The organism is Listeria rocourtiae FSL F6-920 (genome assembly GCF_000525975.1).
Taxonomy (GTDB): Bacteria; Bacillota; Bacilli; order Lactobacillales; family Listeriaceae; genus Listeria_A; species Listeria_A rocourtiae.
This window is the reverse complement of record NZ_AODK01000003.1, coordinates 1-57,671: the sequence shown is the minus strand read 5'-3', so window position 1 is coordinate 57,671 and position 57,671 is coordinate 1. Positions and strand designations below refer to the sequence as shown.

Annotated in this window: 59 protein-coding genes, 1 tRNA gene and 4 pseudogenes (1 of these 64 running past the window's edge); 57 read left to right on the top strand and 7 right to left on the bottom strand. The window is 40.1% G+C overall.

From position 1 onward, the window contains the following. The 7 genes and pseudogenes from pnpS to phoU all read left to right on the top strand — a co-directional run. Positions 1-1,560 (top strand): annotated as a pseudogene (gene pnpS / locus PROCOU_RS00745) (two-component system histidine kinase PnpS) (it extends 215 nt beyond the left edge of the window). A gap of 275 nt (positions 1,561-1,835) precedes the next feature. After that, the gene (locus PROCOU_RS00740; RefSeq protein ID WP_036069028.1) at positions 1,836-2,735 is read left to right on the top strand and encodes a phosphate ABC transporter substrate-binding protein; all 900 of its coding nucleotides are present in this window, start codon (positions 1,836-1,838) and stop codon (positions 2,733-2,735) included. Between the two features lie 96 nt (positions 2,736-2,831). Then, positions 2,832-3,753: pseudogene (pstC, locus tag PROCOU_RS00735) on the top strand (phosphate ABC transporter permease subunit PstC). Continuing rightward, complete coding sequence (gene pstA / locus PROCOU_RS00730; protein ID WP_036069027.1) at positions 3,750-4,634, top strand: phosphate ABC transporter permease PstA; 885 nt, start codon at positions 3,750-3,752, stop codon at positions 4,632-4,634. Before pstC ends, pstA begins: the two are co-directional and overlap by 4 nt. 99 nt (positions 4,635-4,733) lie before the next feature. Further along, the gene (gene pstB, locus PROCOU_RS00725) at positions 4,734-5,477 is read left to right on the top strand and encodes a phosphate ABC transporter ATP-binding protein PstB (RefSeq protein ID WP_243832128.1); all 744 of its coding nucleotides are present in this window, start codon (positions 4,734-4,736) and stop codon (positions 5,475-5,477) included. A 469-nt stretch (positions 5,478-5,946) separates the two neighbouring features. After that, positions 5,947-6,720 (top strand): phosphate ABC transporter ATP-binding protein PstB, encoded by a 774-nt coding sequence (gene pstB / locus PROCOU_RS00720; protein ID WP_036069026.1) that lies wholly within the window; start codon positions 5,947-5,949, stop codon positions 6,718-6,720. A 10-nt stretch (positions 6,721-6,730) separates the two neighbouring features. Beyond that, positions 6,731-7,393 carry a phosphate signaling complex protein PhoU gene (gene phoU, locus PROCOU_RS00715; RefSeq protein WP_036069066.1) on the top strand — a complete coding sequence of 221 codons (663 nt, stop codon included), beginning with the start codon at positions 6,731-6,733 and terminating at the stop codon, positions 7,391-7,393. A gap of 44 nt (positions 7,394-7,437) precedes the next feature. On the opposite strand, the gene PROCOU_RS00710 is transcribed toward phoU, so the two are convergent. Then, the gene (locus PROCOU_RS00710; RefSeq protein WP_036069025.1) at positions 7,438-7,833 is read right to left on the bottom strand and encodes a helix-turn-helix domain-containing protein; all 396 of its coding nucleotides are present in this window, start codon (positions 7,831-7,833) and stop codon (positions 7,438-7,440) included. A gap of 223 nt (positions 7,834-8,056) precedes the next feature. Here PROCOU_RS00710 and PROCOU_RS00705 point away from each other — a divergent pair, with 223 nt between their 5' ends. The 18 genes and pseudogenes from PROCOU_RS00705 (at position 8,057) to trxB (ending at position 26,330) form a co-directional block, all read left to right on the top strand. After that, entirely contained in the window at positions 8,057-8,362 is a 306-nt protein-coding gene (locus tag PROCOU_RS00705) for an ArsR/SmtB family transcription factor (RefSeq protein WP_036069024.1), read from the top strand. Positions 8,363-8,384: 22 nt separating this feature from the next. After that, entirely contained in the window at positions 8,385-8,756 is a 372-nt protein-coding gene (locus tag PROCOU_RS18985) for a cation transporter (protein WP_341871235.1), read from the top strand. 22 nt (positions 8,757-8,778) lie between these two features. Next, positions 8,779-10,467 (top strand): heavy metal translocating P-type ATPase, encoded by a 1,689-nt coding sequence (locus PROCOU_RS00700; RefSeq protein ID WP_341871234.1) that lies wholly within the window; start codon positions 8,779-8,781, stop codon positions 10,465-10,467. A 138-nt stretch (positions 10,468-10,605) separates the two neighbouring features. Next, a complete protein-coding gene (locus tag PROCOU_RS00695; RefSeq protein WP_036069023.1) occupies positions 10,606-10,989 on the top strand; it encodes a hypothetical protein in 384 nt (127 codons plus the stop codon). 13 nt (positions 10,990-11,002) lie between these two features. Next, entirely contained in the window at positions 11,003-11,653 is a 651-nt protein-coding gene (locus PROCOU_RS00690; protein ID WP_036069022.1) for an HD domain-containing protein, read from the top strand. Positions 11,654-11,670: 17 nt separating this feature from the next. Continuing rightward, a complete protein-coding gene (locus PROCOU_RS00685; protein WP_036069021.1) occupies positions 11,671-11,913 on the top strand; it encodes a CsbA family protein in 243 nt (80 codons plus the stop codon). A 280-nt stretch (positions 11,914-12,193) separates the two neighbouring features. Beyond that, a complete protein-coding gene (uvrB, locus tag PROCOU_RS00680) occupies positions 12,194-14,170 on the top strand; it encodes an excinuclease ABC subunit UvrB (protein WP_036069020.1) in 1,977 nt (658 codons plus the stop codon). Between the two features lie 6 nt (positions 14,171-14,176). Continuing rightward, a complete protein-coding gene (uvrA, locus tag PROCOU_RS00675) occupies positions 14,177-17,044 on the top strand; it encodes an excinuclease ABC subunit UvrA (protein ID WP_036069019.1) in 2,868 nt (955 codons plus the stop codon). A 392-nt stretch (positions 17,045-17,436) separates the two neighbouring features. Next, a pseudogene (locus tag PROCOU_RS00670) lies at positions 17,437-18,662 on the top strand (DUF4097 family beta strand repeat-containing protein). A 92-nt stretch (positions 18,663-18,754) separates the two neighbouring features. Next, positions 18,755-20,030 (top strand): annotated as a pseudogene (locus PROCOU_RS00665) (PspC domain-containing protein). Between the two features lie 20 nt (positions 20,031-20,050). After that, positions 20,051-20,245 (top strand): PspC domain-containing protein, encoded by a 195-nt coding sequence (locus PROCOU_RS00660; protein WP_036069018.1) that lies wholly within the window; start codon positions 20,051-20,053, stop codon positions 20,243-20,245. A 9-nt stretch (positions 20,246-20,254) separates the two neighbouring features. Continuing rightward, positions 20,255-20,608 carry a phage holin family protein gene (locus PROCOU_RS00655; protein WP_036069017.1) on the top strand — a complete coding sequence of 118 codons (354 nt, stop codon included), beginning with the start codon at positions 20,255-20,257 and terminating at the stop codon, positions 20,606-20,608. A gap of 193 nt (positions 20,609-20,801) precedes the next feature. Continuing rightward, positions 20,802-21,740: an HPr(Ser) kinase/phosphatase gene (gene hprK / locus PROCOU_RS00650; RefSeq protein ID WP_036069016.1), complete on the top strand. Its 939-nt coding sequence runs from the start codon at positions 20,802-20,804 to the stop codon at positions 21,738-21,740. A gap of 30 nt (positions 21,741-21,770) precedes the next feature. Then, on the top strand, positions 21,771-22,604 hold the full coding sequence (gene lgt / locus PROCOU_RS00645; RefSeq protein WP_036069065.1) for a prolipoprotein diacylglyceryl transferase: 834 nt from the start codon (positions 21,771-21,773) through the stop codon (positions 22,602-22,604). A 21-nt stretch (positions 22,605-22,625) separates the two neighbouring features. Further along, positions 22,626-23,276, top strand: coding sequence for a pyrophosphatase PpaX (gene ppaX / locus PROCOU_RS00640; RefSeq protein ID WP_036069015.1), 651 nt, complete (start codon positions 22,626-22,628; stop codon positions 23,274-23,276). Then, positions 23,276-23,764 carry an acyltransferase gene (locus tag PROCOU_RS00635; RefSeq protein ID WP_036069013.1) on the top strand — a complete coding sequence of 163 codons (489 nt, stop codon included), beginning with the start codon at positions 23,276-23,278 and terminating at the stop codon, positions 23,762-23,764. Before ppaX ends, PROCOU_RS00635 begins: the two co-directional genes overlap by 1 nt. Before the next feature lie 66 nt (positions 23,765-23,830). After that, complete coding sequence (locus PROCOU_RS00630; protein WP_051994011.1) at positions 23,831-25,306, top strand: tetratricopeptide repeat protein; 1,476 nt, start codon at positions 23,831-23,833, stop codon at positions 25,304-25,306. A gap of 67 nt (positions 25,307-25,373) precedes the next feature. Further along, positions 25,374-26,330: a thioredoxin-disulfide reductase gene (gene trxB, locus PROCOU_RS00625; protein WP_036069011.1), complete on the top strand. Its 957-nt coding sequence runs from the start codon at positions 25,374-25,376 to the stop codon at positions 26,328-26,330. A 170-nt stretch (positions 26,331-26,500) separates the two neighbouring features. Here the strand turns inward: trxB and PROCOU_RS00620 are convergent, their stop codons facing one another. Beyond that, positions 26,501-27,550, bottom strand: a complete 1,050-nt coding sequence (locus tag PROCOU_RS00620) for a bifunctional transcriptional activator/DNA repair enzyme AdaA (RefSeq protein ID WP_036069063.1) — start codon at positions 27,548-27,550, stop codon at positions 26,501-26,503. Between the two features lie 221 nt (positions 27,551-27,771). Between PROCOU_RS00620 and PROCOU_RS17390 the strand changes: the two genes are divergently transcribed. The 6 genes from PROCOU_RS17390 to PROCOU_RS00590 all read left to right on the top strand — a co-directional run bounded on the left by PROCOU_RS17390 (position 27,772) and on the right by PROCOU_RS00590 (position 35,363). Continuing rightward, on the top strand, positions 27,772-28,944 hold the full coding sequence (locus PROCOU_RS17390; protein WP_036069010.1) for a galactokinase: 1,173 nt from the start codon (positions 27,772-27,774) through the stop codon (positions 28,942-28,944). Positions 28,945-28,947: 3 nt separating this feature from the next. Further along, a complete protein-coding gene (gene galE / locus PROCOU_RS17385) occupies positions 28,948-29,937 on the top strand; it encodes a UDP-glucose 4-epimerase GalE (protein ID WP_036069009.1) in 990 nt (329 codons plus the stop codon). Between the two features lie 20 nt (positions 29,938-29,957). After that, the gene (gene galT, locus PROCOU_RS00605; protein WP_051994009.1) at positions 29,958-31,463 is read left to right on the top strand and encodes a UDP-glucose--hexose-1-phosphate uridylyltransferase; all 1,506 of its coding nucleotides are present in this window, start codon (positions 29,958-29,960) and stop codon (positions 31,461-31,463) included. Next, positions 31,450-32,502 (top strand): aldose epimerase family protein, encoded by a 1,053-nt coding sequence (locus tag PROCOU_RS00600; protein WP_036069008.1) that lies wholly within the window; start codon positions 31,450-31,452, stop codon positions 32,500-32,502. Before galT ends, PROCOU_RS00600 begins: the two co-directional genes overlap by 14 nt. 124 nt (positions 32,503-32,626) lie before the next feature. Continuing rightward, the gene (locus PROCOU_RS00595; protein WP_036069007.1) at positions 32,627-33,619 is read left to right on the top strand and encodes a LacI family DNA-binding transcriptional regulator; all 993 of its coding nucleotides are present in this window, start codon (positions 32,627-32,629) and stop codon (positions 33,617-33,619) included. A 16-nt stretch (positions 33,620-33,635) separates the two neighbouring features. After that, positions 33,636-35,363 (top strand): phospho-sugar mutase, encoded by a 1,728-nt coding sequence (locus tag PROCOU_RS00590; protein ID WP_036069059.1) that lies wholly within the window; start codon positions 33,636-33,638, stop codon positions 35,361-35,363. Positions 35,364-35,430: 67 nt separating this feature from the next. Here PROCOU_RS00590 and PROCOU_RS00585 read toward each other — a convergent pair whose 3' ends face one another. Then, positions 35,431-36,270 (bottom strand): helix-turn-helix domain-containing protein, encoded by an 840-nt coding sequence (locus PROCOU_RS00585; protein ID WP_036069006.1) that lies wholly within the window; start codon positions 36,268-36,270, stop codon positions 35,431-35,433. Between the two features lie 125 nt (positions 36,271-36,395). Between PROCOU_RS00585 and PROCOU_RS00580 the strand changes: the two genes are divergently transcribed. From PROCOU_RS00580 to PROCOU_RS00535, 10 genes are all read left to right on the top strand, one after another. After that, entirely contained in the window at positions 36,396-37,214 is an 819-nt protein-coding gene (locus tag PROCOU_RS00580) for a lipoate--protein ligase family protein (RefSeq protein WP_036069005.1), read from the top strand. Positions 37,215-37,229: 15 nt separating this feature from the next. Continuing rightward, complete coding sequence (gene lipA / locus PROCOU_RS00575) at positions 37,230-38,153, top strand: lipoyl synthase (RefSeq protein ID WP_051994006.1); 924 nt, start codon at positions 37,230-37,232, stop codon at positions 38,151-38,153. A 527-nt stretch (positions 38,154-38,680) separates the two neighbouring features. Beyond that, on the top strand, positions 38,681-39,556 hold the full coding sequence (gene rapZ / locus PROCOU_RS00570; RefSeq protein WP_036069003.1) for an RNase adapter RapZ: 876 nt from the start codon (positions 38,681-38,683) through the stop codon (positions 39,554-39,556). Position 39,557: 1 nt separating this feature from the next. Continuing rightward, entirely contained in the window at positions 39,558-40,523 is a 966-nt protein-coding gene (locus PROCOU_RS00565) for a gluconeogenesis factor YvcK family protein (RefSeq protein ID WP_036069001.1), read from the top strand. A gap of 6 nt (positions 40,524-40,529) precedes the next feature. Continuing rightward, positions 40,530-41,498 carry a DNA-binding protein WhiA gene (gene whiA, locus PROCOU_RS00560; protein ID WP_036068999.1) on the top strand — a complete coding sequence of 323 codons (969 nt, stop codon included), beginning with the start codon at positions 40,530-40,532 and terminating at the stop codon, positions 41,496-41,498. Positions 41,499-41,528: 30 nt separating this feature from the next. Then, positions 41,529-42,545 (top strand): NADPH dehydrogenase NamA, encoded by a 1,017-nt coding sequence (namA, locus tag PROCOU_RS00555; RefSeq protein WP_036068998.1) that lies wholly within the window; start codon positions 41,529-41,531, stop codon positions 42,543-42,545. Between the two features lie 327 nt (positions 42,546-42,872). Next, on the top strand, positions 42,873-43,076 hold the full coding sequence (locus PROCOU_RS00550; RefSeq protein ID WP_036068996.1) for a hypothetical protein: 204 nt from the start codon (positions 42,873-42,875) through the stop codon (positions 43,074-43,076). A 37-nt stretch (positions 43,077-43,113) separates the two neighbouring features. Next, positions 43,114-43,359 (top strand): hypothetical protein, encoded by a 246-nt coding sequence (locus PROCOU_RS00545; protein ID WP_133620782.1) that lies wholly within the window; start codon positions 43,114-43,116, stop codon positions 43,357-43,359. After that, on the top strand, positions 43,356-43,559 hold the full coding sequence (locus PROCOU_RS00540) for a hypothetical protein (protein WP_036068993.1): 204 nt from the start codon (positions 43,356-43,358) through the stop codon (positions 43,557-43,559). The genes PROCOU_RS00545 and PROCOU_RS00540 overlap by 4 nt, the downstream gene beginning before the upstream one ends. Positions 43,560-43,667: 108 nt before the next feature. Next, positions 43,668-43,928: a hypothetical protein gene (locus PROCOU_RS00535; RefSeq protein WP_133620784.1), complete on the top strand. Its 261-nt coding sequence runs from the start codon at positions 43,668-43,670 to the stop codon at positions 43,926-43,928. 556 nt (positions 43,929-44,484) lie between these two features. On the opposite strand, the gene PROCOU_RS00530 is transcribed toward PROCOU_RS00535, so the two are convergent. The 3 genes from PROCOU_RS00530 to PROCOU_RS17380 form a co-directional block, all read right to left on the bottom strand. Further along, positions 44,485-45,096, bottom strand: coding sequence for a hypothetical protein (locus PROCOU_RS00530; protein ID WP_051994003.1), 612 nt, complete (start codon positions 45,094-45,096; stop codon positions 44,485-44,487). A gap of 74 nt (positions 45,097-45,170) precedes the next feature. After that, complete coding sequence (locus PROCOU_RS00525) at positions 45,171-45,713, bottom strand: matrixin family metalloprotease (protein WP_036068990.1); 543 nt, start codon at positions 45,711-45,713, stop codon at positions 45,171-45,173. 207 nt (positions 45,714-45,920) lie between these two features. Further along, positions 45,921-46,181: a hypothetical protein gene (locus PROCOU_RS17380; protein WP_149023596.1), complete on the bottom strand. Its 261-nt coding sequence runs from the start codon at positions 46,179-46,181 to the stop codon at positions 45,921-45,923. A gap of 318 nt (positions 46,182-46,499) precedes the next feature. On the opposite strand from PROCOU_RS17380, the gene PROCOU_RS00515 reads away from it, so the two are divergent. The 13 genes from PROCOU_RS00515 (at position 46,500) to PROCOU_RS00455 (ending at position 55,777) form a co-directional block, all read left to right on the top strand. Further along, the gene (locus PROCOU_RS00515) at positions 46,500-47,225 is read left to right on the top strand and encodes a hypothetical protein (protein ID WP_036068987.1); all 726 of its coding nucleotides are present in this window, start codon (positions 46,500-46,502) and stop codon (positions 47,223-47,225) included. Continuing rightward, positions 47,209-47,379 carry a hypothetical protein gene (locus PROCOU_RS17635; protein WP_159101166.1) on the top strand — a complete coding sequence of 57 codons (171 nt, stop codon included), beginning with the start codon at positions 47,209-47,211 and terminating at the stop codon, positions 47,377-47,379. Before PROCOU_RS00515 ends, PROCOU_RS17635 begins: the two co-directional genes overlap by 17 nt. Continuing rightward, positions 47,376-48,344: a sensor histidine kinase gene (locus PROCOU_RS00510; protein WP_051994000.1), complete on the top strand. Its 969-nt coding sequence runs from the start codon at positions 47,376-47,378 to the stop codon at positions 48,342-48,344. Before PROCOU_RS17635 ends, PROCOU_RS00510 begins: the two co-directional genes overlap by 4 nt. A 230-nt stretch (positions 48,345-48,574) precedes the next feature. After that, positions 48,575-49,114, top strand: coding sequence for a hypothetical protein (locus PROCOU_RS00500; RefSeq protein ID WP_133620792.1), 540 nt, complete (start codon positions 48,575-48,577; stop codon positions 49,112-49,114). A 245-nt stretch (positions 49,115-49,359) separates the two neighbouring features. Further along, positions 49,360-50,115 (top strand): hypothetical protein, encoded by a 756-nt coding sequence (locus PROCOU_RS00495; protein ID WP_036068983.1) that lies wholly within the window; start codon positions 49,360-49,362, stop codon positions 50,113-50,115. Between the two features lie 13 nt (positions 50,116-50,128). After that, on the top strand, positions 50,129-51,010 hold the full coding sequence (locus tag PROCOU_RS00490) for a sensor histidine kinase (RefSeq protein ID WP_133620796.1): 882 nt from the start codon (positions 50,129-50,131) through the stop codon (positions 51,008-51,010). Positions 51,011-51,302: 292 nt separating this feature from the next. Then, a complete protein-coding gene (locus tag PROCOU_RS00480) occupies positions 51,303-52,085 on the top strand; it encodes a LytR/AlgR family response regulator transcription factor (RefSeq protein ID WP_051993997.1) in 783 nt (260 codons plus the stop codon). Positions 52,086-52,276: 191 nt separating this feature from the next. Next, positions 52,277-52,513, top strand: coding sequence for a hypothetical protein (locus tag PROCOU_RS00475; protein ID WP_036068980.1), 237 nt, complete (start codon positions 52,277-52,279; stop codon positions 52,511-52,513). A gap of 19 nt (positions 52,514-52,532) precedes the next feature. Continuing rightward, a complete protein-coding gene (locus tag PROCOU_RS00470) occupies positions 52,533-52,856 on the top strand; it encodes a hypothetical protein (protein WP_036068979.1) in 324 nt (107 codons plus the stop codon). A 14-nt stretch (positions 52,857-52,870) separates the two neighbouring features. Continuing rightward, positions 52,871-53,476 (top strand): accessory gene regulator B family protein, encoded by a 606-nt coding sequence (locus PROCOU_RS00465; RefSeq protein WP_051993994.1) that lies wholly within the window; start codon positions 52,871-52,873, stop codon positions 53,474-53,476. Positions 53,477-53,541: 65 nt separating this feature from the next. After that, positions 53,542-53,622 (top strand): AgrD family cyclic lactone autoinducer peptide, encoded by an 81-nt coding sequence (locus PROCOU_RS19150; protein WP_149023597.1) that lies wholly within the window; start codon positions 53,542-53,544, stop codon positions 53,620-53,622. 89 nt (positions 53,623-53,711) lie between these two features. Continuing rightward, positions 53,712-54,998, top strand: a complete 1,287-nt coding sequence (locus PROCOU_RS00460) for a sensor histidine kinase (RefSeq protein ID WP_036068978.1) — start codon at positions 53,712-53,714, stop codon at positions 54,996-54,998. Positions 54,999-55,087: 89 nt separating this feature from the next. Then, a complete protein-coding gene (locus tag PROCOU_RS00455) occupies positions 55,088-55,777 on the top strand; it encodes a LytR/AlgR family response regulator transcription factor (protein WP_077913270.1) in 690 nt (229 codons plus the stop codon). Between the two features lie 48 nt (positions 55,778-55,825). Here PROCOU_RS00455 and clpP read toward each other — a convergent pair whose 3' ends face one another. Next, complete coding sequence (clpP, locus tag PROCOU_RS00450; protein ID WP_036068976.1) at positions 55,826-56,419, bottom strand: ATP-dependent Clp endopeptidase proteolytic subunit ClpP; 594 nt, start codon at positions 56,417-56,419, stop codon at positions 55,826-55,828. A gap of 203 nt (positions 56,420-56,622) precedes the next feature. Between clpP and PROCOU_RS00445 the strand changes: the two genes are divergently transcribed. The 3 genes from PROCOU_RS00445 to PROCOU_RS00435 all read left to right on the top strand — a co-directional run bounded on the left by PROCOU_RS00445 (position 56,623) and on the right by PROCOU_RS00435 (position 57,562). Continuing rightward, positions 56,623-56,694: transfer RNA gene (locus PROCOU_RS00445), tRNA-Arg, on the top strand. Between the two features lie 239 nt (positions 56,695-56,933). Further along, entirely contained in the window at positions 56,934-57,152 is a 219-nt protein-coding gene (locus tag PROCOU_RS00440; RefSeq protein WP_036068974.1) for a hypothetical protein, read from the top strand. A gap of 98 nt (positions 57,153-57,250) precedes the next feature. After that, a complete protein-coding gene (locus PROCOU_RS00435) occupies positions 57,251-57,562 on the top strand; it encodes a hypothetical protein (protein WP_036068972.1) in 312 nt (103 codons plus the stop codon). The last annotated feature ends 109 nt before the right edge of the window (positions 57,563-57,671 follow it).

Below are 57,671 nucleotides of genomic sequence, written 5' to 3'. Positions count from 1 at the left end.
TGAAACCGCTCGAGGATAAAATTGGCGCTCGGATTACGGTGATTGATCAGTCTGGGTATGTTGTTGCGGATACGAAGGAAGATCCTCATAGTTTGGGGAGTCATATGGACCGTCCAGAGGTTAAGGAAGTTTTGGAGCAGGGAAGAGATGTCGGGATTGCGACGCGAAAAAGCTCGACGCTTGGCTATAGCATGCTCTATGTCGCGGTTCCAATCACGCATAGCGGTATGACGGATGGCGTGTTAAGAATTTCGATCTCATTGGAGTCTGTAGAAAAAGCAGTGAACCAATTATGGCTCAGCCTAAGTTTGATTTTTGGTTTGGCGCTTGTGTTTATAGGTTTTATAAGTGCGGTGATTGCGCGCCGGATTACGCGTCCGGTCAACGAAATTATTGATGTGTCAATGGATTTGGCTAATAATCGTTATTACAGCAGAATTACTGGCAAAACGAGTGGCGAATTGCAGGATTTATCGGTTAGTGTGAATCAATTAGCGCAAAGCTTAGAGAAGCAAATGCAGGAAATCGAGCTCAACCAGCAGCGGCTTAGCGGTATCGTACAAAATTTGGTTAGCGGTGTTATGCTAATTGACCAAAAAAAAGTTTATCGTTATGGTAAATCCAATGATGGAGAAGATTATCGGCGAAAAAGGTCTTACAGGAAAAGCGTATTATGAAGTTTTGAAAAGTTTTGCTTTGGCGCAACTCGTAGATCAATGTCTGGAACAAAAAGTATTTCAACAAGAAGAAATTACAATCTATTTCCCCCGGGAGCTTATTTTGGATGCAAGCGTTTCGCCAATTCTATCCAAAACAGGTAATATTACGGGAGTGATTGTGCTACTTCATGATATTACGGAAATTAGGCGACTGGAAAATGTACGCTCTGAGTTTGTCGCGAATGTTTCGCATGAATTAAAAACGCCAGTTACAGCATTGAAAGGCTTTGCAGAAACGTTACTCGATGGAGCGATGTATGATGAGGCGCTACTCAAGAAATTCCTTACAATCATAAAAGAGGAAAGTGACCGTTTGCACCGTTTAATTATGGATATTTTGGAATTGTCACGGATTGAGCAGAAGCATGTGTCGATGAATTTGGAACAGGTAGATGTGGAAGATGTTATAATTACAACGATGGATACGGTTCGCCTGGTGGCTCTGGAAAAAGAGATCCAGCTCGTGTCGCCGAAATTGGTATCACCAATTATTATTCAAGCTGAGCGTGATCGACTGCAACAAATCCTGATTAACCTCATTTCAAATGCGATTGTTTACACGCCACAAAATGGAAAAGTTTCGGTCGGTATAACGGAAAATCAAGCTAATGATACGATTGCAATAACTGTTACGGATAACGGGATTGGTATTCCAGCCAAAGATATTGATCGGATTTTTGAACGTTTTTATCGGGTAGATCGTGCTCGTAGTAGACATTCGGGAGGAACTGGACTTGGGCTTTCTATTGTGAAGCATATTGTTGAGAGTTGTGGTGGTCAGATTAAAGTGGAAAGTATTGAAGGATCCGGCACAACATTTACTGTAATACTCCCTAAATAATAAGAATGAGGAGATGGGACCTAACTCAAATAAATCGGCGGCAAGCGCTCGATTTGTGTCTAGCATAATCTTCGTCTTACCCAGATAAAGGGTAGGGCGATTTTTAGCTTGCCTTGAGTTTTGCCTCAAACTCTTTTATTTTGTCATCCATTTTTTATAAATTTTACATAATCATCATCTTTACATTCTCTTAACATTAGCTACATAACCCCTTAATTCTTTAGAGGTATAGTAAGTTTGTAAGTTAAATCGATAAAAAAGGTGGTTTACAATTCATGAAGAAGAGATTTTTAGGATTAGTAGCTGTTATTGCAGCATTCACAATGATTATAGCAGGATGTGGGAATTCAAGTACATCATCAGATAAGGCTAATGGAGATAGTAAAGAAGTTTCTGGTTCAATTACGGCGGTCGGTTCAACGGCACTACAACCTCTTGTTGAGGCTGCTTCGAAACAATTCACAGCTGAAAATCCTAAAGCACAAATCAACGTACAAGGTGGCGGATCTGGTACTGGCCTAACGCAAGTGCAACAAGGCGCTGTGGATATTGGTAACTCAGATGTTTTCGCTGAAGAAAAAGATGGCGTTGATGCTTCAAAATTAGTAGACCACAGAGTAGCAGTAGTCGGAATGGCTCCGGTCGTTAACAAAGACGCTGGCGTAAAAAATATATCTAAACAGCAATTAATCGACATCTTCACAGGAAAAATTACAAACTGGAAAGATGTTGGCGGTAAGGATCAAAAAATTACAATCATTAATCGTGCAGAAGGAAGCGGAACGCGTGCGACTTTTGAAAAATGGGGCTTAGATGGCGCAACTCCAGTCAAAGCACAAGAGCAAGATTCCTCAGGTACGGTTCGTAAAATTGTAAGTGAAACACCAGGAGCAATTAGTTACCTAGCATTCTCTTACATTGACGATTCGATTCAAGGGCTATCACTTGATAATGTGAAGCCAACAGAAGACAACGTAGCAACAAATGATTGGAAAATTTGGGCTTATGAGCATATGTATACAAACGGTGAAGCGACAGGCTTGACGAAGCAATTCCTAGCTTACATCACAAGCAAAGAAGTTCAAAATGACTTGGTGCCCCAATTAGGTTACCAATCGATTCACTCCATGAAAGTGGAACGTGACGCTAAAGGAAATATCACAGACGTGAAATAAAATATATTAGGGAGGCGTCTACTTCTAAGTATAGAAGTGGGCGCAAACCCGCTTGTTGGGCCTAATAGAGCTCAGCATTGGAAAGGAGTCTACGCAGTGGAAGCACGAGAAAAAGCATTAACGCAAACCTCCAAAAAGGCCCGTCTTGAAAAAAGAGGGAAAATCATAACGTTTATCTGCATCAGCATCATGGTGATTGCAGCGGCATCCATTCTTTTCTTTGTTATCTCGAAAGGACTGGCTACTTTTTTTTGTCAATAACGTTTCGTTCGTTGACTTTATCACAGGAACAGATTGGAACCCTTCTAAAATAGACGTGGCTGGAAATCCACTCGTTGGTGCCTTGCCGATGATTCTTGGTTCTTTTGGCGTGACTTTACTTGCAGCTTGTATCGCTGCTCCACTCGCAATTGGCGCCGCTATTTTTATGGTGGAAATATCACCGAAGTTTGGTAAGAAAATATTACAACCGGTTATGGAGTTGCTCGTTGGGATTCCGTCCGTTGTTTACGGTTTTATTGGACTCAGTGTTGTTGTTCCGTTTATTAGGGAACATATTTCGGGAAGTGGCTTTGGGATTGCAGCGGCGACGGTAGTTTTGACTGTCATGATTTTGCCGACTGTAACCAGTTTAACAGTGGATGCGATTCATTCGGTACCACGGCATTATCGTGAGGCTTCACTTGCGCTAGGTGCAACACGGTGGCAAACGATTTGGAAAGTAATTCTGCGCAGCGCACGTCCAGGTATTTTAACTGCTGTCGTTTTCGGAATGGCGCGCGCGTTTGGTGAAGCACTGGCTGTACAAATGGTTATCGGAAACTCCGTGGTTATACCGACTTCGTTATTCGAACCGGCATCCACGTTAACTAGTATTTTAACAATGGGAATGGGAAATACCGTGATGGGAACACTTGAAAATAACGTGCTTTGGTCGCTAGCAATGGTGCTGCTGGCTATGTCACTGTTCTTTATCATTATGATTCGCTTCATCGGCCGTAGGAGGAAAGTCAAATGAATGTAAAAACAAAAGATAAAATCGCGACAGGAGTTTTTTATTTCATCGCACTACTTATTGTCGTCATTTTGGCTGGATTACTCGGTTATATTTTAGTTCGTGGTGTACCACATTTAAGTTGGCACTTCCTTACCTCTCCACCAGAATCGTTTAAAGCGGGTGGCGGAATTGGGCCAGAAATCTGGAACTCTTTCTACATGCTACTAATAACGATGATTTTATCTGTACCAATTGCGCTCGGTGCCGGCATTTATATGGCAGAATATGCCCGCAAAAATTGGCTGACAGACTTCATTCGAACAACAATCGAAGTTCTATCTTCTCTGCCATCAATCGTAGTAGGATTATTCGGCTTCTTAATTTTCGTGTTGCAGATGGGGTGGAGCTTCTCAGTTATTTCTGGAGCGCTTACGCTAACCATCTTTAATCTACCGCTACTTATTCGTGTCATTGAGGAAGCACTAAATGCTATTCCCAATACACAACGAGAAGCAGGGCTTGCATTAGGCTTGTCGCGCTGGGAAACGATAACACGCGTTCTAGTTCCAGCCGCACTTCCAGCAATCGTAACCGGTGTTATTTTGGCCGCGGGACGTGTGTTTGGTGAAGCAGCCGCATTAATCTACACTGCTGGGCAAAGTACACCAACGCTTAATTTCGGAGATTGGAATCCCATGAATCCGACATCGCCACTCAACATTTTCCGCCCAGCAGAAACACTTGCCGTTCACATTTGGAAAATTAATGGGGAAGGAATAATGCCAGACGCAGCAGCTGTCTCTGCGGGAGCATCCGCTGTACTCATTCTTTCCGTGCTACTTTTCAATATTTTAGCCCGCATTCTAGGGAAATACGTATTCAAAAAGATGACGTCTTCCTGATTTGGCGGACAAAAGGAGTTTTGTAAAATGATGGCAACTACTAATATACCGTTCGCGATAAATGAAACTGAGGAAATCGTAACAGCAGGCGCGCCCGCGATGGCAACCAATGATTTGCACGTCTATTACGGTGACAACCACGCGATTCAAGGTGTTGATTTAGAATTCCATGAAAACCAAGTGACGGCACTTATCGGTCCATCTGGATGCGGAAAGTCGACGTATCTTCGCGCATTAAATCGAATGAACGATGAGATTGATGGCTGTCGAATGGAAGGCGAAATTTTGTATAATGGCATTAATATTAACCGCAAAGAAGTCGATTTATACAATGTTAGAAAAGAAATCGGGATGGTCTTTCAAAAGCCAAACCCTTTCACAAAATCGATTTTTGAAAATATTGCTTTTAGTTTGAAGCGTCATGGTATAAAAAATAAAGCTGAACTTGCAGAACGCGTTGAGAAAAGCCTTCGTAGTGCTGCACTTTGGGAAGAAGTCAAAGATGATTTGGGGAAAAGTGCTCTATCCTTATCGGGCGGTCAACAGCAACGCTTATGCATTGCCCGCGCCATTGCTATGCAACCAGAGGTTTTACTACTTGACGAGCCAGCATCTGCGCTAGATCCGATTTCCACCAGTAAAATAGAAGATTTAATTCACGAATTGAAGAGGAAATATACGATTATTATCGTGACGCACAATATGCAACAAGCTGCGCGCGTATCAGATCACACCGCCTTTTTTTATCTTGGAAAAGTAGTAGAAGTGAGTGATACAGGGACATTGTTTACGAAACCATCGAACAAGCAAACACAGGATTATATATCAGGGAATTTTGGATAATGAAAAGCTGAAGAAGCCCGTTAGGCTCGACAAAATTTGTTAGGGGGCGCAGTAAAAGTCCTCTTTGACTTTTATGGAGGCCACGAAAATTTCGAGAGACTGGCTTCTGAAGCTGGATCCGGAGGCGCATCACGTGATGCATACATGGATTACATGTTCACTCCGTTCTCATGCATATTGAGGTTCTAAATCAGCAGAGTACGCTTCTTAAGAACCACAACATAGGGGGCGCAGTGAAAACCCTCTTTTGGTTTTTACGGAGGCACCGAAATTTCCGAGAGGCTGGCTTCTGAAGCTGGATCCGGAGGCGCTTCACGTGATACAGTAAAAGGATTACATGCTCGCTTTGCTCTCATGCATATTGAGGCTCTAATTCAGCATAGTGCGCTTCATAAGAGCCACAACAATTCAGCACACTACGCTTCATAAAAGCCTCAACAATTTTTTTCTAAGGAAAGGAGAGTCCCTAATGCCAACGATAACGGACACGCAATTTGTCATAGAAACAAAAGATGTAGATCTCTTCTATGGGCAAAAACAAGCATTAAATAAGATAAGATTAAACTTCAAAAAAAATCATGTGACGGCGCTTATAGGTCCTTCTGGATGCGGAAAATCCACTTTTCTCCGTACTTTGAACCGGATGAATGATCTGATTCCAAATGTTACGGTTAAAGGTGAGATTAAAGTCGCCGATGAAAATATCCAAAGTGCTAAAATTGATACCGTTAATTTACGTAAAAAAGTCGGGATGGTTTTCCAACAACCAAATCCGTTCCCGTTCTCGATTTATGATAACGTTGCTTATGGTCCAAGAACTCACGGTGTTAAAAGTAAGAAAAAACTAGATGAGATCGTTGAACGTAGCTTACGCCAAGCTGCACTTTGGGAGGAAGTGCACGACCGTTTGCATAAATCAGCGCTCGGCATGTCTGGTGGTCAACAACAACGGCTCTGCATCGCGCGAGTTTTAGCTGTTCAACCAGAAGTTATCCTCATGGACGAGCCAACTTCTGCACTTGATCCAATCTCCACAGCAAAAATGGAAAATCTCATTTTAGAGCTGAAAAAAGATTATACGATTGTTATTGTTACACATAATATGCAACAAGCGTCACGAATTTCCGATGAAACGGCCTTTTTCCTGAACGGTGAAATCATTGAGTTCACTGATACGACGACTATTTTCACGAATCCAGCAGAGCAACAAACGCAAGACTATATCTCAGGACGATTTGGATAAGGAGCGAAGCATATGCCAGTTAGAAAAAATTTTTAATGAGCAATTAAATGAGTTACATCAACATTTACTCGAGATGGGAATGTTAGTTAATGAAGCGATTTATAAAGCTGTTAAATCACTGGTCAATCGCGATCACGAACTAGCGGAAAATGTCATTGCGAGTGACCGTGCCATTAATAATATGGAATTAGCGTTGGAGCAGCGATCTTTTGAATTAATTGCGCTTCAACAACCTGTCGGCATCGACCTTCGCAAGATTGTTACGGTCCTAAAAGCAAGCTCAGATTTGGAACGAATTGGTGATCATGCGGTCAGCATTGCCAAAACAACCATATTAGTCGGTCGCACAAAGGTTGTAAAGCCAATTTCAGAAATTCAAGAAATGGGTGATATCGTTAAAGCTATGGTTCACGATGTATTAAAAGCTTATTTAGCAGAGGATGAAGATGCGGCACGTGAAATTGCATCACGTGACAATGAAGTTGATAAGTTCCAACGTGTTATTTATACAAAGTGCATTCATTTCATGCAAGAAGACCCTGATCACTTGGAAGAAATATCTTACTTGCTCTTAGTATCACAGTATTTAGAGCGGATTGGCGACTATGTAACCAATGTTTGCGAATGGATTGTGTATCTGAAAAGTGGCGAAATTGAAGAATTGAATAATTAATAGATAAAACTCTGCCGTATAACTTTGCGACAGAGTTTTTTTTATTAGCTATTTAATTTTCGAGCTTGTTTCAATGTAAATTCAAGAGAATCCATAATAAATTCCGTTGTTTCTTCTTGTAAATACTCCCCATTTAAATGTTGGTGTTCCTCGTAGCGCAAATCTTCGATAATTTTCTCGATACGTTTAGCAATATCATTTTTTTCTTTCGTTGTGACCGGCTTATAAGAGGGTTCACTATTTTGGCCAATCAAATAATCTACAGAAACGTCGAATAACGTCGCAATATGACGAACCGTGTTTAAGTCAGGTTCTCGAATACCATATTCCCAGTTACCATATGTAGAAGGGGCCTTAAGTCCGAGTCTTCTTGCTGTTTCGGCTTTCGACCAGCCTTGCTTCTCCCTTAAAACTGTTAATCGTCCGCTTAAATCTGGCATGCTATCACTCCTTTGTGTAAATTATATCATGATTTTGCAGATTGAGCTCTTTTTTTACATAAATAAACTCATTTTATTCATGGTGATTGAAATATTTGCAATTCTATTCGATATATATTAATATATGTATATATAAACATATATTAACGGTATCAGCGTAAGTAACATTTTTTTGAAGTTTATATGTGTATATGAACATATAGAAGAATTGGAGCGATGAGAGATGGAGCAAAACAAGCAACTGTTAGAGGAAGAAACACTTTTTGGAGTCACGCAAATCTTTAAAGCATTAGCTGATCCGACACGTGTTCAAATTTTAAACTTGGTGCAAGATCGAGAGTATTCGGTGAATGATATTGCGAGGACACTTGGTTTCAATCAGACAACAGTTTCCCATCAATTGCGCTTTTTAAAGAATTTGCGTTTAGTAAAATCAAGACGCGAAGGAACAACGATTTATTATACACAAGACGATAATCACGTTTTAGAGTTACTCTCGCAAGCGATTAGGCACGTGGAACATCAATAATACAGAAGGGACGAGGATAACAATGGCTGAATTTAAATTATCAGGTCTTTCCTGTGCGCATTGTGCACAAGAGATGGAAGCGGAAATGAAGAAGTTGAAACATGGTAAGGATGCAAAAGTACTCTATAATTCCGGGAAAATGGTGATTTCGAATAAGGTGGCGATGGATGATGTGGAGAAAATCTTGAAGCAAGAAGGTGTTTTTATTGTAGAACCAGACGGCGACCATGATCATAACCGTAACCAGGGAGATACAAAGCTTATCGTTCAGATTGTTATCTCGACGTTGCTATTCTTTTTTGCCCTTCTCACAGACAAATATTTACCAACTTGGGGCTCGTTTAGTATTTATTTCGTAGCTGCGGCGTTGAGCGGTTACCAAACCTTTTTTTAAAGGACTCAAAAATTTATCGCGTTTGAAATTTAACATTGATACATTGATGACGGTTGCGCTAGTTGGAGCATTTATTATCGGGGATTGGCGCGAAGGAACGGTTGTAGCGATATTATTTGGCGTGAACGAATACTTAGAGGGCTTTGGGATGCGTCAAGCCCGCAAATCAATGGCTGAGTTGTTGAAAGTTGTACCAAAAACGGCTAATCTTTTAAAAGATGGAGTTGCAACAGAAGTACCGATTGATAAGCTAGAGCTTGGTGATACAATTTTGATTAAAGCAGGAGGAAAAGTACCGTCTGATGCAGTGATTATTGATGGGAAAAGTTCTGTAAATGAAGCTGCGATTACTGGTGAGTCAATGCCCGTTGAAAAACAAATTGGAGATGCGTTGTTCGGTGGCTCCGTCAACAATGAAGGAACGCTGAAAGCTAAAATTACAGCAGTTTACGAAGATTCATCACTCGCTAAAATTTTGCATTTAGTAGAAGAAGCACAGGAAACGAAAACGCCAACAGAATTGTTCATCGATCGGTTTGCCAAATACTATACACCGATTATTATGATATTTGCTGTATTAGTGACGATTGTACCGCCATTATTCTTTGGTGGAGCGTGGAGCCATTGGATTTATGAAGGACTTGCTGTATTAATTATCGGCTGCCCGTGCGCGTTAATCCTTTCCTCACCAGTTGCGATTGTATCAGGAATTACTCGAAGCGCTAAAAATGGTGTTTTAATCAAAGGCGGCGTTTTCTTAGAGCAGCTCGCCAAAACAAAACAAATCGCATTCGACAAAACAGGTACATTAACGGAAGGAAAGCCAGCTGTTGAGGAAGAGGTAATTTACGATGAAGCGAATTTTTTCCGAATTTCCAGTATGATGGAGAAGAGCTCAGGTCACCCAATCGCAGCCGCAATCATCGCTCGTATAGGCGCAGTAGAGGCTGAAATGGACGATTTAACAACGATTGGCGGGAAAGGACTAAGCGGAACTTTTAAGGGGAAGCGTTATTTTCTCGGGAATGAGCAGCAAATTCCAGAATCAAGCTGGACGGAAATAGCTAGAACTGATGTAAAAGCGCTAAAAGATGCGGGATATACAGTTGTGATAACCGCATCAGAAACAGCGATTCTTGGTATATTCGGTATTCAAGATGCACTGCGTAAGGAAAGCAAGGATCTCGTGACGCAACTTCATCAAGCAGGTATGACCAACATCATTATGCTGACTGGTGACCACGAAAAAACAGCGGAAAAAGTAGCACGAGAAATTGGTATTGACAATTATTATGCGAGCCTTTTACCTGAAGATAAGCTAACAAAAATTGGAGAACTACAAGCTCAAAATGGCAATATCGCAATGGTTGGTGATGGCATTAATGACTCCCCTGCACTCGCAACCGCAGATCTCGGTATCGCGATGGGTAAAGGGACTGATAGCGCTATTGAAGTTGCAGATATCGTACTTATGCAAGACCATTTAGGAAAACTACCAATAACAGTCAAGATTGCTAAAAAAGTACGATTTGTCGTTGGCTTTAATATTGCCTTTGCATTAGGTCTCAAAGTAGTGGCTTTATTACTAGCTTTAACAGGCTATCTAACCTTATGGATGGCTATCATGGCAGACATGGGGGCTACTATCGTTGTAACCATTTTCGGACTTTCAATTCTATTCCGAAGTAAAGCAGAAAAGAAAATAAAATGAGTAGTAAAAAACAAGGAGTAGAAATGCTTCTTGTTTTTTTTGCAATAAACTAACCGATTATCAGCAAGTGCTTAAGGTTGCTATCAATACTTATCCTCGTTATACTAGTAAAAAAAGAACGCCATTTGGGGGAAGAATATGAAACAGCTACCTACCAGTAAAAAAATAATTGTTGTTCTGGGCATCATTCTCTTACTCATAATCTCGGTTACAGCGATCATGTTCAACGATGATTTGACATCAGTCATCATTATTTCAATCGTCCAATTTATTTTGATTCAAGCCGTGTGTTACATTGGCATATACTCTGTTATGAAAGTCGGAGTGACACGAGGCCATAAGCTATTTACATGGGGCATATTGACGACATTAATTTTCATAGGACTTATCTATATTTTTGCAGCAGACAATTTCAGACAATATTCGGCGGCAATTATCGCTTTACTCGGGTTTAGCTCTGCTTTAATTATGCGTGAAGTAGAAAATACGCATCCAGATAATAAAAAACAAGAAGAACAGTGAGGAGTTGATATAAATGGGGATTCATCAATATTTTCGTAGTTTATCCGATCTAGAAAACATTTATCGTTGTCCGGGTAAGTTCAAATACCAAGAACATTCGGTTGCTGAGCATTCATTCAAAGTAACTCAAGTGGCGCAATTTTTAGGCAATGTAGAGGAACAAGCTGGCCAAGCTGTTAATTGGCGTGCGCTATACGAAAAAGCTCTCAATCACGATTATCCAGAACTGTTCATTGGTGACATCAAAACACCAGTTAAATACGCGACCGCAGAACTTCGCGAAATGTTGTCAGAAGTAGAAGAAACGATGACACGGAATTTTATTAACAACGAGATACCAGCTGAATTTCAAGCTATTTATCATGTCTTGCTCAAAGAAGGCAAAGATGACACATTAGAAGGCCAAATTTTGGCGGTAGCAGACAAAGTAGACCTACTCTACGAATCGTTTGGTGAAATCCAAAAAGGCAATCCAGAACCAACATTCACAAAAATATACAGCGAGGCATTAGAAACAATTTACCAATTCCGTGAAATGGCTTGTGTACAGTATTTTTTACGTGAAATTTTGCCAGATCTACTCGCCGAAAAAAATATCGAAAAAACGGATTTACCAGCTTTAACAGATGAAATCAAAGCGCGTGTTTTAAAATCAGATAGCTAAAAGGGAGAGCGAAGCCTGTGTGGGATCAGTTAATTTCGGCGTTATTTTTTCCAGGACTGCTGGTTATTATATTGTCTCGAATAACATATCAACGTTTTGTAGGTTTAGGGCTTACCCTGATTTTAATAACTGTTTCCGCGCGAATGGGCTTCACAAATACATGGTGGCTTATTAGTTTAGATGCTATTTCGATGACAATGGGCTTCTTTTTGGCCACACGAATGCTTGGTAGATTGCGTGAAACAGACAAAGAAGTATAGAAATCGGACGCAAAGGCTTTGCTTAATCGCGAAGCCTTTTATGTTTAGTTGGATGCGAAAATATGTTCGCTTTTTGCTGGCGGATTTAGACTAATTATGTTAGAATGAATACAAGTGATGAGTCTGTGAGTCTTACTAGATAGGGGCTAAGTTTGGATTTAAAGAGTTTAATGGGAGCCGAAAGCACAGAAGAACTGATGGCTTAATATTTTGCCATGTTCAAGTGCATAGCCGATTATTTGAGATACGCAACAGACTTGTGTCGGAGGAGGAAAAGAGGGTGAAAGATACATTTCAGCTAGTTTCGAAATATACGCCACAAGGAGATCAGCCGAAAGCCATTGAGAAATTAGTGGCAGGTCTCAAAAATGGCACTAAACATCAAACTTTACTTGGAGCAACTGGTACTGGTAAGACATTTACAGTTTCAAACGTGATCCAAGAAGTCAATAAACCAACGCTTGTCATCGCACATAATAAAACTTTAGCGGGGCAATTATATAGTGAATTCAAAGAATTTTTCCCGAATAACGCCGTAGAATACTTTGTAAGTTATTATGATTATTACCAACCAGAGGCATACGTTCCACAAACAGATACGTTTATAGAAAAGGATTCTAGTGTGAACGACGAGATTGATAAACTACGACATTCGGCTACGGCATCATTATTCGAAAGGCGCGATGTTATCATTATAGCCAGTGTTTCTTGTATTTATGGTTTAGGTTCACCAGAGGAATATGGCGCGATGCTCGTTTCATTAAGACCGGGAATGGAGATTAGTCGGGATCAATTATTACGGGATTTGGTAGAAATACAGTACGATCGCAATGATATTGATTTCCAGCGCGGTCGTTTTCGTGTTCGTGGAGATGTTGTAGAAATTTTTCCGGCATCACGTGATGAGCATTGTATGCGAGTGGAGTTTTTTGGCGATGAGATTGAACGAATTCGCGAAGTGGATGCACTGACTGGTGAGATTATTGGCGAACGGGAACATGTCTCAATTTTTCCAGCTTCTCACTTTGTAACACGTCCAGATATTATGAAAAAAGCAATAGTGAACATCAAGGCGGAGTTAGAGGAACGCTTGAAAGTTTTGCGTGCTGATAATAAACTACTTGAAGCGCAACGTTTGGAGCAACGTACCAATTATGATATTGAAATGATGGAAGAGATGGGCTATTGCTCGGGTGTTGAGAACTATTCACGTCACTTGGCTATGCGAGAAGCGGGCTCTACACCGTATACTTTGCTGGATTTCTTCCCCGATGATTTTCAAATTGTTATCGATGAATCACATGTAACGATGCCGCAAATTCGAGGGATGTACAATGGAGACCAGGCGCGTAAACAAATGCTAGTAGATCACGGGTTTAGATTACCGTCGGCTTTGGATAATCGTCCGTTACGCTTAGAGGAATTTGAGGAGCATGTAAATCAAATCATGTATATTTCGGCAACACCAGGGCCATACGAGTTGGCATTAAATCCAGAGGTTATTCAGCAAATTATTCGTCCAACTGGTTTACTTGATCCTATTATCGAAATTAGACCGATTGAGGGACAAATTGATGACTTAATGGATGAGATAAATGAACGTATCGAGAAGAAAGAACGTGTTCTGATTACAACCTTGACCAAGAAAATGTCTGAGGATTTGACCGATTACTTGAAAGAAGCGGGGATTAAAGTGCAATATCTACATTCTGAGGTAAAGACTTTGGAGCGAATCGAAATTATACGAGATTTGAGACTAGGTGTTTACGATGTTTTAGTAGGAATTAACTTGCTTCGTGAAGGAATCGATATTCCAGAGGTCTCTCTAGTTACAATTCTTGATGCCGATAAAGAAGGTTTCTTACGCTCCGAGCGATCTCTCGTACAAACTATTGGTCGTGCTGCGCGTAATCAGAACGGTAAAGTAATAATGTATGCTGATAAGATGACGGATTCTATGAAGTTTGCGATTAACGAGACAGCGCGTCGTCGTGAAATTCAAGAGGCATATAATTTAGAACACGGCATAACACCGCAAACAATCATTAAAGATGTTCGTGGTGTCATTGCCGCAACAACTGCTGCAGAAGAACGTGAAGCAGAGCATCTGAAAGATTTAAGTAAGATGAATAAGAAAGAACGCATGGCATTTATTGAGGAATTAGAGCATGAAATGAAAGATGCAGCAAAAGCGCTTGACTTTGAGCGTGCGGCGCAACTTCGTGATACCTTACTAGAGCTAAAAGCGGAAGGATGATTAGAGTTGGAAAAAGATAAAATTGTGATACAAGGCGCTAGAGCCAACAATTTAAAGAATATTGATGTCGAAATTCCGCGGGATAAACTTGTTGTTATGACTGGTTTATCTGGTTCAGGAAAATCGTCGTTAGCTTTTGATACAATATATGCAGAGGGCCAACGACGTTACGTAGAATCGTTATCTTCCTATGCTCGCCAATTTTTAGGACAAATGGATAAACCCGATGTGGATTTGATTGAAGGTCTATCACCCGCCATTTCTATTGACCAAAAAACGACGAGCCGTAACCCGCGATCAACAGTAGGTACTGTTACGGAGATTCATGACTATCTGCGCTTAATGTATGCCCGTGTAGGGCATCCTGTCTGTCCAAATCATGGAATCGAAATTACATCGCAAACGATTGAACAGATGGTTGATCGTGTGCTAGAGTTGCCTGATAAGGCACGAATCCAAATTTTAGCTCCAATTGTATCTGGCAAAAAAGGTGCGCATAAAAAGACGCTAGAGGGCATCAAAAAAGAAGGATATGTCCGTGTACGAATTGATGGAGACATGTATGATATCGGAGACGAAATTGAGCTGGAGAAGAACAAAAAGCATTCAATTGATATTGTTATTGACCGTATTGTCGTAAAAGAAGGTGTAACTTCCCGGTTATTTGATTCTATTGAGTCTGCACTAAGATTAGCAGAGGGATATGCGGTTGTTGATGTTATTGGTGATAAAGAACTGTTATTTAGTGAACATTATGCTTGCCCGTATTGTGGCTTTTCTGTGGGCGAATTGGAACCTAGGATGTTCTCTTTTAACAGCCCATTTGGCGCTTGTCCCACTTGTGATGGACTTGGAACAAAGTTAGAAGTAGACATTGATACAGTGATTCCAGATATGAGCTTATCACTGAATGATGGAGCAATTATTCCGTGGAAGCCAATTAGCTCTCAATACTATCCGAAAATGTTGGCAGCAGCATGTAAAGAGTTCGGGATTGATATGGACACACCGTTAGAGAAATTGCCAAAAGAACATTTAGATATCATTTTGAATGGCTCCAATGGGAAAGAATTCTATTTTGAATATAAAAATGATTTTGGAATGACACGCGAAACAAACATTCCTTTTGAAGGTATCATCCCAAATGTGGAGCGCCGTTACCGCGAAACGAGTTCAGATTTTACAAGAGAACAGATGGCGCAATACATGACAGACTTGCCATGTCCGTCATGTAAAGGATATCGACTTAAGGAAGAAGCGCTAGCCGTGAAGATTAATAAAACACACCTTGGCGACGTGAGCAATTTCTCAATTACAGAAGCATTAGCCTTTTTCGATGAAGTAACATTGTCTGAGAAGGAAACACAAATTGCCAAGCCCATTTTGAAAGAGGTAAGGCAACGATTAGGATTTTTGAAAAATGTCGGCCTAGATTATTTAACACTAAGTCGTGCGGCTGGAACGCTCTCAGGTGGTGAGGCACAACGGATTAGATTGGCTACACAAATTGGTTCACGATTAACTGGTGTACTTTACATTCTAGATGAGCCTTCCATTGGACTGCATCAACGCGATAATGATCGGCTCGTTCATACGTTACAAAGTATGCGTGATATTGGCAATACATTAATCGTCGTAGAGCATGATGAGGACACGATGCTTGCGGCGGATTATTTAATTGATATCGGACCAGGCGCTGGTGAGCATGGTGGCGAAGTTGTGGCTGCTGGGACACCCGAAGAAGTACGGAACGATAAGAACTCTATTACGGGCGCTTATTTATCTGGAAAGAAATTCATCCCAATACCCTCTGAACGTCGTAAAGGTAGCGGAAATAAGCTAGAAATCATAGGTGCTAAAGCAAATAATCTCAAAAATGTGAGCGCAATATTGCCATTAGGAACATTCACTTGTGTGACAGGCGTTTCTGGATCTGGGAAAAGTTCATTAGTTAATGAAGTATTGCGTAAAGCTCTATCTCGTCATCTTAACCGAGCACACGCTAAGCCTGGTGAACATAAAGAAATAAAAGGTATGGAAAATTTAGAGAAAATCATTGATATAGACCAATCACCAATTGGGCGAACGCCACGTTCTAACCCTGCAACATATACAGGCGTATTTGATGATATTCGTGATTTATTCGCGTCTACAAATGAAGCTAAAATTCGTGGATATAAAAAAGGTAGATTTAGTTTTAATGTAAAAGGTGGTCGGTGCGAAGCGTGTAAAGGCGATGGTATCATTAAAATTGAGATGCATTTCTTGCCAGACGTGTATGTACCATGCGAAATTTGTCATGGCAAACGCTATAATAGCGAAACACTAGACATTCGCTTCAAAGGTAAGAATATTGCAGAAGTGCTCAATATGACCGTAGAAGAAGGCTTGGATTTCTTTAAAAATCTACCCCGTATAAGTCGCAAGCTACAAACAATTGTAGACGTAGGACTCGGATATATTCGGTTAGGACAGCCCGCGACTACGCTATCCGGTGGGGAGGCGCAACGTGTGAAGTTGGCCTCAGAGCTACACAAGCGTAGTAATGGTAAGTCATTCTATATTTTAGATGAACCAACAACAGGTTTACATGCGGATGATATCGCACGATTATTGAAAGTACTACAGCGATTAGTAGATGATAATGGTGATAGCGTGCTTGTGATTGAGCACAATCTCGATGTTATTAAACAAGCTGATCACGTCATTGATTTAGGACCAGAAGGTGGAGATGGTGGCGGTCAGATTATTGCTAAAGGCACACCAGAACAAGTAGCCAAAGTAGCTAAATCTTATACTGGAAAATATCTAAAACCAATCTTAGAACGCGATAAAGCAAGGATGAAAGAAAAAATAGCGAGCAAAGTAGAATAATGGGGATTATTCTAAATAATACTAAGGCGCTTAATTTCTTTTCTGTAAAACTGTATATTTAGTTACACACAAATCGAGCGAAAGCGTTTGTATTCAGGTAACTTGGTGGAAGCTAGAGAGTTGCGCATACTGATGTATGTAATGACTGAAAGCAGGGGGAGGGTAGTTTCCTCTATCATGCAAGAAGTTAAGCAAAGTCCACAAAACCTCCTGAATGCAAACATTTGTCGCCGATTTTTTTTTATACATCTATTTAACTAACAAATAATCATACTCTGGTTGTATGACAGAAAGCATCTTGTCCCTCATAATAGAGTTATCAGTTAAAGCTAATAATCAAAGAGGACAAATACTTAAGGGATATCGCTTTATTTCCACGAGGAGGAAAAAACATGGAAAACGAACGCAAACGTATTTTAGAATTAGTTAAACAAGGTATTATTTCTACGGAAGAAGCGCTAACATTACTTGAGAATATTTCTAAAAAAAGAAGGAAAAAGTGCCACAGCAGAGGATATTCGTTCTTCTCAAACAGTGGAGGATGATGTGCAAGAGGAAGTTCAGGAAGAATACGATTATTCGCAAGGTTGGAATACGAAAGAGAATCCATATCGCGGTGGTGCTTCTTATAAGAAACGTCCACAACCTAAACAAAAATCAGAGGCTAATCAGGCAAAGCAACAAGATACTGGTCGCCAAATCATGGATGAGCTTTCCCAAGCAGGAGAAAAGTTCGGCAAATTTTTGAATAATGCATTTGAGCAAGTGAAGGATATGCCGATTCCATTCCTTACTTCTACAAAATTAGAGCGTGATTTTGTATATCATGACACAACTTTATCTATTCTAGAGTTTGAGATTGCCAATGGTAATGTAGAATTCAAGACTTGGGATAGCAATGATGTAAAGGTACATGCGAATATCAAGCTTTTCAAAGAATACCCAGAAGAGGAAGCATTACAAATCTTCTTCGACAAAACAACATTACGCGTTGATGAAGAGACATTACGCTTCCAGTCACCATCGAAACAAGTGGTAACAAACTTGACCGTTTACTTGCCAGAGCGCGAGTATGACTATGTTTCTATCAAAATTTTGAACGGTAATCTTCATATTGAAGGTTTGACTGGTCGTGATATGTTTGCTAAAACTACGAACGGTAATATTAGTGTAGGTACATTGAATACGACGTTAACAGAGATTGAATCCATTAACGGAAATGTTCGCGTAAATAATGGCACGGTTCGTGATTTATCACTAAAAACATTCCACGGCAACGTTTCTGCTAAGGGTGCTTTTGATTCAACTAATTTACAAACGAAAACAGGAAATATTGCATTTACTTTGACAAATCTTGATTCTAGCTTCTTGAAAACAAAAGACGGGCGTTGGAAACATCGAACTTCAAGTACCAAGTGATTTAGGTGTAGATGGCAAATTGCATACGAACCTTGGTAAGATTAACCTCGGTATTTCTGATGCAGATGTGCTTGATGAGACATCTGATTCTGTAAATAAAACAATTCTTTTCACAAAATTACCTAAATCAAATGAAGCTGTTTTGAAAATCGAAGCAGAAGCAACAACTGGTAATGTGAGAGTAAAGGACGTTAAATAAGAGAAACTCGCTATTCGCTTGAGGCTGTCTCATTCGAACTTGAGGAGTAGCGAGTTTTGCTACATATTTAGAAATGAAAGGAAGGAACAGTGATGAACAAAAAATTAAGGAGATCCAGATCAGATCGTAAAATAGGTGGGGTTTTCGGCGGTTTATCAGAATATCTCGGTATTGATGCCAATGTTTTACGAATTATCTATGTTGTACTTATAATTATTTCTTGGAAAACGATGATCGGGGTTATTGCTTATATTATTGCCTTGTTCCTCATCCCTTCCGAAGATACGAGTTATGATGAAGTTATCGATCGACATAATCAGAAGATGAAAGATAAATATGATCGTCATGAAAGAAGAATGGAATCAAAAAGCGAGCGTATCAAACAAGCGCAAGCAGCACATACAGAACGCGCTAAAGAAATGCAACGCCGTCATATTGAACGTGCTAAAGAAATGCGTGGACGTCATGGTGCTCATCGTCAAAATCATGGAAATATGGGAAATAGGATGCACAGCAATCAAAAAACGGCACGTCCAAGACCAATTCGTGAATTTGAATTTAACAATACAACTTTCCGCACAATGGAACTAAAGATTGCAACAGGCGATATCATTATTCGCGCCTGGGACAAAGAAGATATGAAAATGCGTACCGTGCTTTCCGTTCACAACAAGGCTCGAGCAATTCAGCAGCTTAGTGAAGAGAAGCTGTGGGATTATTTTTTCGGCCAAACAACATTGGACATGTCAAATGACCGCTTTGTGTTTGAATCAAAGAACGATGCATTGAAAACTGATATCGTGTTGACGATTCCAAAACGTGTCTATGAGCAAGTTAGAATTCAATTATTGAACGGTAACTTGAAATATGATGACATGGAAGTTGATGATAGTACGCTGAAAGTACGCCACGGTGATATTAGGTCAACTGGAGCAGCAGGGAAATTCCTTGTTGCGAGTACGGAAGATGGCGAAATTTTATTCAAGAGTGGTAAGGTTGAAAATATTGAATTGCATACGGCTAAAGGTGACGTATCAGTAACTGGTGATTTCCAAACAACGGTAGCAGTTGCTGAACAAGGTGATGTTGGCTATATTCTCCAAAATGATAAGGCGACTGCGGCAGATTTGAAAGCACCAAATGGTGATATTCGTATTCAAGTCCCGGCAACTTGGAATGTCGATGGTACGCTTGGAACCAAACGCGAAAAAATTTATTTTGATTTAAAAAAACGCGAAAGTATGGGATGAATCTAATAAGTCCCTTGTGTTTACACAAAATTCAGAAGAGATGAGCGTTGCAACATTACAAGCAACAGTAGACACTGGCATCATTAAAATTACCGAATTAGAAGAAAAACAAGTATAATTAACATAGGAGGAAATACCATGAAAAAATTAACGAAATCATCATCACAAAAAATGCTAGCAGGTGTATGTGGCGGAATTGCTGAATACTTCGGATGGGACGCAACGTGGGTTCGTATCGCGTATGTGCTACTATCGTTCTTAAGTTTTGGAACAGGAATTCTTATCTACATTATTTTAGCCATTCTTATGCCAGCTAATTCAAGTTGGGAGTGATCCAAGTAAATGCGCTGGATAGCAGGAGTTTTAATTAATGCGATATTATTTGTCGCTCTATCTGGATTCTTCGATAGTTTTCACGTAGAAGGATTTACAGGTGCGGTTGTTGCAAGTTTTGTATTGGCGATTTTGAATATGTTGGTGAGACCGATTCTCCTCATTTTGACATTGCCGATTAATATTTTTACACTAGGATTGTTTACTTTCGTTGTGAACGCAATGATGCTGGAGTTGACATCGTTTTTCCTAGACAGCTATATTCAGATTGATAGTTTTGGAACAGCTTTAGTTATTGCACTATTGATGTCGCTCGCGAATATGGTAATCAATTCAGTACTTTGGGATAAGAATCCACGATAAAATGAGACCTCGAAATAGCAGGACTTCGTAAATGAAGAATCGCTTACTTTCGGGGTTTCTTGCTGATACCTTAAAAATAGGTAGCCTTAAAAATGAGAAAGTGCTAAAATGAGGTATAGCTTGTAGACAAAAAGGATTAGCGGGATGGGCTGTGTTTGAAGCTTTTTGCCTGTTGACTAATGGAGGTACTTTCATGACAAAATCAGTAACGGTGAAAGATTTAATGGAGCGTCTAAATTTGGAGTTGATTTGTGGGGAAGAGGGGTTGGAACGCCCAATCTTGACGAGCGATTTATCACGGCCAGGTTTAGAGTTGACTGGTTTCTTTTCTTATTACCCGGAGGATCGGGTGCAGCTATTTGGTATGACGGAAATTTCTTTTTCAGAAGGGATGTCGAGTGATGAATGCTTGAAGCGTTTTCGTCAAATGTGTACGAATCGTACGCCAGCATTTGTTGTGTCACGACACTTGGAGGCACCGAAAGAGTTGGTACAGGCGGCAGCAGAGGCTAAGATTCCAGTTTTGCGATCGAAGCTTAAAACAACGCGACTATCTGTATATGTAACCAATTATCTGGAAAGTAAATTGGCGCCAGTGATTTCGATGCATGGTGTGCTTGTTGATATTTATGGGCTTGGCGTGATGATTATGGGATCAAGTGGCGTTGGTAAGAGTGAGACGGCGCTTGAGCTTGTGAAACGCGGGCATCGGCTGGTTGCGGATGATAATGTTGAGATTAGACAGGAAGATGAGTTGACGCTTATTGGTCAGTCACCACCGATTATTGAGCATTTGTTGGAGATTCGTGGATTGGGAATTATTAATGTGATGACATTGTTCGGTGCTGGGGCTGTGCGCTCTAGCAAGAAAATTACGATTGTCGTGCATCTTGAAAGTTGGGATCCTGATAAGCATTATGATCGCGTGGGACTTGATGAAGAGAAGATTCGTATTTTTGATATTGATGTACCGAAAATTACGGTACCGGTGCGTCCTGGGCGAAATCTCGCGGTTATTATAGAAGTTGCTGCGATGAACTTCCGTCTGAAAAACATGGGATATAATGCAGCAGAGCGTTTTACACAAGATTTAAATAACCTTATTGGCCAAAATAGTAGTATGACAGATTGAGTCTAATTTGTCTTAGAAAGTAGGGGCATGATGAACTTGAATTTAGCGGCGCTGGACCCAGTTGCCATTCAATTAGGTGGATTATCGATACGCTGGTATGGTGTTATTATTGCGACGGCTGTTGTTGTGGCGCTACTTATTGCGTTACAAGAAGCGACCAAACGCAACGTGGATAAAGAATTATTAGTGGATTTGCTCATTTGGGCGATTCCAATTGCGATTATTAGTGCACGTATTTATTATGTGCTGTTTGAGTGGAGTTATTATAAAGACCATTTGAATGAAGTTATTAAGATTTGGCAAGGTGGAATTGCGATTCATGGGGCGTTGATTGGTTCTGTGCTGACAGCGATTATCTTTTCGCGTATTAAAAAAGTTTCGTTTTGGCAGTTAGCAGATATTGTTGCACCGAGTCTGATTATTGCTCAGGCGATTGGGCGCTGGGGCAATTTTATGAATCAAGAGGCTCACGGTGGACCGACGACACGTGCTTTTTTAGAAGGATTGCATTTGCCGGACTTTATTATTAATCAAATGTACATTGATGGGGTTTATTATCAGCCGACTTTCTTGTATGAGTCGATTTGGAATGTGATTGGGTTTGTTGTGTTACTCATTTTGCGCCGGACGCGGATTTTGCGTGGAGAATTGTTCTTGTCTTATGTCATTTGGTATTCGGTGGGACGTTACTTTATTGAAGGATTGCGGACGGATAGTTTGATGTTGACTGATACGCTTCGGATGGCACAGTTTATTTCGATTGTGCTTGTGGCGGTTTCGGTGGCCTTGATTGCGTACTTCCGCGTGAAGAAGAATCGTCCATATTATTTGGAAGATAAGTACGGTATCGCGAAGAAGAAATAGAGCTTTGGAGAGGGAGTACACATGACTAAGAAGATTACGACTTTATTATTTGATTTAGACGGGACTTTGATCAATACGAATGAATTGATTATTAAAACGTTTCAACATACGTTGGGAGTTTATTTTCCAGAGAGAACATATGAGCGCGAGGATATTTTGCCGTTTATTGGGCCTTCCTTGATTGATACGTTTACGGGGTTAAATCCGGAAAAAGCGCAGGAAATGGTGGATCATTACCGGGCGTTTAATAAATTGCATCACGATGAATTAATTTTGGAATATGATGGGGTTTATGAAGCGATTAGAGCGCTGTATGAGGAAGATTATAAATTGGCTATCGTTTCTACTAAAATGTATGACATGATTTTAAAAGGACTTCAAACGACTGGTTTGGATAAATACTTCCAAGTTGTGATTGGTTTAGATCAAGTTGCGGCGCCAAAACCAGATCCAGAGGGCATTAAGATGGCGTTGAAATTGCTCAATTCGACAGCAGACGAAGCGATTATGGTCGGTGATAATTACCATGATATTGAAGCGGCACAAAATGCGAATGTGAAAAGTGCTGGTGTTGCTTGGGCAATTCGTGGTGCGGATTATTTAAGAGGCTACAACCCAACGTATATTTTGAATTCGATGGGTGACCTTTTGGATATTGCGAGGGAAGATTAGTGCGCCGAACGAAACGATTTAAGGCGAATGATGGTGTAAATCCACTTTGGAAAGTATATAAAACAGTGTCGTTTGGGCGCACATTGAAGAATACGCTTGTGATTGAATGCGGGCGTATTTTTCCTTTTATGCGGGGGAAACGGTGGCTTTATCGGCATGGTTTGGGTATGAAAATTGGTGAGAACACATCCATTGCCTACAAGGTGACAGTGGACCTTTTTTATCCGGAGAGAATTACGATTGGGCGAAATTCGGTGATTGGTTTTAATACGACGATTTTGACGCATGAATATTTGATTCAGGAGTACCGTATTGGAGATGTGACGATTGGTGATGAGGTCATGATTGGCGCGAATGTGACGATTTTACCTGGTGTAAGTATCGGCGATGGAGCTGTCATTGGAGCAGGTGCGGTCGTCTCAAAGGATATTCCAGCGCGCAGTTTTGCTCGTGGGAATCCGATTGTTATAAGTGAACTAGAAAAGTAACTCCCCCTGATTGCTTTGTTTTATGGTATACTCAACTTACTTGGAAAATGCGCGGAGGTTAAAAATTTGAAAAATAGTAAAGAGGATAGTAACAAAATTTATCCGTTTAGACCGAATGGGGAGTTTTATTTTCAGCGAGGCATCGAGGCTTTTCGTAATCAGGAGATGTCGGAAGCTTTGCGATATCTGGAACGTGCGGCTTTTTTTGAGCCAGATGAGCCTGTGATTATGTGTCAGCTGGCTATTTGTTATACAGAGTTAGCTCAGTTTGATAAGTCCAATCAGATTTTGCGTCGTGTGTTGGATGAGGCGGATGATATTCATTATTGTTATTATTTTATGGCAAACAATTATGCATATATGAAAGAGTTCAAGCAAGCATTGCAGCACGCGAACAAGTATTTAGCACTTGTTTCTGAAGGCGAATATGTGGAGGAAGCAAAAGATTTAATTCAGCTTATCATGGAAGAAGCTCCCCTCTCGAGTTTTGGCGTTAGTGATATGTCAGAAGTTGAGAAGGATTTCTTCGCCTTTAAAATGAAGGTGGATCAGCTAATATCAGAAGATAAATTAGATGAGGTCAGCCAGTTTTTAATTGCTGAGATTGGGAAAAAACCAACTTTTTGGCAGGCGTATATAGAACTTGCTGGGATTCGTTTCAAAGAAGAGCGATTTGTGGAAGGTTTGGCGATATTAGAAGATGTGTTGGCACGCGACCCTGGAAATTTCATGGCGTTGTGCGAGCTCTATTTGTATGCCCATTATCAGGCACAATGGGAGCAGGCGGATGCCATTTTGAAAGAGCTTGGGAAAGTGGAGCCATTTATGTCATCGCAACGTGAAAAATTGGCGCGGATTTATGCAATGGCTGGTGAATATAAACATGCGGATTACTTGTTTGTGAAAGTGGATCAGTTGGAAATCTTGGATCGGTATGCCTATTATTATTACAGAGCGGAAACGGCCTTCTTTTTAGGGCGTCTTGATGAGGCGCGGGATTTTTGGGATCATTTCACATTGATTGATGGTGAAGATTTAGCGTTCCCGTGGGAATATCCTGATTTATTAGCGAATGATGAACGCCTGGTTTTAGAGAAATTAGCAAGTGATGATAGATTGGAGCACTTGTTTGGTGTATATTTGCTGACAGTTTCTGATAAACAGCCCGCTTTAGTTATGTTCAATGATTACTTTGATATGACTGGATGGGACTTTTTTGAGCATTTAATTTTCTCTGAGTTTGAGTTTTTACCCGATAGTCGGGATGCCGCTAATTGTAATGGGGCAATCGCGATTTTGGGGCGTTTTGAAGAATTAGATTTCCCTGCAAGAGTAAAGACGGCTCCGATGTATTTATTTGTCCTTGATTTTATGAAGCGTTCGATTGATCAGAAATATGATTTGCGGACGAAAAATTTGGATGGATTGGCTGCGGCGATTCTGTATCGATTTAAGTTTGGAACGCAGAAAGTGATTGCCGAATGGTTTGGCGTTTCTGTTGCGACGCTTCGCAAGTATTTGCTTGAAATCGAAGTGTTTTGAGCAGATAAATGGACGTAAAACGTGTGAAGGTTTACGATAGTTCTATGGTTAGATTGGAGGAATCACAGTGAGTGAAGAAAGAATTTATGACGTTATTATTATCGGTGCTGGGCCTGCGGGAATGACTGCGGCGCTATATACTTCCCGTGCTGATTTAGATACTTTAATGATTGAGCGTGGTGTTCCTGGTGGTCAAATGGTGAACACAGCTGACATCGAAAATTATCCTGGTTTTGATAGCATTCTAGGACCAGATTTGTCGGAAAAAATGTTTTCCGGCGCGAAACAGTTTGGTGCGGAATATGCGTACGGTGATATTAAATCGGTTGAAAACGGTGAGGCATTCAAGACAGTCGTTGCGGGTTCAAAGACGTTTAAAGCACGTTCGATTATCATTGCTACAGGAGCAGAACATCGTAAATTAGGCGCGGAAGGTGAAGATAAGTACAGTGGTCGCGGCGTTTCTTATTGTGCGGTATGTGATGGAGCCTTCTTTAAAAATCGCGAGTTAATCGTCGTTGGTGGCGGGGATTCTGCTGTAGAAGAAGGAGCCTATTTAACACGTTATGCAAGCAAAGTAACGATTGTGCATCGTCGCGATAAATTACGAGCACAGCAAATTTTGCAAGATCGTGCTTTCAAAAATGAGAAAATCGAATTCATTTGGAATAGTACAGTGGAAGAGATTGTTGGTGATGACATGAAAGTGACCGGTGCTCGTCTTGTTTCAACGGTTGATGGCTCTACATCGGAATTGAACGCAGATGGGGCATTTATCTATGTCGGCCTTGTACCGCTTTCGAGTGCTTTCCAAGGGCTCGGTATTTTGGATGATGAGGGTTATGTTATTACGAATGAAGAAATGGAAACATCTATTCCAGGGATTTTCGCGGCCGGAGATGTTCGTGTGAAGTCGTTGCGTCAAGTTGTTACAGCAACTGGTGATGGTGGCTTAGCAGGGCAAAATGCACAAAAATATGTGGAAGAATTAAAAGAAGCTTTAGTGGAAAAACCACAATTGTAATATTAAAATAGGTAGCAGTCGACTAAATCTAGATTTTAGATGTGGTTGACTGTTTTTTGTAATCTGATTTTACGAAATATCGGTTAGAATGCGCAATAGTATTGTAGATAGGATATTGAAATAGAGGAGCAAAATCAGCATTAGAGTTGATTTCAGCCCCTCTCTTTTTTTTACGCATTATTTTTCTCGTGTGTCAGTAGCCATTCTTTACGTGGGATACCACCACCATAGCCAGTTAGAGAACCATCGCTTCCAATCACACGATGACATGGAACGAGTATGGAGATTTGATTGGCACCATTTGCTCTTGCAACGGCTCGAAATGCTTTTGGATGACCGATTTTTATAGCTAATTGAGCATATGATGTAGTGGAACCGATAGGAATTTTTTGAAGTTCACGCCAAACAGTTTGTTGAAATCGTGAGCCAATATAAGTAATCGGTGTCTCAAAAACGGAGAGGCTTCCTTCAAAATAAGCATCCAGTTCCCGCGCTAATTGCTCAAAAATCGGACTTTCACCTGGAATTACAGCAGCATGCCATTTTGTTCGTAAGGATTCAATTTCGGTTTCTAAACCACGCCGGTCAACGAATTCTAATAAGACTAGGGCGCTATCATTTGCAATGGCAATCATTGATCCAAGCGGTGTTTCAAGCCATTTGGATACGAACATATTTAGTGATGTTGCTTTTTTAGGGATTGTTCCCATTGTTCGTGTAAAAGCATCGCGGAAACCGTTTCCTGAATTGTAACCACCTTCTAGTTGTGCCTCTATAATAGGTTTACCGTTACGAATATAGTCAAAAGCGAAGCCAAGCCGTCTCGCTCGTGCGTATTCAATGAATGTCATACCGAATTGTTTTTTAAATTGTCGCCTAGCAGTATTAGCACTGATGGAGAGTTCATCAAAATCTTTATCGGTCCATTTACGTTCGGGATGTGCCTCGATGGCTTGGACGAGTAGTTTGACTTCTACGGATAGTTTACTCGGATTGCTCAGCGGCTGGCATCGTTTACACGGTCGATAGGAAGCTAAAAGTGCTTCTTGCGCTGTATCGAAAAACTCACAATTCTCTTTGTTAGGCTTTTTTGCTGGGCACGTGGGGCGACAAAGTATGCCTGTCGTTTTCACGCCTACATAGAAGACACCTTCATAATTGGAATCTTTTTTGATGAGCATATCGTAAAAATGATCAATTTTTGACTGTTCTGTAATCATGCTATTCGTGCTCCTTTCGTCATCGTTATGTAAACTCATTTTATCATCTCCTAATTATTTGATAAAGCTATTATAATACGTGCTATAAAAAGGGATACCAATAAAATTAACAGCAATATCGCGGACTACTAAAAATATTTAGTAAAATTAGTTGATAAATTTTACTAAATAAATTATAATGAGCCTAAGAGAACTTATATTGAGTGTGGAGGTATATGAGAATGGATTTTTCAAAATTGAAAGCAGATTTTGCTCAGAGTTTTAATCGCACGGATGGTGCGTTGTTTTTTGCCCCTGGTCGTATTAATTTAATTGGGGAGCATACAGATTACAATGGAGGGCATGTTTTTCCGTGTTCGATTACACTTGGGACTTATGCGATTGCAGCGAAACGAGAAGATACGACGGTTCGCTTGATCTCACTTAACTTTGAGGATTTGGGAATTATTTCGTTTGAATTGGCCGACTTGGAATATCGCAAAGAAGATAGTTGGACGAACTATCCGAAGGGTATGATAAAGTATTTGAAAGAGGCTGGTCACGAGATTAATCAAGGGATGGATATTTTGTATTGGGGTAATATTCCGAATGGAGCTGGACTTTCTTCTTCGGCTTCGATTGAGTTGTTGACAGGCGTTATTTTAGAGCGGTTGTTTGGACTGGAACTGGCAAATATGGAGTTGATTTTGACTGGAAAACGGGTAGAGAATGCGTTTATTGGTGTGAATTCAGGAATTATGGATCAGTTTGCAATTGGGATGGGTCAGAAAGATATGGCGATTTTGTTGGATTGTAATACGCTTGAGTATGAACTGGTTCCGGTGAAGCTTGATGGTTATACGATTGTGATTATGAACACAAATAAGCGACGTGAGCTGGCGGATTCGAAATACAATGAGCGTCGAAGTCAATGTGAGCAGGCGCTGGAGGAGTTACAGAAAGAACTTTCTGCGAAGACACTTGGTGAATTAGATCTGGAAAATTTTGAGAAGTACCAACATTTGATTTCGAATGAGACGCTCGTTCGGCGGGCACGCCATGCAGTGAGTGAGAATGAACGGACAATTTTAGCAACAAAAGCACTTAAAAATGGAGATTTGATGACATTTGGCGAATTAATTAATCAATCTCACATCTCTTTACGTGACGATTATCATGTAACTGGGGTAGAATTAGATATGTTAGTGGAAACGGCTTGGGAGCAACCAGGCGTTTTAGGAGCGCGGATGACAGGTGCTGGTTTTGGTGGGTGTGCAATTGCTATCGTGGAAACAGCTCGCACGGATGCGTTCATTGAAAAAGTTGGGCTGGCCTATGAGGATAAGATTGGCTATCCCGCTGCGTTTTATATTGCAAATATTAGTGATGGGGCAAAAGCCATCAAGGAGGAATAGGAAATGAGTATTTTAGTATTAGGTGGCGCGGGCTATGTAGGCTCACACGCGGTGGATCAGTTGGTAAATAAAGGTTATAAAGTTGTTGTTGTCGATAATTTACAAACAGGTCACGCGGAGTCTTTACACCAGGATGCTACATTTTACAAAGGTGATATTCGCGATAAAGCTTTCATGCAAGGTGTTTTCAAAAAGGAAACAATTGAAGGCGTGATTCATTTTGCGGCGAATTCATTGGTTGGTGAATCGGTGGAAATGCCGCTGGAATACTTTAATAATAATGTGTATGGAACCCAAGTCACACTGGAAGTGATGGAGGAGTTTGGCGTTAAAAATATCGTTTTTTCTTCTTCGGCTGCGACATACGGCGAACCAAAAGTGATTCCTATTACAGAAGATGCACCGACAAATCCGGAAAGCCCTTATGGTGAAACGAAATTGATGATGGAGAAAATTCTAAAATGGTGCGATAAGGCGTATGATACGCGCTTTGTGGCGTTGCGCTATTTCAACGTGGCGGGTGCAAAATTTGATGGTACGATTGGTGAAGATCATAGTCCAGAATCGCATTTAGTGCCGATTATTTTGCAAACAGCACTTGGTCAACGTTCAGAGCTATCGATATTTGGTGACGATTACCCTACAGAAGACGGGACGTGTATTCGTGATTACGTTCATGTTGTCGATTTGATTGATGCGCATATTTTGGCGCTGGAGTATTTAAAAAATGGCGGCGAAAGTAATATTTTCAATTTGGGTAGTAGCCAAGGTTTTTCTGTGAAGGAAATGTTGGAGGCTGCTCGAACAGTTACTGGAAAAGAGATTCCGGCGAAAATTGTACCTAGACGTGCGGGCGATCCGAGTACGCTGATTGCTTCGAGCGATAAGGCGCAAGAAGTTTTGAAATGGAGTCCACAGTTTACGGACGTGAATAAAATTATTGAGGATGCTTGGAATTGGCACTCTAAGAATCCGAACGGTTATGCTAACTAAAAACACATGAGGTGTAAACAATGATAGTAGATCAGTTTGTAGATGTTGCAATAAAAAATGGTGAATTGGCAGAATTGGATCGGATTTATATAACGAACCGGTTGCTGGATTTGCTAGGCTGGTCGGAAAAGCGTGCGGTGGCAGTTAATGCCGCCGCAGATCGCTTAGAAATGCTGGATCAGTTGACAGAATTGGCTGTGGAATCGGGTGTGATTGGTACGGTACTTGCGGAACGAGAGATTTGGCAAAGCAAGGTAATGGATTTATTTGTTCCAAGTCCATCAGATTTAAATGCTGAATTTTGGGAATTATATGAACGGTCACCTCGAGCGGCAACGGATTATTTTTATAAGATTAGCTGCGCGAGCGATTATATTAAGACGCGGAGTATTGCCAAAAATATTGAATATCGGGTGGAAACAGCGTACGGTGAGCTGGAAATGACAATTAATTTGTCGAAACCAGAGAAAGATCCGAAACAGATTGCTTTAGAGAAAATGATGAAAACGGTTGCTTATCCTGTCTGTGCATTGTGCGTTGAGAATGAAGGTTATGCTGGCCGTATGGATTTTCCGGCGCGAACGAATCATCGAATTGTGAGGATGCGTGTTGGTGATGAGGAATGGGGGTTGCAGTATTCGCCATATGCGTATTATGAAGAGCATTGTATTTTTCTGTCAGCGGAGCATCGGCCGATGGTGATTGAGCGAGATACGTTTGCCCGGTTGGTTGCGATTACAGCACAGTTTCCTGATTATTTTGTGGGATCAAATGCTGATTTGCCGATTGTCGGTGGTTCCATTTTGTCGCATGATCATTATCAAGGCGGAGGACACACGTTTGCAATGGCGAAAGCGCCTGTACATAAGGATTTCCCTACTTATTCATGGGCAACTTTTCCAAATGTTACGATAGAGATTGTAAAATGGCCAATGTCGGTGATTCGGTTGCGTTCGGCGAGTATGACGGAAATTGTGGAGGCTGCGGATGTCCTCATGCAAAAATGGAAAAACTATTCGGATGCATCGGTTGAAGTTTTGGCGTATAGTGGAGAGGAGAGGCATAATACGATTACGCCGATTGCGAGTCGTTGTGATTCATTATTTGAGTTGTCGCTGGTGCTACGGAATAATCGGAGGACGACGGAACATCCGGACGGACTTTTTCATCCACATCAAGAGTTGCATCATATCAAGAAAGAGAATATTGGCTTGATTGAGGTGATGGGGCTTGCTGTGCTACCACCTCGTTTGAAACCCGAGCTTGAGGAAGTCGCGCTTTATCTATTGGATCAGCCGAATAAGATGGCAGATTATCATCGGGAATGGGCGGATCGTTTGAAGCGGGAAGGTATGTTTGATGCGGAGACGGTGGAACATTTTCTGCAACAGGAGGTCGGGAAGGTGTTTATGCAAGTATTGACGGATGCGGGTGTTTTTAAGGATACGCCGGACGGGATACGGGCGTTTGATAGATTTATGAGATTGGTGATAGAGACGGAGGAATTAGAAAATGAAGATAAGTGAGCGAAAGTTTGGGGAATTAAAGGGGCAAGATGTGACGGAGTTCTGTTTGGAAAATGATCACGGTGTGCGTGTCCGGGCGTTGAATTACGGTGGTATTGTAACGGAAACATGGGCACCTGATGCGAAAGGGGATTTTGCGAACGTTTCGCTGGGGTTTGGGACGCTGGATGAGTATTTGGTGCATTCTCCTTACTTTGGTGCATTGGTAGGACGGGTTGCTGGACGGATTGGTGATGCGCGCTTTGAGATGGATGGAAAGACGTATCAGCTGGCGAAAAATGAAGGAGCGAATATATTGCACGGCGGGCCGAATAATTTCAGTAAGCAGATCTGGAATTCGGAAACGCTGGAGACGGAGGATGCGATTGGTGTTGTGTTTTCGTTGACGAGTCCAGATGGCGAGAATGGCTTTCCAGGGAATTTGGATGTTCGAGTGACATATACGTTGAACAATGCGAATGAGTGGCGGATAAAGTATGAGGCAAAATCGGACGCAAAGACGGTGTTTAATCCAACGAACCATGTTTATTTTAACTTGACGGGGGATGTGGCGCAAACGATTTTGGATCAGGAGCTGGAGATGTGTTCTAGTCGCTTTGTAGCTTTGCGTGAAGATTCGATTCCAACAGGGGAGCTGGTTGATGTGACTGGGACACCATTTGATTTTCGGATGTCGCGTGTACTTCGGGATGGTGCGACAAGTGAGCATCCGCAAAATGTAATCGTCAAAAACGGCTATGATCATGCGTTTGTCTTGGATCATGATGAAACTGGGATGCCGGACGCGCGTTTAGTGGATCAGAATAGTGGTCGCGTGGTGGAAATGCGAACAGATTGTGAGTCAGTTGTTATTTATTCTGGAAATCAGTTGACTGGAAATTTTGCGATAGATGGTGTGGTTGCTCCGAAATACGCGGGTGTGACGATGGAGACGCAAGGGCTACCGGACTCGATGAATCATGAGGGCTTTGGCTCAGCAGTTATTCAGGAGGATGAGCTTTTTCAATCAGAAACGGTATTTACATTTAAGACATTATAAGACAGTTTGAAGGCTAGGGATGGAGTATTCCGAGCCTTTTTACTTGAAAATAGACGTGTTGCACAATTCCTGATAAAATAGAGGGGATGCTTCACGAATGTAGGCAGAGGAGCGTGTTAGGACAATGGCAACGATTAAAGATATTGCGAAACAGGCGGGGGTTTCGATTGCAACGGTTTCGCGGGTGCTGAATTATGATGAAACACTCTCTGTCGGTGATGATACGAAAAAACGTATTTTTGAGGCGGCAGAACAGCTTTCTTACACGAAGCACAAACGTAAGCAGCAAAAGAAAAACGCAAAAATAGCAATTGTACATTGGTATTCGGAAAAAGAAGAATTGAATGATTTATATTATTTATCCATTCGTGTCGGTGCAGAGCGCAAGGCCGAAGAGGAAGGCTATCAAGTATTGCGCGTTTTTCAGGATATCCCGGAGCAGACGCTTGGCAATGTGGAGGGTATTATCGCGATAGGCAAGTTCAGTCAGGCACAAATTGAAGCTTTGACGGACTGGAATCCTAACATTTGTTTTGTTGATTTTGACCAGTCGGTGCAGAAATATGATTCGGTTGTTGTTGATTTTCAGCAGGCAACAGTGTCGGTTTTGGACCATTTTATTGAAAAAGGGCATCGAAATATCGGTTTTATCGCAGGGGAAGAGCAGTTTAGTGATGACTCAGCGAATATTATTGATGCGAGGTGGCTTGCTTTTCGAGATTATATGAAGCGAAAAGGACTCTATGACAAGAAATATTGTTTTTCGGGGAAGTTTTCGGTTAAAACAGGGTATGAGTTAATGGTGAGGGCAATTGCAGATCTTGGCGATGATTTACCGACGGCGTTTTTTGCAGCGAATGATTCCATTGCAATTGGATGTTTACGGGCGCTTCAGGAGCAGGGAATCGCTGTGCCGGAACGGGTAAGTGTAATTGGCCTGAACGATGTGAGTGTTTCTAAATATGTTTTTCCACCGCTTAGTACGGTGAAGGTATATACAGAATTGATGGGTGAAACTGGCGTGGAACTTTTGCAGGAGCGCTTGCTTGCCGGTCGGTCGATTACTAAAAAAGTAACGCTATCCACGGATTTAGTGATTCGGGAAAGTAGTTTGTGAAAAGGGGCGAAAAATGATGCAGTGGAGAGAAGAGTATCAGAAATGGTTGGCAAATGAGGCGTTGGAAGCGGGTTTGAAAGAGGCGTTGCATGGAGAGAAAGACGAGAAAGTGTTGGAGGATAGTTTTTACCGCAATATGGAATTTGGTACGGCGGGGATGCGTGGTGTGTTAGGCGCTGGAACGAACCGAATGAATATTTATACGATTCGCAAGGCTTCGGAAGGTTTGGCACGTTATGTTGCTGAGAATGGAGAAGAAGCGAAGAAACGCGGCGTTGTTATTGCGTATGATTGCCGCCATATGTCGACGGAGTTTGCCTATGAATCGGCACGTGTACTTGGGTACCATGGCATTAAAAGTTATGTGTTTGAGACGCTTCGCCCGACGCCAGAATTGTCGTATGCAGTGCGTTTTTTGAATACGTTTAGCGGTATTGTGATTACAGCGAGTCATAACCCTGCGGAGTACAATGGATACAAGGTTTACGGAGAAGACGGTGGACAAATGCCGCCACATGGTGCGGATGCTGTGACGCGTTATATTGATGAGATTGATGATATTTTTGCCGTGAAAGTGGCCGACAAGGAGAAGCTGATTGCGGATGGGATGCTGGATGTGATTAGTGAGAAAGTGGATACGCCATATTTAGAAGCTGTAAAAACAGTAGTCGTGAACAATGAACTTGTTGAAAAACACGGTAAGGATTTGAAAATTGTTTTCACACCGCTTCATGGGACAGGTGGTATGCTAGGATTGAAGGCGCTAGAGAGCGTTGGTTTCACAAATGTGATTCAAGTTGCCGAGCAGTTTGAGCCTGATCCTAACTTTACAACAGTAAAATCACCAAATCCGGAAAATCGGGAAGCGTTTGAAGTTGCAATTGGTTATGGCGAGAAGTACGATGCCGATTTACTCATTGGAACAGACCCTGATGCGGATCGTCTCGGTGTTGTGGTTCGAACGAAATCAGGAAAATATGATGTGCTTAGCGGTAATCAGATTGGCGCGCTAATTTTACATTATTTATTGAAGCAGAAAAAAGCACAAAATGAGCTACCAAAAAATGCTGCGGTTTTAAAATCGATTGTTACGTCTGATTTGGGAACTGTCATTGCAAAACATTTTGATGTGAAAATGATTGAAGTTTTGACTGGATTTAAGTTTATCGCGGAGCAAATTCATAACTTCGAAACGACTGGCTCATATACGTATGAGTTTGGATATGAAGAAAGTAATGGTTTCATGGTGAAGCCGTTTACGCGTGATAAAGATGCGATTCAAGCACTACTTGCCATTTGTGAGGTAGCGCTTGACAGCAAACAGGCTGGAAAAACGCTAGCTGAGGATTTAGAAAAAATCTATGAGCAATTTGGTTATTTTAAAGAAGATTTGGTTTCTTTGACGATGAGTGGGAAAGACGGCTCTGAGCAAATTAGTGATATTATGAAATCATTCCGAGCATCGATGCCAGAAGCAATGGGCGGTGAGAAGATTGCTAAAGTAGAGGACTATCAATTGAGCGAGCGCCACTATCTGGATGACGATAAGAAGGAAACGATTGATATGTCGAAGTCGAATGTTATCAAATGCTTCCTGGAAGACGGATCATGGTTCTGCCTTCGCCCTTCTGGAACAGAGCCGAAAATCAAGTTTTACTTTAGTATAAAGGGAGAAACCGAAGCGGCCGCGACGGAGAAATTAAAACGCGTTCGTGAAGGTTTGCTGAAAATTGTTGAGAAATAGTAAAAAATCGCCTTACTGGGAAACTAGTTTGGCGATTTTTTGTATATCATTATGATTATCCGCATATTTAATATAAAAGCTTGCGGCGCTTCGTGAGGTCGGCGGTGACGAATTGTTCATCAAGGTAGGATGAGAGCTCCAAGCTAAACTTGATTTTCCGAATGCCGCTTTGTTTTCGATTCGTTTTTATAAAAAGGACGCCGAGTTCGAAAAACAGATGGCTTAGTTGGAAGGTACTATTCTGTTTTTGGCAACAGGAGATGCCGAGATGCAGATATTCGATGGCCGTCAGGTTTTCCGCTTGGTTTGCGTAAGCGCGCGCGATATTTAAGTAAATAGTCGGCATCAATGGGAAAGCCTCCACTGGTTTATGTAGAAAAAGTAAGCATTGATTCAGTTGTTTGAGGGCATTGATATCATTATTGTCTTCAAAATAGGCGAGCATCAAATAGCTGTGAATCAAGGTTTCGTGTGTTGTGGTGCGCTGAGCGTTTAGCAGGAGCGCCTCTTCTAAGTGTTGAATCGCATTTTGGGGATGATGTTTGTAGAGAAGCTCGCAGACTCCGAGATAGAAATAATAATGCGTTGCTTGGGAGTGGGTTTCGAATAGAGCAAGTGTTTTTTTATGTAGGCTGGCGTATAATGTTTCAAAATCGTGACTAAGGAAGAGCTCTTGTAGCTCTTTTTTTAATTGGATAAACGGTGAATCTAGTTGGGATGTGGAGAGGAGTGTGTCTATTGTGATGTCTAGTTTTTGGCAGATGTTGTGGACGATGATGACGCTTGGAATTTCTAGACCTTGTTCGACACGACTAAGTAAGCTTTGGGAACAGATGCCTTCTGCTAGCTGTTTTTGAGTGAGTTCTAAGTTTGTTCGCAAGTATTTAATACTTTTTCCGAGTTCCATATTACATCACCTCATTGATCAATTTATGCGAATAGTCATTTGAAAGATAGCGCATTCTTTCTTAGTATAAAGGTTACAAGATAAAATTCAAGTAGTATGCGCTTTTCATGAAGGAGACGAAGGTGATGAGAGAAAAATGGTTACTGCTAGACCAACGAAAGCTTGATCCAGCAGTGAATATGGCGGTGGATGAGAAGTTAATGGAATGGCATCGGGCTGGGCTGATTCCGCCTGTTTTACGATTTTATGGCTGGACACCAGCGGGACTTTCGGTTGGATATTTTCAGCGTACTGAAGGAAAAATTGATCGTGAGGCAGTTGAAAAACATGGATTTAGGCTGGTGCGGCGACCAACTGGTGGTCAAGCGGTGTTGCACGATGATGAATTAACATATAGTTTTGTGATTGCAGAGAATCATCGGTGTGTTCCAAAAACGATAAAAGACGCGCATAAATTGATTTCTGAAGCTTTGCTATGTGGCCTGCAAAAACTAGCTATTGATGCGAATTTTGCGGTACCAGAAGAGAAGATGCAACCAGGTGGAACGGCAATTTGCTTTGAAGAGCCGTCTTGGTATGAAATTACATTGGATGGTAAAAAGGTGATTGGTAGTGCGCAGGCGCGGCAGGAAGGGGTTTTATTGCAACACGGGTCGATTCCACTACATATGAATGCGGTTGAATTGTTTGATTTGTTCGTGTTTGAAAATGAGCGTTTGAAGGAACGGATGCTGCGTGCTTTTGGCGGGAAAGCGGCGGGAATTTTTGATTTGATTGGTAGAGAGATCCCGCTAAATGAGATGAAAGAGGCTTTCCAGGAAGGGTTTACGGAGATTTTTGATGTGGCGTTTGAGCATTTTTCGTTGACGGATGAGCAGTGGAGTGAGATTCATGAGCTCGCGGAGGAGAAATTTAGACGGGAAAGTTATTTATTTTCGCGATGAAAGGGGATTTTATGTTTGGAAAAGAAGAGGGAACATGTTCGGAAACCGGATTGGTTGAAGATTAAGATTACGAATAGTGAGAGTTTCAAAGCGGTGAAGAGCAATTTGCGGGAGAATCATTTGCATACGGTGTGTGAGGAGGCGAAGTGCCCGAATATTCAGGAGTGTTTTGGAGAGCGCAAAACGGCGACGTTCATGATACTTGGTGATATTTGTACGCGGGCTTGTCGTTTTTGTGCGGTGACAACGGGTGCTCCGACGCATTTGGATTTAGGTGAGCCGAAGCGTGTTGCGGATTCTGTGGCAGCAATGGGATTGCGTCATGTAGTAATCACGGCAGTTGCGCGGGATGATTTGGCAGATGGCGGATCGCAGGTATTTGCGAATACGGTGAATGCGATTCGATATCGAATGCCACATACGACGGTGGAAGTTTTGCCATCGGATATGAAGGGTGATTATGAGAGTTTAAAAACGTTGCTTGATGCGAAACCGGATATTTTCAATCACAATATTGAGACGGTGAGAAGGTTGACGCCACAAGTTCGGCATCGCGCGACGTATGATCGGTCACTTGAATTGTTGCAACGAGTTCGGGATATGGAGCCTGATTTGCCAACGAAGTCGAGCATCATGGTTGGTCTTGGTGAGACGCGCGAAGAACTTTTGGAAACAATGGATGACTTGTTGGCGCATGGTGTTGAAATTTTGACGATTGGGCAGTATTTGCAACCATCGAAAAAGCACTATCCTGTGGAGCGTTACTATGATCCTCGTGAATTTCGGGAGTTAAAACGGATTGCTCGGAAAAAAGGATTTATTCATTGTGAGTCAGGTCCAATGGTTCGTTCAAGTTATCATGCGGATGAACAGGTGAATGCAGCTGCGAAAAAAAAGACGGGAACAAGCTGGCTTATAAGAAAGAGGGCTGGACCGTAACCCAAATAAATCGGCGACAAGCGCTCGCATTCCAGGGATTCGGCAGACTTCCGGTTCTGCTACGCAATACTTGCTACGCTTAACTTCTTGCATGGTCGAGGAAACTACCCTCTTCCTGCTTTCAGTCATCACATACGCCAGTATGCTCCGCTTTGTTGTGGTTCTTTGAAGCAAAGCGAATTGGAACCACAATATGCAAAGGAATGGAATGAGTTTGCCATCCTCATTCTGCCGAATCCCTGGAATACAAACGCTTTCGCTCGATTTGTGTGAAGCAAGATTTACGTCTTACCCGAAAAAAGGGAATCGTGATATCTTGCTTATTTTGTGCTGAAATATGTTTTGTCTTGGTCTCTTTATTGCGGTTATGATCATTTTTTCAATAAAAATGAAACGCCCGGCTGATTTACTTTGTTAGGTTTTTGATGGGCGGTATGGTAAAATGGGAGTGTATATTAGTAACATAGAAAGTAGCTTGAGAACGCAGAATGGAACTACTTTTTGAGATAGGAAAGGTTGGGCTATAGATGGCAACGAATCATTTGCAATTAGTAATTATTACAGGAATGAGTGGGGCAGGTAAGACTGTTGCAATGCAATCTTTGGAAGATATGGGATACTTTTGTGTGGATAATTTACCGCCAAGCTTGTTGCCGAAGTTCTGGGAATTAATGAAGGAATCTGGCAAAATGAATAAAATCGCGCTCGTGATGGATTTGCGGGGACGCGAGTTTTTTGATTCCATTCAACCAGCGCTTGATGAGTTGGATAATACGTCTTTTATTACGACGAAAATGTTGTTCTTGGATGCGGATGACCAGGTTTTGGTGTCTCGTTATAAGGAAACGCGTCGTCATCACCCACTTGAGCCAAATGGCTCGGTGCTAGAAGGAATTAAGCAAGAGCGAGATTTGTTAGAGGATTTGAAGGGGCGTTCGCAGCTCGTGATTAATACGTCAACATTGGCGCCACGTGAGCTTCGGGAACGGATGAATAATGAGTTTCAAACAAGTGACCGGGAAGTTTTCAATGTGCAGGTGATGTCGTTTGGTTTTAAATATGGTTTGCCAATCGATGCGGATTTAGTGTTTGATGTGCGCTTTTTGCCGAACCCTCACTATATCGATAAGATGCGTCCACTGACTGGACTTGATAAGGATGTTTATAATTATGTGATGAAATGGCCGGAGACGGAGACTTTCTTGAATAAGCTGATGGACATGGTCTTGTTTACATTGCCGTATTATAAACGGGAAGGAAAGACGCAGTTGGTGATTGCAATCGGGTGTACTGGTGGCCAGCACCGATCTGTGGCGCTTTCGGAGTACGTTGGCAACAATTTGAAGACGAAATATGAGACGCAAATCTCGCATCGTGATATGAAGCGTAGAAAGGGCAAGTGAGATGGCAACGACACAAAAGCCGAAAGTGGTCGTGATTGGTGGTGGGACAGGTTTACCAGTCATACTGCGAGGCTTGAAAAAACAACCCATTGATTTGACTGCGATTGTCACGGTTGCCGATGATGGCGGGAGTTCGGGCAAGATTCGTGAACAAATGGATGTATTGCCACCTGGTGATATTAGAAACGTGATGGTTGCGCTGTCGAATACGGATCCACGAATGGAAGCTTTGATGCAATATCGTTTTAAAGTGGAAGGTGATTTGTCGGGGCATGTGATTGGGAACCTGATCTTGACCGCGTTATCGCAACTGAATGATAGTTACGTGGATGCGATTGAGGTTTTGGGTAAAGCAATGCGGATTCGTGGAAAAGTGATTCCGGCAACGGATCGACCGCTGATTTTGAATGCGGTGATGGAAGACGGCTCGCTTGTGCAGGGCGAGTCGGCGATTCCGATGCAGGGTCAGCCAATTGACCGTGTGTTCATTACGCCGGCGGATGTGAAAGCTTTGCCTGCTGCGATTGAGGCGATTCATGATGCGGATTTGATCGTGCTGGGACCGGGAAGTTTATACACAAGTATTTTACCAAGTTTGTTGGTGCAGGATTTACAGGATGCAATTTTTGAAAGTAAAGCTTACAAAGTTTATATCTGTAATATCTTGACGCAAGTTGGGGAAACGGATTTCTTCACAGATGCCGACCATGCACAGGTGATTTTGAACCATGTGGGACGGCCGATTATTGACGCGATGATGATCAATACAGCCGATGTACCACGACATTTGATGTTCCCTGATGACGTCATGCAGGTTGAGCAGAATTTTGAGAAGGATCATGAGTTAAATATTAATGTCATTGCTGGTGATTTGCTTTCTACGGAGGGTGGATTAGTTAGACATGCTGCGGATAAAGTGACGAATACATTATTACAGATTCTGATGAATTTGAAAGAAAAGGAATGAGGGTCTATGTCCTTTGCCTCGGAAACAAAGAAAGAGCTAACCAATTTAGATATTACGAAGACAGACGCAAAAGTGGAGCTGTCGGCATTTATTAGGATGAACGGGGCAGTCTCGTTCTCTAACCAAGTGATGGTGGTAGATGTCCAGACGGAGAATGCTGCCATTGCGCGCCGTATGTACCGGCTCTTGAAAGAATTGTATCAAGCGCCGATTGAATTATTAGTACGGAAAAAAATGAAATTGAAGAAGAATAACGTCTATATTGTGCGATTAAAAGCTAATACAAAAGAAATTCTGGCGGATTTGGCAATTTTGAATGATGGTGTATTTCAAAATGCAATTAATCCAGCGTTGATTAAGACGAAAAATGCACGCCGGGCGTATCTACGTGGCGCATTTTTGGCAAGTGGATCGGTGAATAATCCAGAAACATCATCGTATCATTTGGAAATTAATTCGGTCTATGAAGAGCATAACGACGCGATTTGTGGTTTACTGAACAGTTTCAATCTGAATGCACGGACGCTGGAACGTCGAAATGGCTATATTACGTACTTGAAAGAAGCCGAAAAAATAACGGAATTCCTGAATATTATCGGTGCTACTGGGGCGCTGCTCCATTTTGAAGATGTTCGAATTATGCGCGATATGCGAAATTCGGTAAATCGACTTGTGAATTGTGAGACAGCGAATTTGAATAAAACGATTAACGCGGCAGTGCGACAAATTGATAATATTAAGTTCATTGCGGCGGCGGTGGGCTTGGAGGCATTACCTGAAAAGTTGCGGGAAATCGCGGTTTTGCGTGTGCAATATGAAGATGTAACGCTACAAGAGCTCGGCGATATGCTTTCCAGCGGGCCGATTAGTAAATCAGGAATCAACCACCGTTTGCGGAAACTAGATCAAATTGCGGATCAATTGCGAAGTGGCGAGTCTCCGTCACAATTAGGACTTAGAATACCTTCCAATTAAATATAAATAAGAAAAGGATGCGATTAAATCATGTCAAAATTGTTTTCTACGTATACAACGAAAGGTCTTACATTAAAAAATCGAGTTGCGATGTCTCCGATGTGCATGTATTCTGTTGAAACCGATGACGGAGTGGCGAACGATTTCCATTTTGCGCATTATGTTTCGCGCGCGGCAGGTCAAGTAGGGCTTATCATGATAGAAGCAACGGCAGTACAGGCGGTCGGTCGGATTTCTCATGGTGATTTGGGCTTGTGGGATGATGACCAAATCCCAGCTTTGAAGCGAATTGTTGATGGTATACATTATCACGAGGGTGCAACGGGGATTCAATTGGCGCATGCTGGTCGGAAAGCCGTTTTAGACGTAGATCCAGTGGCACCGAGTCCAATCGCATTTGATGATGAAAGCAAGAAACCGCATGAATTAACGGCGACAGAAATAGAAGAAGTTGTGGCAGATTTCAAGAAAGCCGCTTTCCGCGCGAAAGAAGCCGGATTTGATGTGATTGAAATTCACGCGGCTCATGGCTATTTATTGCATGAGTTCCTATCACCGATTTCAAATTTACGCGAAGACGAGTACGGTGGTCCAGCAGGAAATCGTTACCGCGTGTTGAGCGACGTGATTAAAGCTGTTCGTGAAGTCTGGGATGGCCCACTTTTCGTCAGAGTTTCGGCGACAGATTACGCTCACGGTGGCTTGACCGTAGAAGATTATATCCCATTTGCAAAATGGATGAAAGCAGACGGCGCGGACTTACTTGATGTCAGCAGCGGCGCATTAGTAAATACCGTTCCAAAAGTTTATCCAGGATACCAAGTACCATTTGCTGAGAAAATACGTGCAGGCGCAGGAATTGCGACGGGTGCTGTAGGTCTGATTACGACAGGTGCCCAGGCAGAAGAGGTGCTGCAGAATGACCGTGCAGATTTAATTTTCTTAGGGCGAGAATTGCTGCGCGATCCATATTGGGCAAGAACAGCTGCGAAAGATGTTCGTGGAGAAGTAACCCCACCGAAGCAATATGAGCGTGGTGGTTGGTGATTAGATAGAAAAGCAAGCATTCCGAGGTGATGGGATGCTTGTTTTTTTATATAAATCTAGATAATTCTAGTTATCTAAACTATGAATAGAGCTACTATCTTTTGTATGTCTTTAATCGTAACGTTTCTAGTTGTATAAAATCCGGTGGTAGGCAATTTTGTTAAGCATCCTTTCCATATGCATTCATAACTATCATGTAGCGGGAAACTAATAAGATATTGATAACCTTTTAGGAATAAAAAACAACCTGTTAGGATAAAAACAACTTTGAATTTTTCATATATGCTAAGATGTAATATATGAAAAATAACAAAGAGGAGTGCTTTCATGAAAAGGCTGAAAATGACGATTCTATTCTTAAGCTGTTTCATTCTAGTCGCATGTGGAAAGGAGAATGCAGAAGAAACTACTAAATCAAGTAATAAGTTGAAAGCGAGTGTTCACACATCGATTGAAGATGTTACGTACAATCAGGCAATCAAGGAAGCGGACTTAATAGCGGAAGTCAAAAAAAGATGGGATAGAGATTGAAGATTATCCATTATTTCAACCTGGAGAAAGCTACATTTTGATGTTGATGGATTCAGGTGACGGCAAGACATTTTGGATTAAAGGGCAAGTAAACGGGACCTATTTCGTTGATGGTGATACAACATTGAAATTCGGAGACAGTGAGACTTCCTTACCGAAAAAAGAAGATATAAAAAACTTAGATAAAGCTACTATTGAAAAACAAGAAGAAACAGGTAATAACCTACAAGTTTTAGATACAGAAGCCTTTAAAACAAAACTTGAAAAGGACATGAAGGAATGAAGAAATTCTGTGTAGCGATTGTGATTTTGTTAGCTTCCATGTCGATTTTTGCCCCAGTTTCTAAAGCTCATGTTGTTGGCAGAGTGGGGAGTGAGGCTACAGGTTACCTCATTACAGGTACACATTTAGCAAAGAGAATCTCTGATTGGACAACATATTCATTAGCGATTCCCAGCGCATATGTGGCTATTACTAACTAAGGCGCAAAAAGATGGCGAAGTACAGGTATTTATCAAATTTCCAATAAAGTTGCGAAATCTGCAAATACGATTAATACCAACAGTGACCCACTATCATCAGCCTATGCTGTGACAACATCCTATTACTATCAAAATAATTACAGGATTATTCGGTGGCATATTAAGTACAATATGTATCGTATGATGAAGTTAACAAATGCACAAAAGCAGGCAGTCGCAACACATGAAATTGGACATACACTGGGCTTGAAAGATTTATATAATAAAAGCAATAATACTAATATTATGTATGGCTATGGAGGAAGTGCTTTAAAAGCATCAAACCCGTCAGTAAAAGATAAGAAAGGCGCTGCGATTGCAGTAAGGTAGGAGAAAAGATTGCTTTGGTATCAAATGATATACCACGGAAATATCCTTTACCGTAATTTGGAATAATTGTGGCTGTTACAGAAGTATGGAGATAATAAATAAAAAATACGATGTCATAGAATTTTTGTACTTTAATAGTTATATCTAGATGGCCTTATGTAATGCTAGTCTAAAAGAAAAAATGGGTACACTTTACGAATAATTGAAACAATTTTGCAATGGAAAATAAATTTACTTTGCATGGTGTCATTTTTCAACGCTCAACAGGTACACGTTGCTTACTGCCCTTTCTATCTTCCTAAATCTAGCTATGGTTTAGAAAAGAATCATAAACATCTATTAATGTAAAAATGCGTATCAAAATCTGAATTTAGATTTTGATACGCATTTTTCTAGGCTAGAGAACTTCAATAAGCTATCGACCTACAGCTTATTCCTCTATCTTTACTATGATAAAAAAAAGGTATAAGTCGATAGCTTTTTCATTATGATAGGTATCGGAGTGAGTTGACATGGGAGTCTGTCCTATCTTCTACTAATATTAGTATGTTTGATTTTATTCGTTTTCTTGTAAAATTTCTGTGTAAATATCTTCGTATAAATTTTGATAATCTGTTTCCTCTAAGCTTTCTGTTACACTATCTTCGCTTAAAAATAATTTGCTCTTCGGCTCTTCATTTGTAGGGTATTTACTTAAAAAAGCATTTGTCAAAACATAGTTATCTCCTGATGTGCTATCTCGGAGGTAGAGATAATAAGATTTTCCAACCTCCATTTTTTTGTAATTATCAATCGTTAAAGTCCTTTTTTTACCCTCAATAGGTACATTTGTTGCGACATCTTCCAAAACTTCAATTTTGTCTCCTTTTTTCAAAGTATTGGTGCTATCTTTTTGAATATCTTTTATCGTTACGCCACTCATCGTATAGAACTCTGTAGGTAATGTATTCTTGTCACTTTCTTTTTTTACGGTTTGTTCCTCGTCATATTTAATAACTTCAACAACAATTGGGGAGGTTTCCTCTAGTTCATCCAAATCAGACGCAAGAGAAGAATACTTTCCATGTGCTGAAATTACTGTTCGATTATCTGTTGGTAGTAGAGAGTTGGTTTGAGAGAGAGCTTTATCGGTATCATCTTTCTCAGTAACGGTGTTAGTACCACTCATAGAGCAACCAGATGCAAAAAGTAATAATAAACTACTAGCTATTGCGATTTTTTTTCATGTGTAATCAGCTCCTCTTATTTTATGCCTTGATAAATAGCTTTTATACCATTTAAATCATCTGCTTGAGGTTTTATTTTTCCAGTAAAACCTATATCTAGCATAATGGCATTCTTTGCTTTAACATGACCTAAACCAAATCCGTGACCATATTCATGTGCTATAGTTTCTGTCTTATTGTTAACATTTAACGCTACAAACCCTTTAAAAGTAGTTACTTCATTTTTTGCGACAACTGAGGTTGTACCATAAGTCCATGTGGAGCATGATGCAACAACTGACCCTTTATCTTGCTTTGAGCTACTCACAGTGAAGTGTGGAGATGCATTTTGACCAGTACTCAGTGTATTTAGATATGGGGAGGCGTTCCAGCTCTTGGCTCCATTAAGAATAATAGCACTATATGCCTTTGCGCTAGGATTAATAAAGGTTTTGAAGTTTTTTGCTTCAGCAATCTTCATGTAGTAGCCTAGCTTAGTATACGCCATAGCGTTTGAGGGATAAGCAAGGATAAATAACATAGCTAATCCAATAATTAAACTCAAATATTTCTTCTTCATGTGTAAATCTCTCCTTTTGTATTTGTTAGTAGCTAACTACAGAAAGAGCATAACATGAAAAAGAATTAAAAAACCAAATATGTCGTGAAATGACTTTTTTTGATCTTGAACGCTAAAAACTACTATGTTCAATGCTATCAAGCATACCATATCATAAAATATGTTTAATAGAAAATTGAAAGGAACAGTAGGATATAGGTAGTATGGCTACAAAATTTGAAGGTAACATAAAAAAGTAACGCTATTTTTATTGGCATTAGGAAGCAATACTATAAATCTGATTTTTCTTTTTTTTATGCGGTATTTCCTGAATTTTAAAATAGAGCTGATACTCAAAACTAAAAAAGCAACGGCAGAAATAATAATAGCAACTGAAAAACTTTCTTCTAACAGGAAATATCCAATTAAAAATATTGTAATTGCCCCTGTCAATACTCCGAATAGATAATCCAAAACCTCTTTTGTCATATGGAAATCTCCTATTTTTGTTGTTTTTCTGACATATATTTTTTTAAAACTAGCGTTCAGGACTAAAAAACTAGCGTTCACGACAAATTTGGTTTTTCGTCCCTTTTTCGTGTTATTATGAAAAAATAGCATGTAAAGTTTTATAGCTAGTTGCTTATCAAGAATAATCATAACATGAAAATCGCAGTCGCAATCATTTTTATCTTGAAAAGGCTGATTTTAGTCTTGAGTGCAGAGTTTTCCATAAAAAAAAGTATTGCACATCCGACAATATACCTATATAATTAGGAGATTCGATTATTGAAAAGGAGAACAGACATGCAAGAGGTTCAAACTTATTTTCTATCGGCGGTATTGGGAGGTAGCGTGCAGATTATTTCTCTACTTATGGGAATCCAGATTCTTGGTAAATGTATTTTCTCCAAGTTAAACTTGATTATTTTATTTTCAATCTTACTAATTGCGGGACTATTATTACTTTATTATGTCCAGTATTATTCGCTAATAGTTACAATTTGTGTATTAATTTTTGCGATACGGTATAAGAAGGGAAGTTGGCTTTTGTCAATAAGCTTGCCATTTATATGCCTCATATATCTTGTTGCTGTGGATTCTCTCATAAATTCTTCAGCGCTAATAATATTCCAATCAACCGTTGAAAGAAATATTTCTGACCCTAAAATGTATCTTATAATCTATATAGCATGGCTAGTTCTTACTTATATATTCTATAAAGTAAGTGCAAAAATAATATTTAGCGATAAAATCAGAGGAATTGCAATTAAAAATAAAATCATGTTGCTCTTTACATTGATTATCACAATTCTCATTGTGTATTTACACATCTATTTAGAATCAACCTATCAATTTGCAAATGAAATTGTGCTCTCAAATGCTATCCTATTCCTCATATACTTTCTATCAATCGCAATAATCTTCATGCTAATCCTCAAAACCAGTGAGCGGCAAGTAACGGCAGAAAATCAAGCGCTAAAAAAAGCAACAACTAGAGGAATATGTAACATCGATGGAGAAACTATATAGCGAAATGAACACGTTTAGGCATGATTATATCAACATATTGGCGAGCTTAAAAGGCTATATCGAAAAGGGAGACCAAGCATTATTGCAAGCATATTTTGAAAATACGATTTTGCCGTTATATATACGTAGAGAAACAGGGGGCACCGAGGAATGATGAATGTTTTTATTTGGATTGTTATTATTGCAGTGATTTGTGTGGCGTTGTTTATTGGGATGATGTTTTTGTGGAAAAAACGAGTGAGAATTTCTAAGACGCAGCGTTATTATATTTTTCTAGCGGTTGGGATTATTATCGTGACTGCGGTGATTTTGCAATTGACGCTATACATGTCGAGTACATATCAGTTTCCGAAAACGATACTTTATTTGACGGAGATACTTTTTGTGATTTATTTAGGCATTATTTGTCTGGTGTTGGTGAAGGTGTACCGAGCAAATTTGAAAGAGGCACAGCGCCGAAATCAAGAGGAGCAGATGGTTCAATTGCAGGAATATGTAGCGAATGTTGAGCAGCTACAGGCAGATGTTGTGCATTTTCAGCAGGATTATGTGGAAGTGTTAGCGAACTTGGAAACGCTGATTTCGAATGGCCAAATGGAAGAATTGGCGGCATATTTTGATGCGAACATTATGCCGGTGAACAAGAGCATGGTGGATAATAAGTACAAATTATCGCAAATTAAGAATATGCATGTTTTGGAGTTAAAAGGATTGCTTGCGGCTAAAATGATGCGTGCCCAGGAGCTGAAAATTGACGCTCAGCTGGAGATTGTGGAACCGATTGAGACGATTTCGATGTACAAAGTGGAGTTGTGTCAGATTGTTGGAATCTTGCTGGATAACGCCATCGAAGCGAGTGAAGGGCAACCGGGTGCATTTATGAAAGTAGCCTTCGTGAAGAATGAGAATACAGTGACGTTGTTGGTGCAGAACAGTTTACCGGAAAACATGCCTGAAATTCACCAAATGTTCGAGAAAGGTTTTTCGACAAAAGGCGAAAATCGTGGTTTGGGGTTGGCGATTGTAAGAGGAATTTTAAATAAGAATCCATCTGTTGTTTTAGATACGCAAGTACTTGAGGGTGAGGCGTTTATGCAGGGATTGGTTATTAGGCAGTAGGGGATGGTGATTTGGATGGAGTTAGGAACTATACTTACTTTAATTCAAGATACAGCAGCACAAACGTTGTGTGTAGTAATCACGATACATCTGCTAGCTAACAAGGCTTTTACAAAAGTGGAGATGTTGATGATTGTATTAATTTTATTCTTCGGGGGAGTACCACTTCTGGGATATTATCAATATTTTTCAATTATATATATCATCCTAGTGTTAGTGGTTGCATTTAGGTGGAAAAAGAAGGATTGTTTACATCAACGTCGGTGCCTCTTATTGCAATTATTTTCATAGTAATGGTGAACTATATTTTTGATGGGATTTCCATTGTATTATTTGGTATAGGGAATAGTTATATTGAGGAGTACCTAAATACAGTATATGATTTATTGTTACTTGTGGCGAACTATTTAATGTGCCTTCCAGTAGCTAAATTATTAAATAAAGATGCTATCCAAAAGAGCCATACTATAGATAAAATATTGATGCTGTCTACTTTATTAACGACTGTTATTTTACTTTATATGTTCATCTTTATAGGCTCATTATATGACTTCTCAAATGAGATTATGGTAATAAACGCAATGCTCTTCACAGTGTACTCAAGTTTGATATTTATTGTATTTACTATCATGCTAAAAATTAGTGAAAATAAGATAACTTTAGATAATCAGAGGGAAAAGCTTTTGCAACTGAAATCTTACACGGAGAAACTAGAGGAGGTTTATGGTGAAATGAATTTGTTTAGGCATGATTATATTATAATATATTAGCAAGTTTGCAAGGGTATATTAGTAATGGAAATCAGCAAGCGTTAGAAGCTTACTTTAGAGATGAGATAGCGCCACTAGCAGAAAAATTTGAGTAAAATTCAAACATAGATAGGAGAAGTTCATGTACTCATCATTGTTTTTATGGATAGCAGGCACATATCAATTATTTGGGATTGTTGTAGTTACTAATGTGCTAGCTAAAAAAAATATTGTCAAAGAGAGATGTTATCTTAACAGCAGTTATCATGACAATCGGTGGATCGCTACTTCTAAACACTGTCCAATACTATGCAGCAATATATACTTTAGGCGTTCTAGCTCTATCTTTAAGTTGGAAGGGAGTTCATTGGGGAAAATCTTTTGTTTTTGCTATAGTAGGTCAGATACTATTTATTATAAGTGATTATTTAGTGGGAGTTTTTGCTGGAAAAGCTTTGGGGCTGCACAGTCAAGACTATCATGCAACTTTTCTTGATGCTGCGTATGTAATGATAATTTTTGTTACCCCAAGTCTAATAGTAGGGTACATACTGGCCCTTTGTATTAATTGGATAATGCGCAGAGATAATCTTAAAAGCACGGTGAAATATAATGAATACGCGCTAATATTCTTACTTTTGCTTACTATAATTATTATCTACATTCTGATATATTTGGAAAATATTCTAAAGCTTCCAATCGCGGTAGCCGAACTATACATTGTTATATTTTCATTCCTACTTTTAGCAATAGGCATCGTATTTGCGATTATCATTAAAGTTGAAAATGAACGCGTTGATCAAATGAAGCAAGAGCAAGAGTTAGCACAGTTGCGTGATTACACGGAGAAATTAGAGATGCTGAATAATGAGATGAGTCTATTTAAGCATGACTATATCAATATTTTAGCGAGTTTGCGAGGTTATATAGACAATGGAAATCAGCAGAATTTAGAGGAATATTTTCAAAACTCGATTACTCCTTTAACCGAAAAATTTAATAAAGAACAATTATTAAAATAGATAGGAGAGTTTCATGTATTCATTACTAGTGCTATGTATGGGAATAACATATCAAATATTTGGAATTGTGATGGTTACCAATGTACTGGCTCAAAAAGATTTATCAAAAAAAGATATAAGCTTAATAATCATTATTATGACACTTGGAGGCTCAATCTTTCTAAATTTAATAGGATATTTTTCACAAATATACATATTGGGAGTGCTGGTATTATTTTTGAGGTGGAAAGGTGTTCGTTGGTTAAGCGCTTTTATTTGTGTTATAGTAGCTCAAATATTACTTCTCATAGGTAACTATATAGTTGGGGTGTTTGCAGCCAATATTTTAGGCTTGTACAGTAAAGATTACACTACTACCATTTTTGATATGATGTTTGGAATGGTAGTGTTTATAACACCGTGTCTGACAATTGCTTATATACTGGCACTCTGTATTCGTGGAGTATTACGTGAAGATAATTTTGAGAATACTGTAAAATATAGTGAGTATGTTGTGGTGGCTTTGCTTGTATTAACTATCGTGATTATGTATACCCTCATTCATCTGGATAATGTTTTGGGGGGGCATATTGAAATTGCTGCGTTATATATTTTTATATTTTTTGCGCTACTCTTTGCAATAGGCATGGTACTTGTGATGATAATTAAGGTTGAAAATGCGCGTGCTGAACAAAAGAAGCAAGCGCAGGAACTGGCACAGTTGCGAGAGTATACGAATAATTTAGAGAAGATATATAGCGAAATGAGTCTGTTTAAACATGATTACGTTAATATCTTAGCTAGCATTCAAGGGTACATTGCAAAGGGTAACATAGATTCGCTAAATCGATATTTCAATGAGACTATTAAACCTTTACGGAATTTCGAATCAATAAACAAGAACAATAGATGCTAGTGTAGAGGGGAAATCATAGTATCATTTATAAATAAGGAACGTATTAAAATGGAAGCATAGAAAGCGGAGCACAAGGAATTATCCAAGTATACAATGGTGTTTTAAAAACTTTCAAATAAAATGAGTGACTTCAACCATGATTACATCAACATTCTAGCAAGTTTACACGGCTATATGGAAAAAGGGGATCAAATTCTTCTCAAAAACTATTTTCAAAAAACGATTCAACCTCTAAACCAAGCCTTGATTAATAATAAAAACAACATTCAGAATATGCGAAAGGACGAAACTAATGATTCCAATTTATATATGTGAAGATGACGAAATGCAGCGAAATAAAATTGTCGCGTGCATCAAGGATTATATTACTATCGAACATCGGGATATGCGCATTCTACTTGCAACAGAAAATCCTACGAAGCTATTGAATGCCAGCAAAAAAAAGAAAGAGCCAGGGCTATACTTCCTAGATGTCGCTTTGAAAACGCAAATAATTAATGGCTTCGAACTAGCGAAAGAAATTAGAAAAAATGATCCGCGTGGCTTTATCGTATTTATCACGTCCCACTCAGAAATGAGCTACCTCACATTCACCTATAAAATCGAGGCTATGGATTACATCATCAAAGACGATTACGAGAATATCCGGCAGCGGATTATCGAATGTATGGAAAGTGTCAGCAAGCGTATTAAAAATCACGGAAACAAAGGCAAATATTTAACGATAAAAATAGATGACAGAATTATACATGAACCACTAGAAAATATCTTGTTCATCGAGACTTCCCCGCGCGCGCATAAAGTAATTTTACACGGTCGAAATCGTCAAATTGAGTTCTATGGAAAATTAAAAGATATGGAGTCCGAGCTAGACGAACGATTTTATCGAACACATCGTGCTTTTCTGGTAAATAAAGATCACATTTTAGAAATCGATAGAAGTAAGGGCGTTGCTCATATGGTAAATGGTGAGAAATGTATGGTCTCTACAAGAAAAATAAAAGGCTTAAAAAAAATAAAAATCAGGATAAAAAATGATTTTCCAAGCCATTTTTTTATCTTTTTTTTACTTTAAAAACTATTTTTAGTTATATTTATAACTTAAAAACACCCGTTTTTTCGCGTTTACGAACGAAATCGCTACGTTCACGACAAAATGATAAAATGAGTGATTTTCTATCGTATAATAAGTTTATGGAAATAAGGCTTACTTAGATGAGCTTTTTGAACCATATTATTCGATACTAAAAAGGAGTAGATTACGAAATGATGACACCATTTGTTCAAGCAAAAATGGCTAGCACACAACCATGCTTATTTTTTCAAAAGGAGATTGTTCGTGATTTACAGTTTTTTAGCCCCGTTTTGGCTAAAATTAATTTAGTTGATCGTAATAGTGAGGATTCGAAATGGGATTGTCTGATGTTAGCAGTATTTTCACAGCTTGGACGTGACTATATAAAAAAAAGAGGACTACGTTTTAGATCGGTTTCCAGTAGCTGATAATCAGCCCAAATACAAAATGTTGATTACATATCGTGGCTACATCTATTTTTTGGATAGCATCACAGGGCACGTTGGGATCAGTGATAATCGATTTTTGGTAGGACTTAACCGCGACAAGCTGTACATGATTGTTTATCGGGATGAGGCACTGTATAGTAAGCCGTTGAGAGGGAAGCAAACGCTTCTCTCTCAAGACGGAAGAGTAACACGAAATATAGAGAAAATATTGAATGAGAATGAAATACCACATGATAGGATAGAAATTGCAGAGTTTGTTAATTCGGATAGAGCTAGTGAAATTTCGCTAGTTTCTGTCTGGGAATTAGCACTCGATGAATAGGGAGGCGAATGGATATGTTTAGTTTGACCGTCCCCAATATGGCAGCAAAGATTACCAGAACAATTTTCCGTGATAGGGAAGTTGATGAAGACAGATTTGCGATTGTGAAGTATGGTGTAGAAATATTTTTAGTGAACGTGACGAAGGGAATTACCGTATACCTCGCCGCTGCCTTTTTAGGGATGATTTGGCAGACGCTAGTTGTACATGTTTCTTACTTGATTGTTCGTAGGCATTCCTTTGGCTTGCATGCGAAGACTAGTTTGGGGTGTACAATAACAAGTGTTGTGATGTTTGTGGTGTTACCGTATTTCGTTAAGGACATACAATTGTCTGGGTGGATAATTGTTGTTATTAGTATTTTTATTTTACTGAATATTGCGATATATTCTCCATCGGATACTGAGAATATGCCACTTTTTAATGCTCAAAAAAGACACAAAATGAGGGTTAAATCTATAATAAACTCTTTTTGTTTGCTATTGTGTATACCTATTATAAATATTGATTGGATTATAACATTAATATTATTCGGCAGTTTGCTTCAAGTAGTCTTAATTCACCCTTTGACATATAAATTTTTAAAGAGGAGATACAATAATTATGAAAATATACTATGAATTTAAGAAAGAAAATAAAGGTTTTAAGGACAAGCTAGAGAAATATGCTGTTAAATTAGCGAAAAATTCAGTTAAAAAAAAGTTGTCCAGGATTTATTTATGAGCCTAAAGTACCGATATCACTACTTTCATCAAAAAATGACTAGAAGCCGCTCATTGTAATTTGTAAATTAGAGTTTTTTCATCTATAATTTAGAAAGAAATACTCATAATTTATGACATAGGGGGACAATGCATGGCCACTGTTATTAGTTGTATAACGCAAATAATTTACTTTTTGGTGGGTGTTCAAGTTATTAGTAGAATAAAGTTTTCATGGAAATTAACATCTGCTATTGCAATTTTATTGATGGCAGTTGCAATACCGCTACTCTTTTTTATTAGTTACCTCTCTGTACTATTTATTATGCTAGTATTATTTGGTGTATTGTATGTCAAGTCAAAAAGTATTACGATGTCAATTATTAGTGTGATTGGAGCATTTATTATCACCATAGTAGCCTACGCACTTGCATATGTTACTATGATGATAATATCAAGTTTTACAGAGTTGGTCGTTACTGATGATTCGTTTATTGAAGGGGTACTTATCTTTATGTATGTTTGTATCTTACTTAAAATAATAGATACTACTCTGAGTAAGCGTAGAAATGATGTTGCAATTCAGGGGAAATATCTATCGATAATAGTAATCATTAGCTCTATTACACTCTTTCTATTTTATATCTATATTTGGCAAGGCAGTATTTCAGGTTTTTCTGATGAAACTTTGAAGACCAATGCAACTGTGTTTCTTGTATATGCAGGCATTATGGGGATAGTATTGGGAATTGTTGTGAAAAATGCAGTCAAATCAGCTAGATTAGAAGCTCAAGCTCTCCAAATGAGCCAGCTCCGCGAATACGTTGGCGCGCTCGAAGCACTTCAAAAAGATATGCGGGTTTTCAGACATGATTACGTGAATATTTTATCAGGTATCAATGGTTTCATCACAAACTCGGATATGGATGGGCTTAGTGTTTATTTCCGGACGAAGGTTATTCCGATGAATTCTGATATGGAAGTTAATATTTCAAAGCTTTCGACTTTGCAGAATCTGGAGGTTATTGAGCTTAAGGGATTGTTTGCTACGAAGATGATTCGGGCCCAGGAACTTGGAGTTGATGCGCAGGTTGAGGTTTATAAGCGAATCGATGAAATGAATATGGATAGTCTTGATTTATGCCGGGTGGCGGGGATTTTATTGGATAATGCAATTGAGGCAGTTGTTGATACGGATGATCCAACTATACGTGTAGCAATTATTCAGAAAAAAGAAGCGATTGTACTCATATTTGCTAATAGTTTGCCGGAAAATTCGCCACCGATTCATCAGTTTTTCGAGGAAGGGTTTTCTACGAAGGGCGATAATCGTGGAATTGGCTTGTCAACTTTGAAGAATACGTTAAAGAAATATCCTAATGTATCTCTGGACACGAAGATAACGCAACATGGGTTTGTACAGGAACTGGAAATCGGCTAACAGGAGGTGAGGAGATGATAGAGGTTTTTATCTGTGAGGACGAGGTTACTCAGTGAAATGAGCTTGTTAAACATGTCGAGAATTATATCATGATGGAGAATTTTGACATGGAGCTAGCTTTGTCCACAGGTGACCCTGAAGAACTATTATCTTACGTGCAATTTGGTGGCGAAGGAATGGGTCTTTACTTTCTAGATGTTGACTTGAAGCATCCGCGGCTGGACGGTTTGGATCTGGCGCAGAAAATTCGGGAATATGATCCTAGAGGGTTTATCGTTTTCATCACAACTCACGCGGAACTTAGTTACTTAACTTTTACATATAAAGTGGAGGCCATGGATTATATTATCAAAGACGATTTCGACAAAGTGCGCAATCGGATTTTTGATTGTATGAAAAGTGTGGAAGAGCGCGTTGGTAGGGAACGCAAAGAGGTCGGCAAGTTTTTCACGATGAAAACGGATGAGAAGGTCATTCATGAACTCTATGATGATATCTTATTTTTGAGCACATTAAAAACGAAGGCGCGTAGGATTATTTTGCATGCGCAGGATCGCCAAATTGAGTTTTATGGTACGATTAAAGGGTTAGCGGATAGTCTTGACGAGCGCTTTTATAAGACGCATCGGGCTTACATCGTGAATACGGATAAAATTGAATCGGTGAATTATGTCGGTGGTGTTATTACGATGGTGAATCAAGAGGAATGTCTTCTTTCTTCAAGGGAGAGTAAGAAATTCCGTGCGTTTATTCAGAAACGACGCGAAGATATGGATTAAAAAATCCCGAACTAATCTCTATTCAGAGGTAGCTCGGGATTTTTTTGCTTATTTTAGACCAGCTTTGTTGACTACAATGTCATCAATTAGGCCGTATTCTTTCGCTTCTGTTGCTGTCATGAAGTTGTCGCGGTCTGTATCGCGTGAAATAACTTCGATTGGTTGGCCTGTGCGATCCGCCATAATCGTATTCATACGCTCTTTGATTTTTAGAATGTGACGAGCTGCGATTTCGATTTCCGTTGCTTGACCTTGTGCGCCGCCTAACGGTTGGTGAATCATGATTTCAGCATTTGGAAGTGCAAAACGTTTGCCATCCGCACCAGCTGTCAGTAGGAATGATCCCATCGATGCTGCCATACCCATTGCGATTGTTTGAACGTCTGCTTTTACGAAGTTCATCGTGTCATAAATCGCCATCCCAGCAGAAATACTACCACCTGGTGAGTTGATATAAAGGAAAATATCTTTCTCAGGGTCTTGCGCGTCTAGGAATAGCAACTGAGAAACGATAGAGTTGGCAACGTTATCGTCAATCGCGCTACCTAACATAATAATCCGATCTTTAAGTAAACGGGAATAGATGTCATACGCACGTTCCCCACGGCTAGTTTGCTCGATTACTGTTGGAATTAAATTCATAATAAAAACGCCTCCTGTTTAGGTATATTTCATTTAAAAAGCATGACTTTCTTGCCTTTTATTTCTTACTTTATGATTACATATTACACGATTGGTCAAACTAGGTCAAACGAAAGGCTCGAATGAAATTTTGATATGAGATAAAGCTTGTGCAATCAGGAATTTTCCGCTATAATTATTGATTGTGAGTGTATTAAAAATCCGTCCTCGTGGTGCAACGGATAGCACGTGAGCCTCCGAAGCTCAAAATACAGGTTCGATTCCTGTCGAGGGCATAAATGAGTACAGAAAGAAGTCGTTGAACTGTGGGTAACTTGTTGATGTGACAAGTAATCTAGGCAGTTTAACGATTTTTTTGTTTTTTTATAGTATTACTATGATTTTCAATCTTTTGTGGCAGAATTTTTTCTTCACTGGAATAGCCAAGTTTTTTGCTATATATTAGGATTTTTTATCATTAAGGTATGGTATAATATTTCCAATAGCACTAAAATAAGGAAGGAATGAGCGACAAGTGGCAAAGAAAATACAGTTACCAAGTGGTCGATTAGCCGAACATGCGATTGCGATTCAAGCAACGACAAATACGTTGAAATTACAGCCTAAGCCGAATGTGTCGTATTCTACGGGTAGTGCTCGCCAATTAGTAGAAAGCGCGATGGAGTTTGCACAAATGACAGCGACTACACCAGCGGCATTTCAAAAGGATACCTCAAACTTAAAAAAATGTTGAGAAAGCGTTTGTGGCATCCGAAAAAGCATTGGGCGATATGCTACATCAAGGAATCGAATGGATAGGCAGTAAAAAATAGATAAGGGGGATACATAGCCATGCAGCCAAGACAACGAGAAGAAGATGCTTGGAAAGAACAAATCAAGAAAGAACGGCAGTTTGAGGAATTGGAGCAACTATTTTCAAAAGCGAAACGGGCACAAGAAAATGTGCTACATACTTTTCAGGATGCGTGGCAGGGGAATCGGTCACGACAGCGATTAGGACTCATCGAAGAAACGATGACGGAAGAATGGCAGAAACGGAAAAAACAGATGTATGTCGTGGATGATGCGATACAGGCATCGCGTCGCGCACACCAACGAGCCAAATTTGCATCGAAGGAGGCTGATGCGCATGCCACGGATTGAGATTGGGGAAGTACGTTACTTTGTAGAGCAGTTTTTAAGAGAAAGTAAGCGATTACGAGATGCGTTGCGAGATTATCGGAAAGCCGTTGCGAAATTAGTGGCGGATGGT

Bases quoted from the DNA above. Each gene is read 5' to 3' on its own strand.
- PROCOU_RS00740 (WP_036069028.1), top strand. From the start codon at position 1,836: ATGAAGAAGAGATTTTTAGGATTAGTAGCTGTTATTGCAGCATTCACA.
- pstA (WP_036069027.1), top strand. From the start codon at position 3,750: ATGAATGTAAAAACAAAAGATAAAATCGCGACAGGAGTTTTTTATTTC.
- pstB (WP_243832128.1), top strand. From the start codon at position 4,734: ATGGCAACCAATGATTTGCACGTCTATTACGGTGACAACCACGCGATT.
- pstB (WP_036069026.1), top strand. From the start codon at position 5,947: ATGCCAACGATAACGGACACGCAATTTGTCATAGAAACAAAAGATGTA.
- PROCOU_RS00710 (WP_036069025.1), bottom strand. From the start codon at position 7,833: ATGCCAGATTTAAGCGGACGATTAACAGTTTTAAGGGAGAAGCAAGGC.
- PROCOU_RS00705 (WP_036069024.1), top strand. From the start codon at position 8,057: ATGGAGCAAAACAAGCAACTGTTAGAGGAAGAAACACTTTTTGGAGTC.
- PROCOU_RS18985 (WP_341871235.1), top strand. From the start codon at position 8,385: ATGGCTGAATTTAAATTATCAGGTCTTTCCTGTGCGCATTGTGCACAA.
- PROCOU_RS00695 (WP_036069023.1), top strand. From the start codon at position 10,606: ATGAAACAGCTACCTACCAGTAAAAAAATAATTGTTGTTCTGGGCATC.
- PROCOU_RS00690 (WP_036069022.1), top strand. From the start codon at position 11,003: ATGGGGATTCATCAATATTTTCGTAGTTTATCCGATCTAGAAAACATT.
- PROCOU_RS00660 (WP_036069018.1), top strand. From the start codon at position 20,051: ATGAAAAAATTAACGAAATCATCATCACAAAAAATGCTAGCAGGTGTA.
- PROCOU_RS00655 (WP_036069017.1), top strand. From the start codon at position 20,255: ATGCGCTGGATAGCAGGAGTTTTAATTAATGCGATATTATTTGTCGCT.
- hprK (WP_036069016.1), top strand. From the start codon at position 20,802: ATGACAAAATCAGTAACGGTGAAAGATTTAATGGAGCGTCTAAATTTG.
- lgt (WP_036069065.1), top strand. From the start codon at position 21,771: ATGAACTTGAATTTAGCGGCGCTGGACCCAGTTGCCATTCAATTAGGT.
- ppaX (WP_036069015.1), top strand. From the start codon at position 22,626: ATGACTAAGAAGATTACGACTTTATTATTTGATTTAGACGGGACTTTG.
- PROCOU_RS00620 (WP_036069063.1), bottom strand. From the start codon at position 27,550: ATGATTACAGAACAGTCAAAAATTGATCATTTTTACGATATGCTCATC.
- PROCOU_RS17390 (WP_036069010.1), top strand. From the start codon at position 27,772: ATGGATTTTTCAAAATTGAAAGCAGATTTTGCTCAGAGTTTTAATCGC.
- galE (WP_036069009.1), top strand. From the start codon at position 28,948: ATGAGTATTTTAGTATTAGGTGGCGCGGGCTATGTAGGCTCACACGCG.
- galT (WP_051994009.1), top strand. From the start codon at position 29,958: ATGATAGTAGATCAGTTTGTAGATGTTGCAATAAAAAATGGTGAATTG.
- PROCOU_RS00600 (WP_036069008.1), top strand. From the start codon at position 31,450: ATGAAGATAAGTGAGCGAAAGTTTGGGGAATTAAAGGGGCAAGATGTG.
- PROCOU_RS00595 (WP_036069007.1), top strand. From the start codon at position 32,627: ATGGCAACGATTAAAGATATTGCGAAACAGGCGGGGGTTTCGATTGCA.
- PROCOU_RS00590 (WP_036069059.1), top strand. From the start codon at position 33,636: ATGCAGTGGAGAGAAGAGTATCAGAAATGGTTGGCAAATGAGGCGTTG.
- PROCOU_RS00585 (WP_036069006.1), bottom strand. From the start codon at position 36,270: ATGGAACTCGGAAAAAGTATTAAATACTTGCGAACAAACTTAGAACTC.
- PROCOU_RS00580 (WP_036069005.1), top strand. From the start codon at position 36,396: ATGAGAGAAAAATGGTTACTGCTAGACCAACGAAAGCTTGATCCAGCA.
- rapZ (WP_036069003.1), top strand. From the start codon at position 38,681: ATGGCAACGAATCATTTGCAATTAGTAATTATTACAGGAATGAGTGGG.
- PROCOU_RS00565 (WP_036069001.1), top strand. From the start codon at position 39,558: ATGGCAACGACACAAAAGCCGAAAGTGGTCGTGATTGGTGGTGGGACA.
- whiA (WP_036068999.1), top strand. From the start codon at position 40,530: ATGTCCTTTGCCTCGGAAACAAAGAAAGAGCTAACCAATTTAGATATT.
- namA (WP_036068998.1), top strand. From the start codon at position 41,529: ATGTCAAAATTGTTTTCTACGTATACAACGAAAGGTCTTACATTAAAA.
- PROCOU_RS00550 (WP_036068996.1), top strand. From the start codon at position 42,873: ATGAAAAGGCTGAAAATGACGATTCTATTCTTAAGCTGTTTCATTCTA.
- PROCOU_RS00540 (WP_036068993.1), top strand. From the start codon at position 43,356: ATGAAGAAATTCTGTGTAGCGATTGTGATTTTGTTAGCTTCCATGTCG.
- PROCOU_RS00530 (WP_051994003.1), bottom strand. From the start codon at position 45,096: ATGAGTGGTACTAACACCGTTACTGAGAAAGATGATACCGATAAAGCT.
- PROCOU_RS00525 (WP_036068990.1), bottom strand. From the start codon at position 45,713: ATGAAGAAGAAATATTTGAGTTTAATTATTGGATTAGCTATGTTATTT.
- PROCOU_RS17380 (WP_149023596.1), bottom strand. From the start codon at position 46,181: ATGACAAAAGAGGTTTTGGATTATCTATTCGGAGTATTGACAGGGGCA.
- PROCOU_RS00515 (WP_036068987.1), top strand. From the start codon at position 46,500: ATGCAAGAGGTTCAAACTTATTTTCTATCGGCGGTATTGGGAGGTAGC.
- PROCOU_RS17635 (WP_159101166.1), top strand. From the start codon at position 47,209: ATGGAGAAACTATATAGCGAAATGAACACGTTTAGGCATGATTATATC.
- PROCOU_RS00510 (WP_051994000.1), top strand. From the start codon at position 47,376: ATGATGAATGTTTTTATTTGGATTGTTATTATTGCAGTGATTTGTGTG.
- PROCOU_RS00495 (WP_036068983.1), top strand. From the start codon at position 49,360: ATGACAATCGGTGGATCGCTACTTCTAAACACTGTCCAATACTATGCA.
- PROCOU_RS00490 (WP_133620796.1), top strand. From the start codon at position 50,129: ATGTATTCATTACTAGTGCTATGTATGGGAATAACATATCAAATATTT.
- PROCOU_RS00480 (WP_051993997.1), top strand. From the start codon at position 51,303: ATGATTCCAATTTATATATGTGAAGATGACGAAATGCAGCGAAATAAA.
- PROCOU_RS00475 (WP_036068980.1), top strand. From the start codon at position 52,277: ATGATGACACCATTTGTTCAAGCAAAAATGGCTAGCACACAACCATGC.
- PROCOU_RS00470 (WP_036068979.1), top strand. From the start codon at position 52,533: ATGTTGATTACATATCGTGGCTACATCTATTTTTTGGATAGCATCACA.
- PROCOU_RS00465 (WP_051993994.1), top strand. From the start codon at position 52,871: ATGTTTAGTTTGACCGTCCCCAATATGGCAGCAAAGATTACCAGAACA.
- PROCOU_RS00460 (WP_036068978.1), top strand. From the start codon at position 53,712: ATGGCCACTGTTATTAGTTGTATAACGCAAATAATTTACTTTTTGGTG.
- PROCOU_RS00455 (WP_077913270.1), top strand. From the start codon at position 55,088: ATGATGGAGAATTTTGACATGGAGCTAGCTTTGTCCACAGGTGACCCT.
- clpP (WP_036068976.1), bottom strand. From the start codon at position 56,419: ATGAATTTAATTCCAACAGTAATCGAGCAAACTAGCCGTGGGGAACGT.
- PROCOU_RS00435 (WP_036068972.1), top strand. From the start codon at position 57,251: ATGCAGCCAAGACAACGAGAAGAAGATGCTTGGAAAGAACAAATCAAG.